53 protein-coding genes, 1 tRNA gene, 1 pseudogene and 1 riboswitch (1 of these 56 running past the window's edge) are annotated in these 56,053 nt (G+C 67.6%); of the genes and pseudogenes, 35 read left to right on the forward strand and 20 right to left on the reverse strand.

Translation table 11 applies throughout. The features are described from left to right. The 4 genes from ACFXHE_RS02410 to ACFXHE_RS02425 all read left to right on the forward strand — a co-directional run. Positions 1–584 carry the 3' portion of an Ig-like domain-containing protein gene (locus ACFXHE_RS02410; protein WP_379379014.1) on the forward strand. Its footprint begins 280 nt before the window's first position, so the window shows 584 of its 864 coding nt (coding positions 281–864); its start codon lies off the left edge, out of view; its stop codon occupies positions 582–584. A 641-nt stretch (positions 585–1,225) separates the two neighbouring features. Beyond that, a complete protein-coding gene (locus ACFXHE_RS02415; RefSeq protein ID WP_379379016.1) occupies positions 1,226–1,579 on the forward strand; it encodes a hypothetical protein in 354 nt (117 codons plus the stop codon). After that, on the forward strand, positions 1,548–1,952 hold the full coding sequence (locus ACFXHE_RS02420) for a hypothetical protein (RefSeq protein WP_379379018.1): 405 nt from the start codon (positions 1,548–1,550) through the stop codon (positions 1,950–1,952). The genes ACFXHE_RS02415 and ACFXHE_RS02420 overlap by 32 nt, the downstream gene beginning before the upstream one ends. A 237-nt stretch (positions 1,953–2,189) precedes the next feature. After that, positions 2,190–2,777, forward strand: coding sequence for a transposase family protein (locus ACFXHE_RS02425; protein ID WP_379380350.1), 588 nt, complete (start codon positions 2,190–2,192; stop codon positions 2,775–2,777). A 16-nt stretch (positions 2,778–2,793) separates the two neighbouring features. Here the strand turns inward: ACFXHE_RS02425 and ACFXHE_RS02430 are convergent, their stop codons facing one another. After that, complete coding sequence (locus tag ACFXHE_RS02430) at positions 2,794–3,099, reverse strand: hypothetical protein (RefSeq protein WP_379379020.1); 306 nt, start codon at positions 3,097–3,099, stop codon at positions 2,794–2,796. Positions 3,100–3,516: 417 nt separating this feature from the next. On the opposite strand from ACFXHE_RS02430, the gene ACFXHE_RS02435 reads away from it, so the two are divergent. Beyond that, the gene (locus ACFXHE_RS02435) at positions 3,517–3,882 is read left to right on the forward strand and encodes a hypothetical protein (protein ID WP_379379022.1); all 366 of its coding nucleotides are present in this window, start codon (positions 3,517–3,519) and stop codon (positions 3,880–3,882) included. A 159-nt stretch (positions 3,883–4,041) separates the two neighbouring features. On the opposite strand, the gene ACFXHE_RS02440 is transcribed toward ACFXHE_RS02435, so the two are convergent. Then, positions 4,042–5,172, reverse strand: a complete 1,131-nt coding sequence (locus ACFXHE_RS02440) for an RNA polymerase sigma factor (RefSeq protein WP_379379024.1) — start codon at positions 5,170–5,172, stop codon at positions 4,042–4,044. 357 nt (positions 5,173–5,529) lie between these two features. On the opposite strand from ACFXHE_RS02440, the gene ACFXHE_RS02445 reads away from it, so the two are divergent. The 3 genes from ACFXHE_RS02445 (at position 5,530) to ACFXHE_RS02455 (ending at position 8,667) form a co-directional block, all read left to right on the forward strand. Beyond that, on the forward strand, positions 5,530–6,201 hold the full coding sequence (locus tag ACFXHE_RS02445) for a helix-turn-helix domain-containing protein (protein WP_379379026.1): 672 nt from the start codon (positions 5,530–5,532) through the stop codon (positions 6,199–6,201). Beyond that, positions 6,198–6,818, forward strand: coding sequence for a hypothetical protein (locus tag ACFXHE_RS02450; RefSeq protein ID WP_379379028.1), 621 nt, complete (start codon positions 6,198–6,200; stop codon positions 6,816–6,818). The genes ACFXHE_RS02445 and ACFXHE_RS02450 overlap by 4 nt, the downstream gene beginning before the upstream one ends. A gap of 376 nt (positions 6,819–7,194) precedes the next feature. Beyond that, positions 7,195–8,667, forward strand: a complete 1,473-nt coding sequence (locus ACFXHE_RS02455; protein WP_379379030.1) for an ATP-binding protein — start codon at positions 7,195–7,197, stop codon at positions 8,665–8,667. A 276-nt stretch (positions 8,668–8,943) separates the two neighbouring features. Here the strand turns inward: ACFXHE_RS02455 and ACFXHE_RS02460 are convergent, their stop codons facing one another. Continuing rightward, positions 8,944–10,986 (reverse strand): N-6 DNA methylase, encoded by a 2,043-nt coding sequence (locus ACFXHE_RS02460; RefSeq protein WP_379379032.1) that lies wholly within the window; start codon positions 10,984–10,986, stop codon positions 8,944–8,946. Positions 10,987–11,025: 39 nt separating this feature from the next. Here ACFXHE_RS02460 and ACFXHE_RS02465 point away from each other — a divergent pair, with 39 nt between their 5' ends. The 3 genes from ACFXHE_RS02465 (at position 11,026) to ACFXHE_RS02475 (ending at position 12,499) form a co-directional block, all read left to right on the forward strand. Continuing rightward, positions 11,026–11,268, forward strand: coding sequence for a hypothetical protein (locus ACFXHE_RS02465; RefSeq protein ID WP_379379033.1), 243 nt, complete (start codon positions 11,026–11,028; stop codon positions 11,266–11,268). A 359-nt stretch (positions 11,269–11,627) separates the two neighbouring features. Beyond that, positions 11,628–12,068, forward strand: a complete 441-nt coding sequence (locus tag ACFXHE_RS02470) for a prevent-host-death protein (protein WP_357278772.1) — start codon at positions 11,628–11,630, stop codon at positions 12,066–12,068. After that, complete coding sequence (locus ACFXHE_RS02475; RefSeq protein ID WP_379379035.1) at positions 12,065–12,499, forward strand: cytotoxic translational repressor of toxin-antitoxin stability system; 435 nt, start codon at positions 12,065–12,067, stop codon at positions 12,497–12,499. The genes ACFXHE_RS02470 and ACFXHE_RS02475 overlap by 4 nt, the downstream gene beginning before the upstream one ends. A gap of 715 nt (positions 12,500–13,214) precedes the next feature. Here ACFXHE_RS02475 and ACFXHE_RS02480 read toward each other — a convergent pair. Then, positions 13,215–13,290 (reverse strand) — tRNA-Ala (locus ACFXHE_RS02480). 188 nt (positions 13,291–13,478) lie between these two features. Between ACFXHE_RS02480 and ACFXHE_RS02485 the strand changes: the two genes are divergently transcribed. The 4 genes from ACFXHE_RS02485 to ACFXHE_RS02500 are packed head-to-tail and all read left to right on the forward strand — an operon-like array spanning position 13,479 to position 18,217. Further along, complete coding sequence (locus ACFXHE_RS02485; RefSeq protein WP_379379037.1) at positions 13,479–14,582, forward strand: serine/threonine-protein kinase; 1,104 nt, start codon at positions 13,479–13,481, stop codon at positions 14,580–14,582. A gap of 9 nt (positions 14,583–14,591) precedes the next feature. Further along, positions 14,592–14,735, forward strand: coding sequence for a hypothetical protein (locus ACFXHE_RS02490; protein WP_356999350.1), 144 nt, complete (start codon positions 14,592–14,594; stop codon positions 14,733–14,735). A 9-nt stretch (positions 14,736–14,744) separates the two neighbouring features. After that, on the forward strand, positions 14,745–15,992 hold the full coding sequence (locus tag ACFXHE_RS02495) for a hypothetical protein (protein ID WP_379379039.1): 1,248 nt from the start codon (positions 14,745–14,747) through the stop codon (positions 15,990–15,992). Then, a complete protein-coding gene (locus ACFXHE_RS02500) occupies positions 15,989–18,217 on the forward strand; it encodes a hypothetical protein (protein WP_379379041.1) in 2,229 nt (742 codons plus the stop codon). The genes ACFXHE_RS02495 and ACFXHE_RS02500 overlap by 4 nt, the downstream gene beginning before the upstream one ends. Here the strand turns inward: ACFXHE_RS02500 and ACFXHE_RS02505 are convergent. After that, entirely contained in the window at positions 18,188–19,543 is a 1,356-nt protein-coding gene (locus ACFXHE_RS02505; RefSeq protein ID WP_379379043.1) for a DUF2254 domain-containing protein, read from the reverse strand. The genes ACFXHE_RS02500 and ACFXHE_RS02505 overlap by 30 nt on opposite strands. Before the next feature lie 126 nt (positions 19,544–19,669). Then, positions 19,670–20,509, reverse strand: a complete 840-nt coding sequence (gene phaZ, locus ACFXHE_RS02510; RefSeq protein WP_379379045.1) for a poly(3-hydroxyalkanoate) depolymerase — start codon at positions 20,507–20,509, stop codon at positions 19,670–19,672. 216 nt (positions 20,510–20,725) lie between these two features. Here phaZ and ACFXHE_RS02515 point away from each other — a divergent pair. Continuing rightward, positions 20,726–22,070, forward strand: a pseudogene (locus tag ACFXHE_RS02515) (alpha/beta fold hydrolase). Here ACFXHE_RS02515 and ACFXHE_RS02520 read toward each other — a convergent pair. Next, the gene (locus tag ACFXHE_RS02520) at positions 22,052–23,950 is read right to left on the reverse strand and encodes a heavy metal translocating P-type ATPase (RefSeq protein WP_379380352.1); all 1,899 of its coding nucleotides are present in this window, start codon (positions 23,948–23,950) and stop codon (positions 22,052–22,054) included. The pseudogene ACFXHE_RS02515 and the gene ACFXHE_RS02520 overlap by 19 nt on opposite strands. Before the next feature lie 179 nt (positions 23,951–24,129). Here ACFXHE_RS02520 and ACFXHE_RS02525 point away from each other — a divergent pair, with 179 nt between their 5' ends. Continuing rightward, a complete protein-coding gene (locus tag ACFXHE_RS02525; RefSeq protein WP_354835904.1) occupies positions 24,130–24,489 on the forward strand; it encodes a metalloregulator ArsR/SmtB family transcription factor in 360 nt (119 codons plus the stop codon). 50 nt (positions 24,490–24,539) lie between these two features. On the opposite strand, the gene ACFXHE_RS02530 is transcribed toward ACFXHE_RS02525, so the two are convergent. Next, positions 24,540–25,871: a putative glycoside hydrolase gene (locus ACFXHE_RS02530; protein ID WP_379379046.1), complete on the reverse strand. Its 1,332-nt coding sequence runs from the start codon at positions 25,869–25,871 to the stop codon at positions 24,540–24,542. Between the two features lie 123 nt (positions 25,872–25,994). Here ACFXHE_RS02530 and ACFXHE_RS02535 point away from each other — a divergent pair, with 123 nt between their 5' ends. The 4 genes from ACFXHE_RS02535 (at position 25,995) to ACFXHE_RS02550 (ending at position 30,733) form a co-directional block, all read left to right on the forward strand. After that, entirely contained in the window at positions 25,995–26,999 is a 1,005-nt protein-coding gene (locus ACFXHE_RS02535) for a polysaccharide deacetylase family protein (protein ID WP_379379048.1), read from the forward strand. Between the two features lie 92 nt (positions 27,000–27,091). Further along, positions 27,092–28,165 carry a hypothetical protein gene (locus ACFXHE_RS02540; RefSeq protein WP_379379050.1) on the forward strand — a complete coding sequence of 358 codons (1,074 nt, stop codon included), beginning with the start codon at positions 27,092–27,094 and terminating at the stop codon, positions 28,163–28,165. 74 nt (positions 28,166–28,239) lie between these two features. Further along, complete coding sequence (locus tag ACFXHE_RS02545) at positions 28,240–29,613, forward strand: FtsW/RodA/SpoVE family cell cycle protein (RefSeq protein WP_379379052.1); 1,374 nt, start codon at positions 28,240–28,242, stop codon at positions 29,611–29,613. 46 nt (positions 29,614–29,659) lie between these two features. Beyond that, positions 29,660–30,733, forward strand: a complete 1,074-nt coding sequence (locus tag ACFXHE_RS02550) for an amidohydrolase family protein (protein WP_379379054.1) — start codon at positions 29,660–29,662, stop codon at positions 30,731–30,733. A gap of 74 nt (positions 30,734–30,807) precedes the next feature. Here ACFXHE_RS02550 and ACFXHE_RS02555 read toward each other — a convergent pair whose 3' ends face one another. Next, on the reverse strand, positions 30,808–31,620 hold the full coding sequence (locus ACFXHE_RS02555) for a class I SAM-dependent methyltransferase (protein ID WP_379379056.1): 813 nt from the start codon (positions 31,618–31,620) through the stop codon (positions 30,808–30,810). A gap of 122 nt (positions 31,621–31,742) precedes the next feature. Between ACFXHE_RS02555 and ACFXHE_RS02560 the strand changes: the two genes are divergently transcribed. Further along, positions 31,743–32,366: a TetR/AcrR family transcriptional regulator gene (locus ACFXHE_RS02560; protein WP_379379058.1), complete on the forward strand. Its 624-nt coding sequence runs from the start codon at positions 31,743–31,745 to the stop codon at positions 32,364–32,366. A 14-nt stretch (positions 32,367–32,380) separates the two neighbouring features. Then, complete coding sequence (locus ACFXHE_RS02565; RefSeq protein WP_379379060.1) at positions 32,381–33,790, forward strand: sensor histidine kinase; 1,410 nt, start codon at positions 32,381–32,383, stop codon at positions 33,788–33,790. Here ACFXHE_RS02565 and ACFXHE_RS02570 read toward each other — a convergent pair. Continuing rightward, positions 33,704–34,426 carry a response regulator transcription factor gene (locus ACFXHE_RS02570; RefSeq protein WP_379380354.1) on the reverse strand — a complete coding sequence of 241 codons (723 nt, stop codon included), beginning with the start codon at positions 34,424–34,426 and terminating at the stop codon, positions 33,704–33,706. The two genes, ACFXHE_RS02565 and ACFXHE_RS02570, sit on opposite strands and share 87 nt — an antisense overlap. Before the next feature lie 98 nt (positions 34,427–34,524). On the opposite strand from ACFXHE_RS02570, the gene ACFXHE_RS02575 reads away from it, so the two are divergent. Then, positions 34,525–35,238: a phosphatase PAP2 family protein gene (locus ACFXHE_RS02575; RefSeq protein ID WP_379379062.1), complete on the forward strand. Its 714-nt coding sequence runs from the start codon at positions 34,525–34,527 to the stop codon at positions 35,236–35,238. A gap of 35 nt (positions 35,239–35,273) precedes the next feature. Here ACFXHE_RS02575 and ACFXHE_RS02580 read toward each other — a convergent pair whose 3' ends face one another. Next, positions 35,274–36,452 (reverse strand): cytochrome P450, encoded by a 1,179-nt coding sequence (locus ACFXHE_RS02580; protein WP_379379064.1) that lies wholly within the window; start codon positions 36,450–36,452, stop codon positions 35,274–35,276. Between the two features lie 120 nt (positions 36,453–36,572). Between ACFXHE_RS02580 and ACFXHE_RS02585 the strand changes: the two genes are divergently transcribed. Next, complete coding sequence (locus tag ACFXHE_RS02585; RefSeq protein ID WP_379379066.1) at positions 36,573–37,394, forward strand: SAM-dependent methyltransferase; 822 nt, start codon at positions 36,573–36,575, stop codon at positions 37,392–37,394. Positions 37,395–37,418: 24 nt separating this feature from the next. Here ACFXHE_RS02585 and ACFXHE_RS02590 read toward each other — a convergent pair whose 3' ends face one another. The 4 genes from ACFXHE_RS02590 to ACFXHE_RS02605 all read right to left on the reverse strand — a co-directional run bounded on the left by ACFXHE_RS02590 (position 37,419) and on the right by ACFXHE_RS02605 (position 40,907). Continuing rightward, entirely contained in the window at positions 37,419–37,823 is a 405-nt protein-coding gene (locus tag ACFXHE_RS02590) for a hypothetical protein (RefSeq protein WP_379379068.1), read from the reverse strand. 32 nt (positions 37,824–37,855) lie between these two features. Further along, positions 37,856–38,074, reverse strand: a complete 219-nt coding sequence (locus tag ACFXHE_RS02595) for a hypothetical protein (RefSeq protein WP_379379070.1) — start codon at positions 38,072–38,074, stop codon at positions 37,856–37,858. Between the two features lie 478 nt (positions 38,075–38,552). Further along, complete coding sequence (locus ACFXHE_RS02600) at positions 38,553–38,708, reverse strand: hypothetical protein (RefSeq protein WP_379379072.1); 156 nt, start codon at positions 38,706–38,708, stop codon at positions 38,553–38,555. Between the two features lie 36 nt (positions 38,709–38,744). Further along, the gene (locus ACFXHE_RS02605; protein WP_379379074.1) at positions 38,745–40,907 is read right to left on the reverse strand and encodes a germacradienol/geosmin synthase; all 2,163 of its coding nucleotides are present in this window, start codon (positions 40,905–40,907) and stop codon (positions 38,745–38,747) included. 273 nt (positions 40,908–41,180) lie between these two features. On the opposite strand from ACFXHE_RS02605, the gene ACFXHE_RS02610 reads away from it, so the two are divergent. Together ACFXHE_RS02610 and ACFXHE_RS02615 are read left to right on the forward strand one after the other, a co-directional pair. Further along, positions 41,181–42,389 (forward strand): glycosyltransferase, encoded by a 1,209-nt coding sequence (locus ACFXHE_RS02610; RefSeq protein WP_379379076.1) that lies wholly within the window; start codon positions 41,181–41,183, stop codon positions 42,387–42,389. A gap of 134 nt (positions 42,390–42,523) precedes the next feature. Further along, positions 42,524–42,871 carry a ribosomal subunit interface protein gene (locus ACFXHE_RS02615; protein ID WP_364608230.1) on the forward strand — a complete coding sequence of 116 codons (348 nt, stop codon included), beginning with the start codon at positions 42,524–42,526 and terminating at the stop codon, positions 42,869–42,871. Positions 42,872–42,904: 33 nt separating this feature from the next. Here ACFXHE_RS02615 and ACFXHE_RS02620 read toward each other — a convergent pair whose 3' ends face one another. Then, a complete protein-coding gene (locus ACFXHE_RS02620; protein ID WP_379379078.1) occupies positions 42,905–43,786 on the reverse strand; it encodes a response regulator transcription factor in 882 nt (293 codons plus the stop codon). A 55-nt stretch (positions 43,787–43,841) separates the two neighbouring features. Here ACFXHE_RS02620 and ACFXHE_RS02625 point away from each other — a divergent pair, with 55 nt between their 5' ends. The 7 genes from ACFXHE_RS02625 (at position 43,842) to ACFXHE_RS02655 (ending at position 50,871) form a co-directional block, all read left to right on the forward strand. Further along, positions 43,842–45,479 (forward strand): AMP-binding protein, encoded by a 1,638-nt coding sequence (locus ACFXHE_RS02625; protein ID WP_379379080.1) that lies wholly within the window; start codon positions 43,842–43,844, stop codon positions 45,477–45,479. Then, a complete protein-coding gene (locus ACFXHE_RS02630) occupies positions 45,476–47,176 on the forward strand; it encodes an AMP-binding protein (RefSeq protein ID WP_379379082.1) in 1,701 nt (566 codons plus the stop codon). The genes ACFXHE_RS02625 and ACFXHE_RS02630 overlap by 4 nt, the downstream gene beginning before the upstream one ends. A 41-nt stretch (positions 47,177–47,217) precedes the next feature. Further along, positions 47,218–47,409, forward strand: a complete 192-nt coding sequence (locus ACFXHE_RS02635; protein WP_379379084.1) for a hypothetical protein — start codon at positions 47,218–47,220, stop codon at positions 47,407–47,409. Positions 47,410–47,534: 125 nt separating this feature from the next. Next, positions 47,535–48,455 (forward strand): AraC family transcriptional regulator ligand-binding domain-containing protein, encoded by a 921-nt coding sequence (locus ACFXHE_RS02640; RefSeq protein WP_379379086.1) that lies wholly within the window; start codon positions 47,535–47,537, stop codon positions 48,453–48,455. A gap of 91 nt (positions 48,456–48,546) precedes the next feature. Further along, the gene (locus ACFXHE_RS02645) at positions 48,547–49,419 is read left to right on the forward strand and encodes an AraC family transcriptional regulator ligand-binding domain-containing protein (protein ID WP_379379087.1); all 873 of its coding nucleotides are present in this window, start codon (positions 48,547–48,549) and stop codon (positions 49,417–49,419) included. Positions 49,420–49,464: 45 nt separating this feature from the next. Next, the gene (locus ACFXHE_RS02650; RefSeq protein ID WP_379379089.1) at positions 49,465–50,421 is read left to right on the forward strand and encodes an AraC family transcriptional regulator ligand-binding domain-containing protein; all 957 of its coding nucleotides are present in this window, start codon (positions 49,465–49,467) and stop codon (positions 50,419–50,421) included. 258 nt (positions 50,422–50,679) lie between these two features. Next, the gene (locus tag ACFXHE_RS02655; protein ID WP_354835950.1) at positions 50,680–50,871 is read left to right on the forward strand and encodes a hypothetical protein; all 192 of its coding nucleotides are present in this window, start codon (positions 50,680–50,682) and stop codon (positions 50,869–50,871) included. A gap of 22 nt (positions 50,872–50,893) precedes the next feature. Here the strand turns inward: ACFXHE_RS02655 and ACFXHE_RS02660 are convergent, their stop codons facing one another. Both ACFXHE_RS02660 and ACFXHE_RS02665 read right to left on the reverse strand, forming a co-directional pair. Further along, positions 50,894–52,534 carry an NRAMP family divalent metal transporter gene (locus ACFXHE_RS02660; RefSeq protein WP_379379091.1) on the reverse strand — a complete coding sequence of 547 codons (1,641 nt, stop codon included), beginning with the start codon at positions 52,532–52,534 and terminating at the stop codon, positions 50,894–50,896. Beyond that, complete coding sequence (locus ACFXHE_RS02665) at positions 52,531–53,871, reverse strand: magnesium transporter MgtE N-terminal domain-containing protein (protein ID WP_379379093.1); 1,341 nt, start codon at positions 53,869–53,871, stop codon at positions 52,531–52,533. Before ACFXHE_RS02665 ends, ACFXHE_RS02660 begins: the two co-directional genes overlap by 4 nt. 103 nt (positions 53,872–53,974) lie before the next feature. Then, a riboswitch (M-box (ykoK) riboswitch) is annotated at positions 53,975–54,153 on the forward strand. A gap of 280 nt (positions 54,154–54,433) precedes the next feature. On the opposite strand from ACFXHE_RS02665, the gene ACFXHE_RS02670 reads away from it, so the two are divergent. Then, a complete protein-coding gene (locus tag ACFXHE_RS02670) occupies positions 54,434–54,847 on the forward strand; it encodes a hypothetical protein (protein ID WP_379379094.1) in 414 nt (137 codons plus the stop codon). A 97-nt stretch (positions 54,848–54,944) separates the two neighbouring features. Here the strand turns inward: ACFXHE_RS02670 and ACFXHE_RS02675 are convergent, their stop codons facing one another. Then, a complete protein-coding gene (locus ACFXHE_RS02675) occupies positions 54,945–55,457 on the reverse strand; it encodes a DUF3558 domain-containing protein (protein ID WP_379379096.1) in 513 nt (170 codons plus the stop codon). Beyond that, on the reverse strand, positions 55,457–55,981 hold the full coding sequence (locus ACFXHE_RS02680) for a DUF3558 family protein (RefSeq protein ID WP_379380356.1): 525 nt from the start codon (positions 55,979–55,981) through the stop codon (positions 55,457–55,459). Before ACFXHE_RS02680 ends, ACFXHE_RS02675 begins: the two co-directional genes overlap by 1 nt. Positions 55,982–56,053 lie beyond the last annotated feature (72 nt).

Consider the following 56,053-nt stretch of genomic DNA (forward strand, 5'->3'; position numbering starts at 1 on the left):
GCTCGGGCAAGATGGGCGGCGACCAGGTCACGCTCGACACCTCGGCCCCGGACTCGGTCAGCGCCTCCTTCAGCATCGTCAAATACCCCGTGTACCCGAACATCTCACCGAAGTCCCAGACCTTCGAGGTGCAGTACACCGTGGGCGTAAACTGCGCCCGCGACACCCCGTTGCCGACCTCCATGAGCTACAACGGCTCCCTCGGCTCCGGCAACTACACCGACAAGGGCCCGGCCATCACCGTGTCCAGCGACGCCGTATCGACCACCACGCTCGCCCCGGTGAGCGGCGCCCAGGTCAACAATGCCGTCACCCTGCAGGCGACCGTCTCCCCGGCGGCAGCGGGCGGCACCATCCAGTTCAAGGCGGGCGACCAGGTTCTCGGTGACATCCCCGTCGCCGCGAACGGCACCGCCTCGATCGTCTGGACCCCGGGTGCCGCGGGCACCTACAACATCGCAGCCACCTTCTCCGGCCGCACCGGCGTAGCCGGTTCCACCACCACCCAGGCAGTAACGGTGGCCGACGCCCCGACCCCTACCCCCACTCCGACCCCCAAGCCCAGCACCGGCTCCTTCGGCTGATCACCGCACCCGACAATCCGTGACCTCTTGCAGTCGGGGGTACCCACACCGCAAGAGGGCACGTACATATCGAACTCCTTTACAGGAGGGCAATTCCGGGACCTCGAGCGCTAGGCACCCAGGACAGGCCGATCGACAGCACACAACGCAACCCCCGCAGACCAAATCTCTCGGCCCCCAGCCTTGGACCTGTGCTCGGCCCGTGCCTTCCAGCAGCGGAGTCATCAAGACCGCAACGGGCAGATGGAAAGAGAGCCGGATTGGACCACGGACCGCGAGATCAATACTCGCCAGGGTCTTCCGAAGTCCGGGCGGAGCCGTCACGATCTTCCGCCGCCTGATAACTGTTGCAATGAGAGACGAAAACGCCTCTGACCTGTGTGAGTCGAAGTGGACCTGACGTACCAGCATCCGAACCGCGCCGTGCTGGTGGACAGGCCGGACGTCGCGATTCGCGCGTTGGGTGCCCGCAAGGCGGTGACGAGCCTTCACCCGAAGAGCTGAACTAATTCAGCAGTGTCGGCTAACATGGATGCATGAGGTCACTACCCTTCAGCGAGCTGATCAGGAAACAGACATCGGTGTTCCCACTCCTGGAGGATGCCGACGTACTGCTCGAGCGGCGGGACGCGGAGAACGTCGTGCTGATGCGCGACGAACGGTATCGGGCGATGGATGGCGCGCTGCGCATCGCGGCCAGGTCGCTCGCTTTGGTAGCGAAGGCGAACCGAGTAATGGCGGAAGAGGTGCTGGCTGTCGAACTGCCCTGGCTGGTTTGGCTGCCGCCGGAGCACCGCAGCGAAGCTGTGACGGAATTGCTCGACGATCTGCTCGCCGGTGTGGACACCGGCTACTACCTGCCGTTCATGCGGAACCTGATCGCGTGGAAGCACACTGCCGAGATCCACACCGATCCATCGCTGGTCGCGCAGCTCACCGGACCGTTCCAGCGTGCCGACTTCAGTGAGGTACAGCGACCTGGAAATACCGGATGAGCAAACTGAAGCGCGGCGACGAAGCACCGCGCCCAAGCCGTGGCGAATCCTGCTGCACAGTACCCAGGCGGCGCGCGGCTGGACGGAGATGCAGCGGAACGCAATCGATGCGCTCGACCGGGCCTGGGTCGACATCACCGCCGACCCCCGCAGCGTCGCGAAGCCCCAGCGGCAGCACCGCCTGAAAGCCGATCTGAAATCGGTCAAGCTCGGCGACGAGGAATTCGAGCAGTGGCAGTACGAAGTCACCGCGGGTGGACGTATCTGGTACGCGATCGACGACGCCACCCGAACCCTCTGGGTTACGAAGGCCGACATGGGACACCCGGGCACCACTGACAAGGGAAAAGGCGGCGGTCGCCGAATTCGTTGACACACACCCAAGATCGGGAAGTGGCAAACGGAACATAGGTCCGGTCGTATCGAACAGCTCAGGCCCGGCGATCCGCCGGGCCTGAGCCTTGTGTTCGAGTGGAGCTGAGAGGACTCGAACCCCTACTTCCGGGGCTCGGAGGTCCTTCTCATTCGGTCGAGCTGTCAGCGCTCTTCGAGAACTGGATCTGGCACGCACTTGGTGATTGACCCGGTTCGGGATGTGTTGGGGTGCTTGATGGTTGACTGCCAACTGTGTATCGAGGTCGCCACGGGTGGCGAACCAGTTGATTGCCCGAGTTGCTCGGTACCGTCTCGACGGGTCCACAGCCGCTATCGGCGGCGGCTGTCCGATACCTCGATCACCGACCGGGAAGTGGTGATCGCGTTGCGGGTCTGCAGGTTGTTCTGCGACAACTTCGATTGCGGGAGGCGGACTTTCGCTGAGCAGGTGCCGCAACCGGCCGCCCGCTACGGTCGGCGGACACTCCTGTTGCAGCGGGTGTTGTGCGCGGTCGCGCTGGCGTTGGGTGGCCGCGCCGGCGCTCGGTTGACCGGACATCTGGCAGCGCGGGTGAGCCGGATGACCTTGCTGCGGCAGATCCGGGCTCTGCCCGATCCCACTCACCCAATTCCGTCACCTGCACCAGGGCAGCACCGGTTCGCAGGCATCGATCGCCGATCTCGTCGACAAGCTTCTCGGCGACTTCGCCTGCGCTCCAGCCGACTTCGCGCAGAGGTATCGAGATCTTCTCCCGGCAGGACTGCGTTGGCAAACCTTGGGGGTGCACTGTTCGGGCTTCGGGCAGTGGCAGTTACGGCCTGAACGATGTGGTGGGTGATCAACCGAGCATGTCTCGCGCAGTACGAGTGATGATTGTGTGGCGTTCACGGTCGGTGAGTAGAGCGGTGAATGTGGCGTATTCGCTTGGGGGGACGCAGATCTGCCGGTGTGGCAGTAGACGTAGCCTGTCGGGGTATATGTCGTTGGGGGTGACGACGGTGTGGTCGGGTTGGTCGGTCGTGTTGTGCTGGCGGTTGATCCAGGCTTGCATGTCGGGTGAGTTGATGCTGGGCAGGCTCGCTACAGCATGAACCCAGTCCAGTCCCGTGATGGCTATGGCCGTTTCTGCGACGGTCACCATCACGGCGTCGGTGCTATGCCAGCTGCCACCCATCGCCGATCGCGCCTTTCGTGACGACCACTGAGGAAGATGACCCGAAAGGGCCTGGACAGGTTCGGCAGCGGTGAAACCCCTCTACGTCAACGATAGACGCAATTCGTCGGTATGAGCCGTCCGATTCGCTGCGACCGCCGACATGCCTACGCCTCTCGGCTCCGCGGTGCCACAAGCGTCGTCCGGCCCGGGTTCGCAAGCGGGGGCTCGATGGGCACGGAGAGGGTATAGCGTGTGGATATAGCGGTGATTGCGCGCGTACCGCCGTCCAGGCGGTGCCATCACCCTTCAGCCGACCAGTCGATGGTCAGACGGGAGCGTCGCAATGACGCTGCTCTACAACGGTTTTCGATCCTTTTCCACCTGGCCGCGGCCGGGGTGCGGGAGATGAGCGCGCAGGATGACGCTACCGGCTCACGCCGGGCATGTCTGAACGAGGCGCTGAACGAGAGAGCCGGCGATCTCACTGATGACGATGCGGGGGTGGCAGCGTTTCTGACCCTCGGTGATGATGTGGTGCGGAACCTTTTGGATGTGCTGCAGCGACTCGACCGGCTACGCGGCGTTATCGAGGACACCAAGTCCACGCTGTTGCAAGTTGGTTCCGCCCGTATCGACCTGCGCGATCTGGTCGCCAGGCTGGAAACCGATTTACGTAGCGCGAACACCGCCATGCTCGCCATCGCCAGTAACTGGCTCATGTCCTCCCCCGAACGCGGCGGCCCCCTCACCATTCGGTCCACACCCCGCTGACAAGACGCGGCATTGGTCCCAGGCGACGGCTATGGTCGAGCGAGACCTTAGCCGCGGCCGGTGAACACGGCGATCCGGCAAGCGATGATGCAACCGACGATGCGGAAGCGGATCCGGAACATGTTGCGCCGCAGTCGATCTATCGTGCAGGCGGACCGGTCAGTCGAGGTAGTCCTGCAGTGCCTGTGAGCGTGACGGATGGCGCAGCTTCGACATGGTCTTCGATTCGATCTGGCGGATTCGTTCACGCGTGACGCCGTAGACCTTCCCGATGTCGTCGAGGGTCCGGGGCAGCCCATCATCCAAGCCGTAGCGCAGGCGCATCACGCCTGCTTCCCGCGGGTTGAGCGTGTCGAGCACCGACTGCAATTGGCGCTGCAGCAGGCTGAACGACACGGCGTCGATCGCGACGACAGCCTCGGTGTCTTCGATGAAGTCGCCGAGCTGGCTGTTACCCTCGTCGCCGATCGTCTGATCCAGTGAGATCGGTTCACGCGCGTACTGCCGGATCTCCAGGACCTTCTCGGGTGTGATGTCCAGTTCCTCCGCGAGCTCTTCGGGCGTGGCCTCGCGGCCCAATTGCTGCAGCAGCGCACGCTGGGCACGTCCGAGCTTATTGATGATCTCCACCACGTGCACCGGGATGCGAATGGTGCGGGACTGGTCGGCCATGGCGCGACTGATCGCCTGCCGGATCCACCACGTGGCATAGGTCGAGAATTTGAATCCCTTTCGGTAATCGAACTTTTCGACCGCGCGAACGAGGCCCAGATTGCCTTCCTGGATCAGGTCGAGAAAGGCCATACCGCGTCCGGTGTACCGCTTGGCGATCGATACCACCAGGCGCAGATTCGCCTCCAGCAAGTGGTTCTTGGCCTTGATGCCGTCCTGCACGACCCAGGTCAGGTCGCGGCGACGCGCGGCGGTGATACCGGACCCCGACTCGAGCTCCTCGTGCAGCTTCTCCGCCGCATACAGTCCAACCTCGATCCGGATCGCCAGATCCACCTCCTCTTCCGCAGACAGCAGGGGAACACGGCCGATCTGCTTCAGGTACGCGCGCGTCGAATCCCCACCGGCCGTGAGCGCGGCTTCCTTGCGCGCCCGTCGCAGCGCCGGAGACTCTCTGTCATCCCAGTCTGGATCATCCCCGGCACCCCCTCGCTCCGCTGGGTCGACTGCGACCTCGAAGGTTGAATCCTCTTCTGGCGCATCGGTTTCGACGCTTACCGAGGTCATATCGACATCCGATGGAGGCTGGTCGGTCGTTTCGTTGGCGGAGGTTGCCACATTCGCCCTTTCGCGGGATCAGGGCGGCACCGCGATGTGAGATCCGCAGAGAGGCCTTGGACGCCCTCGGCAATCACCGAAGCCACCGGCCAGTGTACCGGCCACCAGCCGGTACACCGTGGCTGCAGCGTAGCTCGGGCAGGCAGTAGCCGGCACCGATGCGGCTGCATGCCGATGGATTTCCATTCCGTCGCCGAGTCCTTTGTAGGCGGCGTGTCCGGACGGGCCGGGTCAGGTCCGGGCCAGCAACTCCCGGCTGATCGGCCGGTTCAGAATCTTGGTGATCTGGGTCTGTTCTCGATCGTTTGGAACCGTCGGCTCTTTACAGAATAGGTCCGGAATGGGACATTATCTGTCATGAACGAGGGCGACTTCGTCAGCCTCGAAGCAGCAGCCGCAGCGCTTGGTGTTTCCGTTCGACATGCTCGTCGCCTCACGAATTCCGGACGCCTGACGCGAGTCGCCCGCGGACTGCTTGATCGCGACTCGGTGGATCGTTATCTGATGTCGCAGCGCCAAGGTCGCACCCGGGCTTGGGCGGAGCACACTGCATGGGGAGCGATCACCGTTCTCTCGGGTGGACGAGCCGACTGGCTCGGGCCTACGCAGACCTCGCGGATCCGAAGCACGCTTCGGAAGCTGACAGACCCAAGCGAACTGTCAGCACGGGTGCGCGACCGCGCGCATGTGCGGGTATTTACGGCTCACCGCGCCGCGCTACCTCGACTTCGCACGGCCGTCGTATGCCCTGACATGGGTGCTCTCGGCATCGTCGACATCAACGAAGACCATCTCGATGGCTACATCGCCACGCACCGACTCGACAACATCATCCGAACCCTTGGACTCCGGGCAGCACCGTCCGGCAACGTCACCCTGCGCGTCACCGACTTCGACTTCGAACAAGTCGGCAAGCTCGCCTCCACAAGCGCCGTCGTTGCGGCACTCGACGCCGCAACCGCGCTCGATCCGCGCATCCGGGGAGTAGGACAACGCGCTCTGACCGAGATGCTGGAAGCCTATCGATGAGCGATCAACGACCACGACCGACACTCGAGGTCGCGTCCCCGCCCGGTGGCTGGCCTCCACCCTGGCCCAATGTCGCCGAACTGGCCGACGCGCTCCCACGCGACAAATGGACTCTGGTCGGGGGACTCATGACCCAACTGCACACGATCCACTACGGACTCGGCATCGTTCGCCCGACCAACGACGTCGACATCGTGTTACACATCGAAACTCAGCGAGGCATCCCGGCAGCCTCGGCGACCGCCCTCGAAAATCTCGGATACCGTCTGCTGCCGTCCATCGACCCACGCAACAACACCGCGCACCGGTTCGTCCGCGGAACGACAACCGTCGATCTCGTCGCAGGGGTCTCGTCAGAAGAGCACGTCGACGTCCTCATCGCCGACCACCCGGCACCCAAGGTCGTCGAACGACTCCGTGGTCGCGAAATGGTCCGCGTCGAAGGCGGCACCCAAGCGCTGCGCCGAACCATCAACGCACGCATCGAGATCGCGGCGGGGATAGTCGCACACATTTCCGTACCGCGCCCATTCGGGGCCCTGATCCTCAAAGCTGCGGCCTACACGACGGATTCCCGCGATCGGGATCGCCACCTCTACGACGCCGCGGCGTCGTAGAGGTGGCCTGCATCGAGGATCCGTTCGCGGAACGTGACGACTTCGCCGGCTCCGATCGACGCCGAATCTCCATGCTCGCAACCCAACTCGTACCCGACCATTCCGCCTGGCGGGCGCTACCACGCCAACATCGTGGGCAGGGCGAGACCGCCCTGGCCATCCTCTCCAACCCGGACCCGTGACACCGGAGCCAACGACTTATCCGACAACAAATCCCCCCGAAATAGAGAAAAAGGTCAGGCCCGGCGATTGCCGGGCGTGACCTTCAAGTGGACCTGACGGACCAGCGTACGAACCGGGCGGTGCTGGTCGACGGGCCGGACATCATGATTCGTGCGGTGGGTTCCCGGCCGGCGGGCTCGGTTGGCAGTGCCCGATGATCGCGATCACTCCGCCTGCCCGACCACAACGAATCAATTGCGGATCAAACAGCCGACTCATCAACATCGCTCTGCCAAGGCAACGGTTCCAGCGGCGGCAAGAAGCGCACGATCACAGCGGCAGAACGCGCACAAACTTTGCGGCAGAAGTCGCATGCATTGTGCGGCAGATCGCGCACAATCTATGCAATAATATCGCGGTGAGCTCGTCCTTCTCGTCATCGCCGATTGGTCGGATTCTTCCCCGTCACGCCCATTCGGCAGTCCATGAAGCACTAGCAGATACTCGCGTCGTCCTCGTCAACGGAGCACGCCAATGCGGCAAGAGCACACTGGTCGCCCGGATAGGCAGGGAGATCGGCGCGACCTGGCGAAGCCTCGACAAGCCGGAGACTCGGCAGGCAGCCGGCTACGACCCCACGCAGTTCGTCCTCGACGATTCCCTGTTGATCATCGACGAGGTGCAGCGAGTACCGGAACTGCTGCTGGCTATCAAGGAGACCGTAGACGCCGATGGACGACCTGGCCGATTTCTGCTGACTGGGTCCGCTCATGTCATGGCGCTTCGGAGCGTCCCGGATGCACTTCCCGGACGCATGGAAACGATCGAACTCTGGCCGCTGTCCCAAGGCGAAATCGACGGCGCGCCGGACAGATTCATCGATTGCGCCTTCGAACGCGGACCACAGCTACGGTTCGACGGGATCGAGAATCGCGATGACTACATCGAACGGATCGCACGCGGTGGCTTCCCCGAAGCTGTTGCGCGAGAGGGCAAACGGCGTTCTCGATTCTTCTCCTCCTACGTCGCCGACCTGATCAACCGAGACGTGATGCAGCTGTCCGAGATCGAACGCACCGCAGAGATGTTCACCCTGGCGAACCTCGTCGCGGCCAGGTCCGGTCAGCTTCTGGTGCCCGGCGCCCTCGGCAATGAACTCGGCCTGCCCAAGGACACCGTCGCCCGCTACCTCCGCCTCCTGGAAGAAGTCTTCCTGATAAAGCGCATCCCCGCTTGGTCGCGAAACCTGACCACGCGCGCCGTCGCAACCTCCAAGGTGTTCATGGTCGATTCCGGTATCGCGACGTATCTGTGCGGTGCCGACCCACGCGCGCTGCGGGCGGTGAACGGCCCACTCGGACCACTGCTGGAGGGCTTCGTAGCCGCCGAACTTGCGCGGCAACTCACCTGGTCCGATCAGAACGCCCGCATGTTCCACTACCGCACTCGCGACAACGTCGAAGTCGATATCGTTCTCGAGAACCACCGCCGAGAGGTGATCGCCATCGAGGTGAAAGCCGCCGCCACCGTCAAAGGCGAGGACTTCCGCGGTCTCCGGCACCTCGCCGAACGCCTGGGCGACGACCTCCTCGCCGGATACGTGCTCTATACCGGCACCGAAACACTCCCGTTCGGACCGAAATTCCGCGCCATACCAGTGAGCGCCCTGTGGAACGCGCGACCATGATCCCCTCGAACGACGTAAGGCCCAGTGATCCACAGAGCTCGATCATTGCCCGCGGCTCGTCCCGCACAGGTCACCCGACGCGAATGCTCCGCCTCCGGTTCGCGCATTGCCACCAAAAGCAGTAGAGCCGCAGGCCATCGACCTGCGGCTCTACTGTTCTGTGGACCTGACGGACCAGCATACGAACCGCGCGGTGCCGTCCAATGAAGCGACCGCCCACATCCTGAACCGAGGCGACGAGGCGACGTTCGCGGCCTCCTCGCCATGACGCGGGATCTAGAGGAGTCCGAATAGAGCCTCACGACGGATCGCTTGGGCCAGTTTGAGCTGCTCCCGGACCAGGCGCTCGGAATTGTCCAGTCGAGCCATCACTTCCGCGATCGCTCGCTGCCTTTCGAGATCTGGTAGGACGACCGGTAGGTTGCCTAATGCGTTGAGTGAGATGGTCTTCATGTTCATACCCCCGGTGGAGTGAGCCTCGAGCCACTCACGTGACATTGGACTGCGGAGGTACGCCGCGAGATAGTCGGGGTCCAGCGTCTTCGGTAGGCGAAGCACGAAGCATCCGGTTCCACACACCCAACCTTCCTGTTCCTTGCGGGCCACGGCGCAGCGGCCGAGCTCTCCGCGGCGAGCAAGCACGATATCGCCAGCGCGGAGGCGGAAGCGTTTCAACTCCTCTGCCTGTTGCGGAGTGATGTATCTGATACTTGTTGTCTTGAAACCCGTTTCGGTCAGGTCTTTGGGCATGACTACAGGGATGCCGTCGGAATCCACGTAGTCTTCGGCGCGGATGAGACTCCCGGAAGGGCCTGCAAGAATCGCGGGGCCGCTCAGGATGGTCCGAAGCGCTACTCGCGGAGACTCGTAGTTGTCGGCCTTCTGCCGACACGAGCGGAACGCGTCTCGGAGTTCAACGAACGAGTTGAATATCGCCCTGTCGCGTTGATCGAGGTCATCGAGCATACGGCCGGGGTCCTGTGCCTTCGACGGTTCCACTCGCGGTTTGTCGACATAGCGTCGAGGATCGAGACTTCCAGCGTTCTCGAGGATCTCTTCATGAGAGACAGAGCAGGAAAATCCGGGCTCATACGCCGCTGTTCGGGGCGACCGCAGCCACTCTCGAAATCGTCTGCTGACCCGTTCGGCGTCTTTTGCTGTCAGCGTTCGAGGCTGCCTGGGCACCTGCGTGCCGAGTTCGGCAGCGTCGATGAAAAGGACTTTGTCCTGGTCAGTTTCTGGCAGTTGTCGAGCCTTGTCACCGGCCAGTATCCAGACATGCACCGGGATTGCGGTCTCCCGGAACAGATTCGGTGGCAATGCGATTATGGCGAGGACCGCTCCGCGGGCGACCATCTCGCTGCGGATCTGCGCCTCCCGTCCAGAGGACCAGGCAGCCGTCGGCGGCATGATGATTGCTGCAGTGCCATTCTCACTCAGCCGGGTCCATGCGAGCTGAAGCCAAGCGAAATTCGAGCTTGACTCTGGAGGCGGGCCGAAAGGTAAATCGATGAAGTCGATGCTCTCAATGCGGCGATTGAATGGAGGGTTGCTCAATACCCGATCAACAAGGCCCGAGCCCCGGCGCTGGAACATCGCAATCGGATTGGCAGGAAGGGCCGCTGGGCGATCCACGCCGTGAAGCGCCATATTCAACAGTGCCAGTTGCGTATTGTCATGGTCCATGGCGTGGGCCTCGAAAGATCCTCCATCGACGCGATCGTGCGACGCGATTCGCTGAGCCGCGGCGGCGAGAAAGCCCCCGGTTCCGCAGGCCGGATCCAGGATGCGATCTCCAGGTTTCGGGGCGACCAAGTCCACCACAAGACGAACGACCCCGCGCGGTGTGTAGAACTCACCGGCTGGATAGGGGTTTTCTTGAACGTGACGCTCCAGCAGCAGCTCACAGGCTTCTTGCAGCACAGCGCCATTCGGCGAAGGAACCGTGTCCAGCGCCGCGAGGAAAGGCGCGACCCATGGGACATCGTCGAACCTGGAGTCACCGAAGACAGCTCTGTCATTGAAGGAAAGAAGGTCCGGCACGGGGAAGTTGCCCTGCTGCGTTGCGGCCCTCATCGCGGCCCGCAGGTCGGTCAGCGGCGAGACGCCACGCCGAGCATCCGCCACGGCCCGCGCCCACCGCCTGGCAGATTCGATCTCCGGTTCGCTCTCCGTGTCGATGAATCGGGCGAGGAGCAGGATCGCGAACATACTCGTCAGATCGTTGAACGTGTTCCGACCTTGCTGAAAGGGCAGATACGCCCGCCAGATCCGTTCTACTACGTCTGTGGCGTAGTCGTGAGTATCCATGGATTCCATACGCGATCCTCCTCGCTCGCCCGCAGCGGCCTACGTCAGATGGATGATGAAGAATGCCGCTGCTGCGACAAGCATCAGCAGGCTGAGCCGGAGCGTCATGCCAGTGCTTTCCATAGCCTTCCCCAACAACTCGACGAACGTTTTCACTTCGGCACTCCCTGCCCGATGTTATATGCGCAGTCCAACTGCGCACAAGCCGACTATGCGGCGTCAATGGAGATTTCGAATCTTCGGAAGTTCGCGACGAGCGCTTCCGAAGATGAATCTATCAGCCTGATCTAGGGCTCCGCGATCAATCTAGGGGGCTCCGCGATCGCGAATCGAGCCCCTACCACGACCGAGGCACGTTGCGCAGCGCTGCTGCGCAAAAGAGGCTGCATCGACGTCGCTGGTCGCGCTTGTGGGTAGCACTCGACAGGTGGGCCATCGGGCGGTCAATACCGTGACGCAGATCACGTGATGGCGCCCGCCGGATGAAGCGAGGGGGAACGCACTGTGGGTTCGCGATCCACGCGCGGTACACGCCCGACCGGTAGATCACGATCACGCCACGTGGCATGTCGCACCTGGCGCGTCGGCGGCCAGATGTACATCATGTACATGATGTACATCTGGCCGCAGCGGAAGAGATCGAGGGACCGATGACGACCACAGAGCGAATCACGTCTGTCGAGCGATACAGCTCCATGAACAGCGCTAGAGAACACTTCGCCCAAATGCTGACGGCCGCCGAAGAGGGCAACGTCGCCGTGGTATCTCGTAAGGGTAAGGATTCCGCGCTCGTGGAGGTTGGGCGGCTCCGGTGGCTGCTTTCCCACATCATCCGTGTCCACGAACCGCAAGTAGTGCGGGAAAACAACAACTGGGTCGCATACCTGCCAGGTCTTCCACTGGCCGTGGAGGAGCCCGACCTCGATACAGCGATCACCGCCCTGATCGAAGCCATGCGCGAGTACACCGCTGACTGGCAGGACCATCTCCATGCCGCGCTCAACCATCAGAAGAACGTCGACTTCGTGCAGTTCGTGGAGCTATCCACGGACGAGCAGCTGAGAGAGTGGTTGACGGCGGCCGAACAATGACCCAGCACCCTCCGGGTAACAAGAAGGCTCACGAAACGTTCTGCCACCACGATGAATGGGTGCGCGTCCGCAACGCCACAGGTGGTGTGGTCAGGCACCACAGCACATGGGAATTGCCGCTTTCGGACGGTCGCGTCTTGCGTACCCGGATCTCGCGGCCCATGGACAACACCGACTACGGATCCAAGCTGTGGTGCCAGATCCTGAAGGACCAACTCGAGGTCAGCGAAGCCCAGTTCTGGGCATGCGTAAACGATCGAGTTCGTCCAGTACGCACCCCAGAATCTGTCATGATCCCCGACAAGGAGCCAATCCCTCTCGGTGTCGTCGAGAAGCTCATACGCCTGGTTCACCTGACCCCAGAGGAAATCGAGGAGATGACCAAAGATCAGGCGGTAGCCCGGCTCAACCAATTCTGGGCTGAACAGTGAGCTCCGCCCACTCCTCATGTAGATGAAAGCCCGAAGAACCGTGGGGCTACCACCTTGGCACTAGCTCGGCGGTGATGCCCGATGAACGGCCAAGGCGACAGCACGGCGGCGGACGGGGCAGCGATTGGGTGCGCGGATGGGTCGGCAGGTGCCCGGCGTCCTATAGCCGCCAACCCAAACGCCGAACACGCCAACGGTATCCGGGCTGCTCGGGCACACATTCGAGGTACCTGGGCGAAATCCAGAATGAATAGCAAAACTCATACGCATCCCCGGTAGGGGCGTGCAGTGAACGCCGCGTGCACCGCCGCGGATGTCCGGACGCCGGTACCTGGTTCCACCTCCGCGACCGCGACCGACGCCTCCACTCCCTCCTTGCACCGCAAAGTGCTTACCGCCAACCAGATCACAGCACTCGAATTCGTCTCTACCCATCGCGTACAGGATCGGCTAAGCAAACTCCGTGAGTGGGCAGACCCTTCGCTTTCTGTGAATCCCTCGGTCCAGGGAGAACGACTTCCCTTGCCCGGCAGCGCCATCGAGTCAAAAAGGTCGAGCCGCGGAGCCTTGGACCTTGCCACCTTCGCGCTCTCCGACCTGATCGGACCGGCTACCGTCCCCACCTTTCGCATCTCCCAACTCGGAAACGACATTGGGGCTGGTACCGCTTCTGCGGTACCAGCCCCAATGGAGTCGGTTCGTGCAATGACACGATTGGTGGAGCTAAGGGGACTCGAACCCCTGACCCCCACACTGCCAGTGTGGTGCGCTACCAGCTGCGCCATAGCCCCGGATGGTTGCCGCGCGGTTTCCCGGGCGACTGGGAGAAGGTACACCAGGGGACCCCCTCGAGTGCAAATCGGCTGGAAATATGGGTGGGCGGGGGGTGGGTGGGCGCGCGTACAGTGGGCGGTGATTCGTTGTCGTCCGGGGTGGTTCGCGGGGAAGGCGGCCGCTCCGCGGGGAAGGTCGGACGCCGGTGAGGCTGATCAATGGCCGGTACGAGCTGCGGGAGCTGGTCGGCAAGGGCGGGATGGCCGAGGTCTGGGATGCTTGGGATCGGCAGTTGCGCAGGCAGGTTGCGGTCAAGGTGCTCGATGCGGGCAGTGTCGCGGTGCGGGCGCAGGACGAGCGGGTGGCCTGGCAGCGGTTCGAGCGGGAGGCGCGGATCGCGGCGCAGATGAACTGCACCAATGTGGTGATGCTGCACGACTCGGGGGTGTTCGCCGAGAACGGGTGCCGCTCACCGTTTCTGGTGATGGAGTTCATTCACGGGGAGAATCTGCGGCAGTTCATGCGGGGCCAGGAGAACTGGTCGCTGCCGGCGCTGGCCCGGATTCTCACCGACGCGCTCAGCGGGCTGGTGTACGCGCACTCCAAGCAGGTGGTGCACCGCGACATCAAGCCCGAGAACATCATGATCTGCCGCGACGGCACGGCGAAGCTGGCCGATTTCGGCATCGCCATCGAGATGCGGGAGAACATGCTGCGGCTCACCCGCACCAACCAGGTGGTGGGCACGCAGAACTATTCCGCGCCCGAGTATCTCGAACACGGCAGGTTCACCCATCTCAGTGACGTGTACTCGTTCGCGGTGGTGTGCCATGAGGTGCTGGAGGCGGTGTTCGCGCCGGCGCCGCTGCCCGGCCGACTGAAATCGGTACTGGATCAGGCGCTTTCGCCGGATCCGTCGCTGCGTTTCCAATCCGCGGCCGAGTTCCAGCACTACTTCCGCGACGCGGTCCACTCCGAGACCCGCAGCCTGACCCGAACCGTCAAGGGCGCCAGGCCGGAACCGGTCACCGTGCCGGTGCGCGCGCAGACCAGCGTCCTGACCCCGGGCCCGCCGGTGCGGCCGCCGGAGGAACGGCACGGCGTCGACCTGCCCGAGACCGGGCTGTGGGGCATCTTCGTCCGCCCGGCCCTGGAATACCGCCAGCGCGTCCTGGAGGGACTGACCCGCGACGATCCCCGCTACATCGGCGGCGTGCTGCTCGGCGCGGCCGGTGCCGGAATCGCGGTGGGCTGGCTGGTTTTCGTGCTGCTCGCCTGGGTGATCCTGTCGATCGCCCATCACCTGTGAGGAACTGCGATGAACAACCGACGGGCCGGCCTGGCCTGGCAGCAGTACGTGTACGCCGGATCCCGCTCCTGGCACTGGCTGCGGGTGGCGTCCGCGGTCGGTGGGGCCTTTTTCCTGGCCACGCTGCTGTGGCTGACCTACACCGTGCTCTGAGGGGTGCCCGTGCGAATCGTCTGCCTGAACTGCCTGGCGGAGTTCAAGTTCGATACCGCCCGCCGCTCCTGGATCTGGGTGCTGCGCCAGCCCAACGGCGGGTTCGCTGCCCGCGTCGGGGACTATTCGCGGCGCCTGGATCGGCGCTGCCCGAACGGCTGCGAGATCGACGAGGAGATCCTCGACCATCCGACCACCGTGATCGGCTTCGTCGGCGAATCCGCCTCGTCCAAGACGCATCTCATCGTGTCGATGATCTATTCGGTCATGAACGACCCGATGCTGGCCCGCGAATGGTCCATCGTGCCGTCCCGCCGTTCGACGAAAATGCTGGCCGCGCTGGAGAACACGCTGATGAACCGGCAGGCCATCGGCTACACCCAGAAGCGCGGCTACGTCGGCGCGCAGCAGCGGCAGGAGAACGGCATCGGGCCGCTCGGCGCACCGCAGCCGCCGGGTCTGCCGCAACCCCCACGCCCGCCGCAACCACCGATGGCGCAGCAGCAGACCCGGACCCACGCCTGGAGCGGCTGGCAGGTCCGCACCCCGATTCTGATCAAGTTCACCTCGCTGTCCACCAGGCGCACGGTGAATCTCGCCTTCGTGGACGTCGCGGGCGAGGATGTGGCCGACGCCGAGATCGCGGCCAAGGTGAGCCCGCACCTGGCCATCGCCGACTTCCTCTGGTTCGTGGTGCCGTCCACGTTGAACAAGCAGTACCTGGCCATCATGCGCGAGCACGCGGGACCGGCCAACGAGGAGAGCCTGAACAACAATGTCGAGCACTCCCAGACCGTCGGCCGCACCAAGATGATGATCGACCAGATCGCCAAGCTGTGGCGCACGGCCAACAGCTATCCGCTGGATCTGCCCATCGAGCCGCCGCGCCTGCACGCCTCGACCATCATCGCGAAATCGGATCTGCTGTCGCTGATCAACCTGCCCGAGGTCGGCCTGGTCGCGCCGCCGCCGGACTGGGCGGATACGCCGTACAGCCTCAATGGTGCGGGCAATCTGTATCAGCCCGGCCAGATCGACTATCGCTCCGACGCCACCAGAAGCCTGGTGCGCAAACTGTTTCCGGCCGTCGACGCCACGCTGTCCATCCATTTCCCGCACAACCGCTACTTCCCGGTCTCGGCGGTCGGGTGCGGCAAGCGGGCCGACAACACCTATCCGGTGTTCAAGCCGTTCGCGGCCGTGGACCCGGTGATCCACATGCTCGACCGCATCGACCGGCTACGGGCGGACCGATGACGGGTTTCGCGCAGCTGCTGTGCGGCTGGGCCATGGTGACGCTGGAGTCCTCCGGGACCGGGGTCGGCGTGGTCGCCAGGTCCGGAAACTGGCCCGCCGCACTGGGATCCACCACGCGAGAGCTGGGGTCGCTGGTCAGTTGGGATGGTTCGCCCGCGTCGCCGGAGGCGTTCGCGCTGGAGTTCACCGTGGTGCGGGGACTCGCGGTGGCGGTGCTGAAGACGCCCGCCAATGACCGGCCGGGCACCTGTGTGGCACACCTCGTCGCGGGTGGTCGCGGAACACTCGACGGCGCAACGACTTTGAACCTCCACGACGCGGGACGATTCCGCACCTCGCTCGACGACGCCGAATTTCCCACCGATCACTGGCCGCCGCTGCCGAATTCCGTGGAGCACAGTCCCGCCGTCACCGCCGCGGCCGACGCCTACCTCGACCTGGACTGGCTGCCCGCGCTGCTCGGCTACACCCTGGCGCATCTGGCCGGGCGCGGCCCCGCCATCGAACTGCATGTCGAGAGCAGCACGGACGCCGTGGCCATGCTGCGGGCACTCTACGGCCTACTACCCCGGAACAGCCTGCGGGACTTGACCTTCTGCACCTCCAGCACGCCATCCTCGGCTCCCGTCGCGATCACCGCGGTGACCCGCGACAGCCCCGCCCCGCCCGGCGGCGCGCGCCGCATCGTCACACCGGGCGATCCCGGCGACGAATCGGACCCGTTCGTCCTGCTCGGGCAGCAGATCATCGGCCACCGGCGCGCCGGTGTCACGCTGCCCGAATCCCTGTCCACCGCAGACGAAATCGGCCACTGGTGCTATCGATGGCACCTGCGCACCCTGGGTCCCGCCGAGCTGGACGACGACCACCTGGCCGAGGTGATCACCGACCCGGAGCTGAACCCCGACTGGCTCCGCGACGACGCGGTGGCCGGGCGCGCTGTCCGTCTCGCCATCGGAAGACCCAGCGTCGCACAGGCATTGGCGCGACTCGACCACCGTCCCAGCGTCCGCCGCACCTTCGAACAGGTTCTCACCGACCGTGTCCTAACCGACGGCCGCGACCGTACCCGCACCGTCGAGGTGGCCCGGCAGCTCGGCATCGATCTCAGCGCGGCGCTGGCCACCTCCGCCTGGCACCGCCTGGAATCCGGGACCGCGCCGTTGACCTCGTCCGATGCCGAATCGGTCTGGCCGCGCCTCCAGCGGGACTGGGGCACCGGCGAAGTCGAGCATCGCCGCATCGTCGCCGCCCATCTGCTGCGTCACCGCGCCCTGCGCGAGCAGGCGATCGGCTCCCGGGACCGGGCCCTGGTGTACGAGGCCCTCAGCGCCGAGGTCGACGATCCGGGCACCCATACCGGCGGCAGCCGAATCCTGCGCCAGGCCATGCACACCAACCTGGGCATCGTCGCCCAGCTGGTGGTGAACGTCTCGTGCAACGGCCGCGATCGCTATGCGCTGGAACAGATCCTGGCCTGCGCGCCCGCCGACCTGCTGCCTGCGCTGCTGGCCGAGGCCACCCGCTACCCCGCGATCGATGCCACAGCCCTGCTGAAGGCCCTCACCCTCACCCGCTCCGAACCGGCCGAACTGGTGGCCGCCCTCCGCCCCGCATGGCGCACGCTGCGCAAGACCCTGGATCTTCCGGAACCGATCGAGGCCCTGGTCGTCCTCGCCGTCCCGGCGCCCACCGACGATCAGCAGCGAGACGGACTCCGCCTGCCCCGCAAAGCATTCGGATGGAGCCGGCAGCGCGGCACCTGGTCCCGCGCCGAACTCTCGGCCCTGCTGTGTACCCCGGCCGACGAACCACTGGAAGCCGAATCCCCCACCGGCACCTTGTCCGCCGCCCTGACCGCGGACCTCGAATTCGTCGTCTCCGCCCTGGTCTCCCGCTCCCGCACCCCCGACGCCGTCCCCGCCCTGCGCCGCATCCTCGCCCTCACCCCCGCCGAGCAGCTCCCCGCCCTGATCACCGCCTGCGCCCGCCAATGGGACATGCCCCCATCCATCCTCCTGTCCGCGGTGGCAGCCCTCGACCTCCCCCCGGCCGATCTGACCGAAACCCTCGCCGGCGGCTGGCCCTGGCTCCGCACCCGCCTGGACCTCCACCAGGCCATGACCACCCTGCTGGTCCTGGACCCCGCGGACACCCTGCCGCCCGCGGCGACACTCATACCGCAGGAACAGGATTCACGCCGTGCCTGGCAGTTCTGGCGTTGACACGGCCTGAATCAGCGGCAGCTCCGCGTCGCCGACCAGCACCCGGTACCGTCGCAGCACGTCCTGGAGATCCGCGTCCTCCGGCACCGACTCGCGCGCCGACCGCACGATCATCGCCGCCTGCTCCAGCAGAATGCTGCGCCGCTCGGAATCGGTGGTGTGATCCGAGATCTGGGCCAGCGCTTCGAGCTGCCGGATCATGACCGCGGGCATGCCGCGCGCGGACTGTCGAATCTTCTCGAAGGCCCGCTGCACCAGCCGCTCGTAACTCGCCTGCGCCGCGATGACGCGGACATAACCGTTCTTGCCGCGGTAGACCGGGCTCGGCTCCCACGCCACCGCGGCCCGCGAAAGGCAGTCCCCGAGCCAGTCGATACAGGTCAGGGCGGTGAAGGTGTCGTTCACCGCGGTGGACAGCGCGCGCACGGCGATTTCGACCAGCTGGTCTATGCCGAAGGAAATGTCCTGGGCCAGCGACCGGGTGGGCCCTGCCATGTGCCCGCGCGAGAAGTTCTCCGCTATCCGCCCGGCCGCCGACGCGGGCCAGACGGTGGCCACCACCTGCCCCTCGGTGAGGAAATGCCCGGGCCGGTAGGGCAGGTGAATCACCGCGTCCGCCTCGGTCGCGAGCCGCACCAGCTGCTCGTAGCGGATGTAGCGCAGGTATCCGCTGCCGGTCACCCGGACCTCACCGCCCTCGCCCGCCATCCGTTCCAGCAATTCGGCCGCCGTCGGCCCGCAATGCGGGGTGGTGGGCGCGTCGCTGCGCTGCGCCTCGATTCCGGCCGCCACCTCACCCGCGATCTCGGCGATGACATTGGGCAGCTGGATCGCCATGGCGATGTGATTGATGAAGTAGATCAGTACCGCGAGATCGAGCACCAGCGACGCGATCGACACCGTCGTGCTGATGTGCGGCACGAAATCCGATCCGATGGACACCAGCGCGGCGATGGCGTAGACGAAGGTCGCCACGAAGGTACCGAGGGTGACCTGGGTGCCCCGATCGCGAATGAAGGTGCGCAGCATGCGCGGACCGAACTGGGTGGAGGCCAGCGTCAGCGCCACGATGGTGATCGAGAAGACCACACCCACCACGGTCATGATGGCGGCGGCGATGGCCGTCAGCACCTGCCGCGCCGTGTCGGGCGGGCCGCCGATGACCCAGGACGGAAACGTGAACCCGCCCCGATATGCCGCCCGGTCCAGCAGGTAGGTGATCCAGAACAGCCCGACCGCCGCGAGCACCTCCACGGTCGGCACGAACCACAGATTGGTCCGCAATGCCTCGCGGCGGCGGTCGAATTCGAGAGGAATGCCGGCCACGGTCGAGCCTCCTGCGCTGTTCCGGCGTCATGTCCTGACGCCGACCAGACTTCCCGGCTCACCCATCCGAGATCCCCGGACGTCTGATCACCGTACCCCCTGCTCAGCGCCACGCCGCGCGCAGGGTCAGCGAACGGCATCCCTCCGTTCGAGGTCGAGCTGCCGATCACCCCGGAGGAATCGGCTCACCTCCGGGGCGAGTTGATCGGAAATCACGACCAGACCCAGATGACCGTCGTGGTACACGTGCAACCGCGCGTCGGGTATCAGCCGGGCCATGATCTTCGCGTTCACGAGCGGAATGATCGGATCGTCGTCGCCCGCCAGGATCAGCGTCGGCTGGCGGATCAAACCGAGGAACGGGAGGCTGGTCCACCCGGTGCCGGCCAGCAGCTGCAGCAGGTAGCCGCGAGCGGAGGACGCCGACGAGTGTCCGGCCAGCAGGGTGGTCACCCGGTCCGGATCGGTGCGCAGCCGGCCACCATAGAGTTCCGCGGCGATCCTGGTGGCGTACTCGGCGTCGCGGTATCGGCGCGGAGTGATCATCTTGCGCAGCACCTTCGGGTGCGCGGGGACCATCATCCAGCCGGTGGCGGTGCTGACCAGGACCACGCGCCGGCAGCGCCGGGGGTTTTGCAGGGCGATCTGCTGTGCCAGGCCGCCACCCCAGGAGATGCCGAGCACGTCGAAGGTGTCGTAGCCGAGTTGGGTGAGCAGTGTGGTGACCCGGCCGGCCAGCGTGGCCAGGAGATAGGGCCGCCGGGGCAATGGCGAACGACCGATCCCCGGTGGGTCGAACCGGATCACCGGAATCGCCGGATCGAGCTCGTCGACGAATGGCTGCAGCAGCTCGAGGCTCGCGCCGATCCCATTGCACAGCACCAGCGGGACGCCGACGCCGGGACGGACCACAACGCGCAGGCGGTCGCCGGATACCGTGTACTCCCGGGCATTTTCACTCGCCATTGGGTGTCCTCGTGGGTATCGGAGCACGATCCGAGCACCAGAGTACGCATCGCCCCATCCGGGATGAATGTGCTCGACCACATCGTTAGCGGCATTTCATGTTTCCCGGGCACATAGGTTTGCCCGCGCGGCTCTCCGACGATTGACAGGTGCGAGTCATCGTCGACCTTCGCCCATCTCATCGAACGTGAAATCGTCTCTCCCAGAAGGACTGTCATGACCGATCTGGATGTCTCCGCACCCCCGGACCTGATCCTCACCGAGGCCACGACCAGGATCGCCCGCCGGTTCCTGCCGGGGCGCTCGGGACTGAGCCTGCTCCTGGCGATGGCGCGGCGGCCCCGGCGCGTCGCGAACCGGGCGGCAACCCTGGGCGCGGAGCTGACCCGTATCGCGGCCGGCTCCTCCACCGTCGCCCCGTCCAGCCGGGACAAGCGGTTCGCCGATCCCGCCTGGGCGGGAAATCCGTTGTCGCGCCGCGTGGTACAGGCCTATCTCGCCGCCGGGATCGCCGCCGAGGGCCTGGTGCAGGACCTGCCCCTGGAGCGGCAGGATGCCGAGCTACGTGCTCGATCTGGCGCCGGGGCGCAGCCTCATCGAGTACCTGGTGGGGCAGGGCCAGCAGGTGTTCGTGGTGTCCTGGCGCAATCCCGATGCGCGGCACAGCAAGTGGGGCTTCGACGCCTACGTCGAGGCCGTCGTCGGGGCGTTCGACGCCGTCGACGAGATCACCGGTCACAGCACGGCACACGTGCTCGCCGCCTGCTCGGGCGGACTGCTCGCGGCGATGGCGGCGGCCTATCGGGCCGAGACCGCGGGCTTCGACCGGCTGGCCAGCCTCGATCTGCTGGTGACCATGTTCGACCAGGCCCGTGAGGACGCGTTCGGCGCGATGGTGGACGAGCAGGCCGCCGCCGCCGCGATCGCCCGGTCGCGGCGACAGGGTTATCTGGACGGCAAGCAACTGGCCGCGGTGTTCGCGTGGCTGCGCCCGCGAGACCTCGTCTGGAACTACTGGGTCAACAACTATCTGCAGGGCCGCAAGCCGCCGGCCTTCGACATCTTGTTCTGGAATGCCGACACCACCCGGATGCCGGCGAAACTGCATCGCGACTTCCTCGACACCGCGCTGGGCAACAAGCTCGCCCGGCCCGGCGGCGTCACCGTGCTCGGCACCGAGATCGACCTGAAGCGGATCACCGCCGATTCCTACGTGGTCGCGGGCTCGGCCGATCACCTCTGCCCGTGGACCAACTGCTACCGCAGCAGCCAGATGCTGGGCGGCAAGGTGCGTTTCGTGCTGTCAACCAATAGCCACATCGCGGCCCTGGTCAACCCGTCGGACAATCACAAGTCCAGCTATCGCGTTTCCGACGACAACAGCCTCGACCCCGAGGCGTGGCAGCGCACCGCCACCACCGAACAGGGTTCGTGGTGGCCGGATTTCGCGCAATGGCTGGGCGACCGCTCCGGTGAGCTGGTGCCCGCACCAGCGCATCTCGGTAACGCCCGATACCAGCCGATCGAGGCCGCTCCGGGCAGTTACGTGCTGGACCGATAGGAGGCGGACTGCCGCCAGGCCGCGCGGCGCAGCAGGCGCAGACCATTGAGGCCGACGATCACGGTCGAGCCCTCGTGTCCGGCGACGCCCAGCGGCAATGGCAGGGCACCGACCAGGTCCCAGATCACCAGGACCGCAATGAAAGTCGCGGCGATCGCCAGATTGGCCACCACCACCCGGCGAGCGCGGCGGGACAGGGCGATGACGGCGGGGATGGCGGTGAGGTCGTCGCGCACGACCACGGCATCGGCGGTCTGCAGGGTCAGGCCGGAACCCGCTCCGCCCATGGCGATTCCGGTGTCGGCGGCGGCGAGGGCGGGTGCGTCATTGATGCCGTCGCCGACCACCGCGACCCGGTCACCGGCCGACTGCAGGGCCCGCACCGCATCGACCTTCTGGTGCGGGAGCAATTCGGCGCGGGCGTCGGTGAGCCCGACCCGAGCCGCGAGCTGATGCGCGGCGCGACTGTTGTCCCCCGTCAGCAGAATCGGGGCGGCCCCCGTCACGCGGGCCGTGAGATCGATCGCGGTGGCGGCCTCGGGGCGGAGCTGATCGGTGATCGCCAGCACTCCGATCGGACGCGCATCACAGGCGACGACGACCGCGGTGAATCCCTTCTCCTGCAATCCGTCCACGGCCGTGCGGGCGGCACGGTCCGCGTGCGGCGCACCCTGCCCGGAGCTCGGCAGCAGCGCCGCCGGAGAACCGACCGCGATCCGGCGCTGCCCGATCCGGGCGCTGACGCCGCGCCCGGGATCGGCGGCGAATCCTTCGACGGCCGGCAGCTGCTGCCCCGCGGCGCGGGCCGCGCGCACGATGGCCGCCGCGAGCGGGTGCTCGCTGTCGAGTTCGGCGGCCGCCGCCAGCCGCAGCACCTCCGGCTCGCTGAATTCCGGATCGACACTGCGGATTTCGTCGACGTGCGGGGCGCCGCGGGTCAGCGTCCCGGTCTTGTCGAAGGCGACCCGCGTGGTCACACCCAGCCGCTCCATGACCACGGCCGACTTGACCAGCACGCCGTGCCGCCCGGCATTGGCGATGGCGGCCAGCAGGGGCGGCATGGTGGCCAGCACTACCGCGCACGGGGAGGCCACGATCATGAAGGTCATGGCGCGCAACAGGGCTCGCTGCAGCGGGTCGCCGAGGGCGAGGGGAACCGCGAACACCGCCAGGGTCACCGCGACCATGGCGAGGGAGTACCGCTGCTCCACCTTCTCGATGAACAGCTGCGTGCGCGCCTTGGTGTGCCCGGCCTGTTCGACGAGGACGGCGATGCGCGCCACCACCGAGTCCTCGGCGCGGCGATCCACCCGGATCCGCAGTGCCCCGTTGCCGTTCAGGGTGCCGGCGAACACCTCGTCGCCGGCGGACTTGTCCACAGGCAGCGGTTCGCCGGTGATGGTGGCCTGATCCACTTCGCTGCCGCCGTCGATCACGGTGGCGTCGGCGGCGATTCGCTCGCCGGGGCGGACCAGGACCACATCGCCGATGTTCAGGTCGGCGGCGCGCACGGTCTCCTCACCGGTGACGGTGAGCCGGGTCGCGGTCTCGGGCGCGAGGTCGAGCAGGCCGCGCACCGAATCCTCGGTGCGCGCGGTGGCCAGCGCCTCCAGCGCCCCGGAGGTCGCGAAGATGACGATCAGCAGAGCCCCGTCGGTGATCTGCCCGATGGCCGCCGCGCCGAGGGCCGCCACCACCATGAGCAGGTCCACGTCGAGAGTCTTCGCGCGCAGCGCCTGGAGCCCGGCCCAGCCCGGCTCCCAGCCGCCCGCGGCGTAGCAGGCCAGGTACAGCCCCCACCACAGCCAGCTCGGCGCGCCGGCCAGCTGGGCGGCCAGCCCGAGCAGGAACAGTGCGAGGGCCACTGCGGCCCATCGCATCTCGGCCAGTTCGAACAGGCGGGTCCGGCGGACCGCCACTTCCGGCTGCGCGGATGCCTGCACCGGCGTCGCCACGACCACGACTCACCTCCATTGCTACCCCTGACGGCCGCGACGATACCAGAACACATGAAGACGTCTTCATGTGTATAGAGTTCCTCGAGGTACCCTCCTGTGTTATGGGACATGGCGTCGAGGGCCGCGATCGGCCGACGGCACGGCTGGACGCCGAGGCCGCCACCCATGTCGCGACCACCCTGCAAGCGCTGGCCACCCCCAGCCGGCTACTGATCCTCAGCGAGCTCCGCCAGGGCCCGCTCGCGGTCACCGAACTGGCGTCGTCGATCGGCATGGAGCAGTCGGCGGTCTCGCATCAGCTGCGCCTGCTGCGCAATCTCGGGCTGGTCGTGGGCACCCGGACCGGCCGCAGCATCGTCTACAGCCTCTACGACAACCATGTCGCGCAACTGCTGGACGAGGCCATCTACCACAGCGAACACCTGCGCCTGGGGCTCGCGGACCGCCCCACCACCGCCTGACCCGGACGCGGTCGGCGGGGCGAACCCGACGAGAAGCGTTGCGAGGCAGATCAGTTGGGCGCGAGAGCGCCGGGGTGGTAGCTGACCGCGGGATTCCAGAGGAAGAAGCCGTTGTAACCCGCCGCGTAGGTGGCGTCGATCTGCGCCTTCACCTCCGCGTCGCCGTAGGCCACGCCGAGGCTGAAATCCTGGAGCCACGGGATGATCTGGGCATTGGTGCCCGCGGTGCGGGCGCGGAAGTCCTGCAGGGACCGGAAGATGATGTCGTAGGGCTGGGCATTCGGATTGGCGACGTCGTATTCGCCGGAGTGCCAGTGGCTCGGGTAGAGCATCGGGGCCAGAAAGTCGGCGTAGCGGGCCATGGACGGGATGTCCTGGGCGATCTCGTCGGGGCGGGTGGCGGCGATACCGAAGACGGCCGCGCTCAGCGAGGCTCCGGCGTCGTGCACGGGTTCGCGGCAGTCGCGCAGGAAGTTGGCGATGGAGTCCGACGGCGATTCGGCCAGGCCCGGGAACTGCATACTCGCGAGATTGCCGTCGGGGCGGCGGATGTAGTCGTACATGACGCCGTCGAAGCCGAGCCGGGCCGCCTCGACCGCGAGATCCCGGTTGTAGGACCGGATTTCGGGGCTGGCGAAGTTGGTGAAGGCGATCGCGCCGTAGCCGCTGGAGTACGGCTGGCCGGACGGGTTCTGGATCACCCAGTCGGGGTGACCGTTGTGCCAGGCCCAGCCCGCCAGGGTGGGATCACGGAAGGCGACGATGCGGCCGACCACCTTGATGCCCATGTCGTGCAGTTGCTTCAGCGCGGCCGGCGCGTCGTAAATCGTAGTGGCGGCACCGGATTCGCGCGCCAGCGGCACCTGCGAGTCGTAGCCGACCATCCCGTCCTCGTCCTTGATATCGAGTTCGACGGTGTCGATGCGGCCCTCGCGTGCCATGTCGAGCACGGCATCGCGCATGGGGTCGTAGGCCCAGGCGTAGGCGGTGACATGGACGGCCCGGATACGCGGCAGTGCCACCTCCACTTTCAGCGGGGTGGTGACGCGGTCGCCCGCGGCGCCGGTGGCCACGACGGTGGTGTCGAGCGGTGCGTGCGGCAGCTGGATCTCGAAGGATCCGTCCTTGGCCGGCTGGACGGACCGGTCGCCCACCGACACCTGCTTCGCGCCGATCGCCGTGCCGCGCACCGTCACCGGATCACGGTAGGAGGTCGCGGCGGCCGTCGGGGCCAGCTCCAGGCGGGCCGGGCGGGTGTCGGCACCGGCGGCGGAGGGGCGGCTGCGGCCGAAGACGAACACCAGCGCGGCGAGCACCAGAACCACGACCGCGCCGATCGCGAGCAGGGTGGACCGCCGGCGGCGGATCGACCGGAGTCGCATGAGCAACGTACACACCAACTTCCACTGACAGCTGTTGGCATCACTATCGCGCCTGCACGCAGGCATCGGCCGTTTTTCGCCGAGATCACCTCAAAACCGTTGTCGCCGCGTAGCGTTGCGGCGATGAAGGCGTCGACGACGCTGCGGATGGTCGCGGCGGCGCTGCTGTGCGCGACCGCCACCGCCTGCGGAGCAACCACCGCCACCGTGCCGCGTCCCGCGGCCGTCACCGCACCCCCACCGACCTCGAGACCGCCGGATCCGGCCACGGTGGCCGCCAATGAGCTGGGTCGGATCCCGATCCTCATGTACCACCGCATCGAGGCCGAGCCGGGCAGCGAATACGACCAGACGCCAACGAAATTCACCGCCGAGCTGGACCGCCTCTACACCGACGGCTACCGCCCGATCACCATCGCCCAGTATCTGGCGGGCGCCATCGACCTACCCACGGGCACCCACCCGGTGGTCCTGACCTTCGACGACTCCACCCGAACCCAGCTCACCCTCAGCGATTCCGGCGACCCCACCCCCGACTGCGCGGTCGGCCTGCTCGAGCAATTCCATTCCCGCCACCCGGATTTCGCCGCCACCGCCACCTTCTACGTCAACAACGAGCCGTTCGGCGACGACTCCCGCGCCCTGGCCTGGCTGGTCCGCCACGGCTACGACATCGGCGCCCACACCGCCACCCATCCCAACCTGGCGCACCTGTCCCCAACCGACGTGCAGCGCGAACTGGTCCAGAACGTCCGCGCCATCGCGACCGCCGCGCCCGGCACCGTCGTCCACTCCATGGCCCTCCCCCTCGGCGTCTACCCCGCCGACCACGCCCTCGCCATCGCCGGTACCTGGGACGGCACCCCGTACACCTTCGACGCCGTCCTCCTCGTCGGCGCCGACCCCGCCCCCTCCCCGTTCGCCGCCGCCCTCGACCCGACCGGCCTCCCCCGAATCCGCTCCGGCCGCACCGCAGTTCCCTTCGACTCCACCTACTGGCTCGACTGGTTCGCGGCGAACCCCACCGCCCGCTACACCTCCGACGGCGACCCCGCCCACCAGTCCTTCCCCCGCCCCCTCGCGGACCAGCTCTCCCCTCGCTTCTCCGCCACCGCCCAGCCGTACTGATCCGGATGAAGCTCCCGGAACCTGATTCGGTGCGATGACCGCCTGATTCGGTTCGATGACGCGGCCGCCGGTCATGTGCCACGGTGGACACCGTGTTCGGCGAACGTGTGGCGAGAATGCGGTGGCGGCCCGGCTCCGGCCGGCTGGTGACCATCATGGCGGTCTGTTTCGGACTCACCGTGGTGATCACGCGGCTGTATCTGATGGCCGCGGGCTATCCCAAGATCGGCGGCAGCACCTACCACATCGCGCATGCGCTCTTCGGCGGATTACTGCTTGTCATCGCCTGCCTGGTGATGTTCCTGTTCGCCGGGCGCGGGGCGCTGACCACCGCCGCGGCGTTCTCCGGGGTCGGGCTGGGCCTGTTCATCGACGAGGTCGGGAAGTTCATCACCTCGGACAACGACTATTTCTTCCCGCTGGCCGCGCCCATCATCTACCTCGCCTTCCTGCTGATCGTGCTGGTCGCCCGCTATGCCGCGCGCAGCCGGGTGCGCCCGCCCGCCCTGGTGCTGGCCGACGTCACCGAACAGGTCGGGATGGACGTGGGCGGCACGATCGACGTGGAACAGCGCAACTACCTGCTGCACAGCCTCGACCGCATCGACCGCAGCGGTTTCACCCCCGACACCGTGGCCCTGTGCGACGCCCTCGCCACCTACCTGCGCACCACCCACGAGACCGCCCAGCCCTCCCGCTTCGCCCGGCTGCGACAGGCCTACCGGCGCGCCGAGGACGTGATCCTGCCGCAGCGGGTGCTGGCGGCCGTCCTCATCACCGTGCTGATCGGCCACGCCGTCTGGACCCTGCTGCGGCTGGTGCTGGCCGTCATCGTGCTGGCGGGCTGGCACTCCCCCTGGGCCGCGCTCAACCACTTCCTCGACGTCACCCAGAACCACGGCTGGAAGGCCTTGGTGGGCTTGGGCATCGCCGCGGGCGCCGAAGTGCTGGTCGGCGTCGGCTGCGCGGTGGCGGCCGCGGCGTGGATGCGCGGCCGCGCCGATATCGGTGTCCGGCTGGGCATCTGGTCCAACATCCTGTCGCTGACCGTGGTGAATGTACTGGCCAGTTACTTCAGCCAATTCCTCACGGTGTTCACCGCCATAGCCGAAGCACTACTGCTTTGGCTCCTCATCCGCTACCGCACGCGATACTGTTCGGTGTGAGCGCATTTCGGCACAGCCCTCCCCCGGCAAGGTCGAGAGGGCGAGTTCCGCGCAATGCCGAGTTGCTACTGTGCGTGGCCGCGCTGGCCCTGATCGCCTTCGCCTACCTGGCCATGACCTCGGCCACCGGCAATGGCTTCGACGGCCAGAGTGTCCGCGCGCTCGGCGTTTTCACGGTCTTCGTGCTTGTCACCCATCTGGCCGTGCGCCGCTGGGCGCCCGCCGCCGACCCGGTGCTGCTGCCGTGCGTGGTGCTCCTCAACGGCATCGGGCTGGTGCTCATCGACCGGCTGGACCGCGCCGAGGTGGTGAAGGCCAAGAACGCCGGCGAGCCGATCCCGTCCTCGGACTCGGCGCATCAGCTGATCTGGACCGGCCTGGGCATGCTGCTGTTCGTGCTGGTGCTGGTCTTCGTGCCCGACCACACCAAACCGGCCCGCTACGGCTACACCTGCGGCCTGGCCGGGGTGGTCGCGCTGCTCATCCCCGCCCTGCTGCCCTCCCGCTTCAGCGAGGTCAACGGCGGCAAGAGCTGGATCCTGATCAGCGGGTTCTCGATTCAGCCCGGTGAGTTCGCCAAGGTGCTGCTGATCATCTTCGTGGCCGCCTTCCTGGTCGCCAACCGGGACCTGTTCACCACCGCCGGAAAACGCTTCCTGGGTATGACCTTCCCGCGCCTGCGGGATCTGGCCCCGCTGCTGCTGGTCACCTTCATCGCGGTGCTGGTGCTCGTGTACGAGAAGAACCTCGGCTTCTCGCTGCTGGTCTTCGGCACCGTGCTGGCCATGATGTACATCGCCACCGGGCGGGCCTCGTGGCTGCTCATCGGCCTGGCCATGTTCTCGGTCGGCGCGGTCATCGCCTACCAGCTGTACGGGCACGTGCGGGTCCGCGTCGAGGTGTGGCGGGACCCGTTCGCCACCTATTACACGACCGGATACCAGATCTCGCAGGGCCTGTTCGGCATGGGCACCGGCGGGCTGGCCGGGACCGGGCTGGGCAGCGGGCGGCCGCAGGACGTGCCGTTCGCCGGTACCGACTTCATCATCTCCACCATCGGCGAGGAGCTCGGGCTGATCGGCCTGGCCGCCGTGCTGGCGCTGTTCCTCATCCTGTGCGTCCGCGGTTTCAGCGCCGCCCTCACCACCCGCGACGCCTTCGGCAAGCTGCTCGGCGGCGGGCTGGCGTTCTCGATCGGCTGGCAGCTGTTCGTGGTGGTCGGCGGTGTCACCAAACTGATTCCGCTGACGGGTCTCACCACCCCGTTCATGTCCTACGGCGGTTCGTCGCTGCTGGCCAACTACATCATCCTGGCGCTGCTGATCCGCATCTCCGCCGACGCCCGCTCGGCCCCGCCGCCGCCCACCCGGCCCACGCCGACGGTGCCGCCGATCGCGGACGCCATGACCGAACACGTCTCCCGCCGCCTGCTGCCCCGTCGGCGCTGACCCGAATCGCGCTGTCGCCCGGGGCAAATGGGAGGAAGCTGGTTCGGTGACCTCTTCACGTTCAGCGAGCCGGACGGCGCTCGACAATGTCCGCGTCTTCGACGGCCGCGCGCTCACCGAACCCACCACGGTCGTCATCGACGGCGACCGCATCGGCACCGACGACACCGGCGCCGAACGCCTCGACGCCGGCGGCGCGATCCTGCTGCCCGGCTTCATCGACGCCCACGTCCACATCCACGATGCGCAGACTCCCGGGCTGCTCGCCGCCCACGGGGTCACCACCGGGCTCGATATGGCCAGCCTCGCCGAAGTGGTGGCCGAGCTCCGGAATACCGTCGGCACCAGCGATATTCGCAGCGCGGGCATGGCCATCGTCGGCCCCGAGGGAATGCACGGCAAGTTCCTCGGCGAACCCGCCATCATCCGCAGCGCCGACCAGGCCGAATCCGCTGTCTCCCAGCGTCATTCCACCGGCTCCGACTACATCAAGCTGGTACTCGAAGCCCCCGGCGACGGCGGCCCCGACGCAGCCACGGCCAAAGCCGTTGTGGCCGAGGCGCATGCCCGCAATCTGCTGGTCATCGCTCACGCCACCAACCCGGCCGCCTACACCATGGCCCTCGATGCCGGCGTCGACATCATCACCCACATCCCCGTGGGCTTCGCGCTGCCGCAGGCAGTGATCGCCCGCCTGGCCGCCGAGGGCAAGGTCGTCGTCCCGACCCTGACCATGATGGAGGGCATGGCCGCCGCCCACGGCGTCCCCGGAGCCTTCGCCGACGCCCTGACCAATGTCGGTGCGCTGCGCGCCGCGGGCGTCCCGATCTTGGCGGGCACCGACGCCAACGCCTCCCCCGGCGTGCCCATGAACCCGGCCTTCGGCGCGAGCCTGCACCACGAGCTGGAGTTGCTGGTCAGCGCCGGCCTGTCGCCCGTCGAGGCCCTGGATGCGGCAACCGCCCTGCCCGCGAAGTACTTCGGCCTGACCGATCGCGGCGCCATCGCCCCGGGTCTGCGCGCCGATCTGGTTCTGCTCGACGCCGATCCGCTCGCCGACATCACGGCCACAACGCAGATCCGCAGCGTCTGGTCTGCGGGAATCCCGGTCCCCCGGTAACTTTCATGATCGGGGAGCTCCGGCTGCGGCCAACCGCGCAAACCCGCACTCGGAGCTCCCCGATCCGGCCCGTGCTACGGCAGAGCGCGCGCGACGGCGCGAACGGCACGCAGCCGGCCGTCGGCGAGCGCCCGGGTCAGGTTCTCGATCTTCACCGGGAAGTTCGGGACGAAGGCCTGCAGCCCAACGGGATTCGGCGGGGCGGCCAGCACGGCCCGCATGATCGTGCCCGCCTGGTCGGTGAGGTCGTCCCAGTGGTCGAGGGCGAAACCGGAGCGCTCCAGGGTGACGCGCAGGTCGTCCGGGGTCACCAGGTGGCTCTGCTCGGAGCGGTCGGCCCACGGGACGGGGAAGTCGGGGCGGGCGCCGGAAGTGGTGGTGATGTCCCAGATGGCCAGCAGGCCATCGGTATTCAGCAGCCGCCGTGCTTCCCGATACAGCGCGTCCTTGTCGGCGATGTTCATCTGCACGTGCTGGCTGAATACCACATCGAAGTCGCCGTCGGCGAAGGGCAGCGCGGTGACGTCGCCCTGCCGCACGGAGATCCGGTCGTCCAGTCCGACCAGGCGATTGAGCCAGCGCGACGTCTCGCAGTAGTCCTCGGTCAGATCCACCGCGGTGACCCGGCATCCGTAGGTTTCCGCGACATACCGAGCGGTGCCGCCGATTCCGCTGCCCGCATCGAGCACCCGGGACGCCGGGGTGAGACCGGCCAGTTCCGCCAGCGCACCCGTGGCGATCCGGCCCATGGTGTGGAAGTCCTCGACCAGCGCCAGGTCGGCGAGCCGTAGCCGATCGAGGTCGTGCCCGGCCGCGAGCAGGGCCTTTTCGATATCCGTCCGGGAGTTGCCGGAGGCGTACGGGGTATCGATGGAAATGTCGTTCATATCAGCACTTTTCATTCGAAGACCGGGTGGCGGACCATGATGTTTCCATTGGTCACATCTACGAGTATGTGAGCTCATGTGACCGTCGTCAACATATCGGCCGAATGTGCAATCCTGACGTTATGAGTCCAGCTGCCCCCGACCGCCGCACCACCTATCACCATGGCGCCCTGCGCGCGGCCCTCGTCGACGCCGGGCTCGCACTGGCCGACGACGGCGGACCCGACCGAGTGGTCCTGCGCGAGGTCGCCCGCACCGCCGGGGTGTCGCATTCGGCCGCCTACCGGCACTTCGCCGATCGTGAGGCCCTGCTCGCCGAGGTATCCCGCCGCGCCCGCGCGGCACTCGCGGCCGAGATGCGCCGGCGCATCGCCCGCACCGACGACCCGCGCGGCCGCCTGCACGCGGTCGGCGCGGCCTACATCGATTTCGCGCTCACCCACACCGGCCTGTTCCGCACCGCCTTCGGCGCACACTCGCCCGCCGCATCCGATGCCGCGGACGAACCGGCCGACGACCCGCACCGCATCCTCGGCCAGGTCCTCGACGAGACGCAGGCCGCCGGACTCCTCGACCCGAGGCTGCGGCCCGGTGCGGACATCGCCGCCTGGTCGGCGGTCCACGGACTGGCCGCCCTGCTGCTGGACGGGTCACTGCCCACCACCCGCGCCGACATCGATTTCGCGGTCGATCAGGTGCTCGGCCTGGTCAACCGCGGCCTGTTGGACAACCCGGCGCGCGGGTGACCCATGATGGGGACGTGAATCGGATCCGGAAATGGTTGCGGCCCTCGCACTGGGGGTTGCGGATTCGGTCGGCCATCGCGGCCGCGCTGACCGTGGGTGCGGTGCTGCTGCTGGCGGCGGGAGCCATGCTCGGACTGCTGAATCGGTCGCTGCTGCGGGAGATCGATACGGCGGCCGGCACGCGGGCCGAGACCATCGCCAGTGAGCTGACCCGGAATTCGGTGGCCGAGCTGCCGAATTCGCTGTTCGAGGCGACCGGGCAGATCGGAGTGGTGCAGGTCATCGACCCGCAGGGGCGGATCGCGCGGGAGTCGAACGCGAAGCTGTCGGCACCGCTGCTGGACCCGGGGACCGTGGGCGCGAGAGAGACCGCGCGCCGGCCGGTCTCCGCGTACGACGAGGACCTGCGGGTGTCGGCCCACACCCTGTCCGCACCGGGCGGCCGGTACCTCGTGCTGGTCGCGGGCGACAGCGAACCGGCCGAGCACGCGGTGAAGCGGGTCGCGGTCCTGGTGGCGGTGGGCGGGCCCCTGGTGGTGGCGGCGGCCGCGCTGGCCACCTACCTGCTGGTGGGGCGGTCACTGCGATCGGTCGAGGAGATCCGCAGCCGGGTGGCGGGCATCGGCGCGGCCGGACTGTCGGAGCGGGTGCCGGTGCCGGTGGCGCGCGACGAGATCGCCCGGCTGGCCGAGACCATGAACGACATGCTCGCCCGCATCGAGGCCGGGCACGCGGCCCAGCGGCGCTTCGTCGGCGACGCCTCACACGAACTGCGCAGCCCGCTCGCCGCGGTCACCGCCGCCCTCGAGCTCGCCCGGGACCGGCCCGAGGTGCTGGACGCCGAATTGATCGGCGGCACACTGCTGCCCGAGACCGAGCGCATGCGGCACCTCATCGAGGATCTGCTGACCCTGGCCGCCGCCGACGAGAGCGGGCTCGACATGCGCACCGGCGATGTGGATCTCGACGATCTGGCCGGCGAGCAGGCCGCGGCCCTGCGGGCGCGGGGCGGCTTCACGGTGCGCACGGCGATCGAGCCGGTGCGGATCCGGGGCGATCAACCGAAACTGGCTCGGGCACTGCGCAATATCGTCGACAATGCAGCCGCGCACGCCCGCACCACGGTGGCGGTGACGGTCCGGCGCGACGGCGACACCGCCCTGGTACTGGTGGACGACGACGGTCCCGGCATCCCCGCAGCCGACCGCGAGCGCGTCTTCGGGCGCTTCGTGCGATTGGAGGCCGACCGCGCCCGTGCCACCGGTGGCTCCGGGCTCGGCCTGGCCATCGTCGCGGAAATCGTGGCCGCGCACGGCGGTTCGGTCAGGATCGGCGAATCACCGTGGAGCGGAGCCCGATTCGTCATCGACCTGCCCGTCGCCGGACCAGTCGGGGTCGACCATGCGGTAGCCGACGCCCCGTAGCGTCTCGATGCTGGTGCTGCCGAACGGCGCATCGATCTTCTTGCGCAGGTAGCCGATGTACACCTCGACCACGTTCTCCGGACCGTCGTAGTGGGCGTCCCACACATTGCGCAGAATCTCGATCTTGGTCAGCGCCAATCCCTTGTGCCGCAACAGGAATTCCAGCAGCCCGAATTCGCGCGGGGTCAGCGTCAGCGCGGTCTCGCCGCGCCGCACCGTGCGCCGCGCCGGGTCCAGGACGAGATCGCCCGCCGTCAGCAGCACCGGTTGCTGCGGTGCGCGCCGGCGCAGCAGCGCGCGCAGCCGGGCGATGAGCACCACGAAGGAGAAGGGCTTGGTCAGGTAGTCGTCCGCGCCGAGATCCAGTGCGTCGGCCTGCTCGTAGTCGCCGTCCTTGGCGGTCAGCATGAGCACCGGCGTGGTCACGTCCCGGGCACGCAGCCGGCGCAGCACCTCGTAGCCGCTCAGTCCCGGCAGCATGATGTCCAGCACGATCACATCGAAGCTGTCCTCGACCGCCGCCCACAGCCCGTCGGTCCCGGTGTGGGCGAGCTGCACCACGAACCCCTCCAGCTCGAGCCCGCGCTGCACCGTCCGCGCCAGCCGCTCCTCGTCCTCGACCACCAGCACCCGCACGGGCACCAGCATGCCCGACGATCCGGCAGCGGGCGGCCCGGCCCCGCCCGGCCGCGCTCTCAACGTTCTCTCAGCGATGCCATGGCAACCTCGGTGGCATGCTGTCCTCACCCCCTGCGCAGAAGGAAGCGTCCACCACGAAACGGCCAGCCGGATTCCCCGGCCGCACCCTCACCGGCACGTTGGTCGCGCTGGCGCTGGCTGCCGTGATTCTCGTCCTGACCTGCGTGGTGGTCTGGTACAACGGCCCGGCCGGACCGGATTCCCCCTGGTTGCAGTGGTTCATCGACCAGCGCACCGCCACCTGGACCGGCCTCGCGAAGGCGGTCAGCGCGGCCGGTGACACCACCTCGGTGGCGATCTACGCGATCCTGGCGTGCGTGCTGCTGGCGTGGCGGAAGTACTGGGACCAGGCGGTGCTCGTCGCCGTCGCGGCGGCCGGCGCGGGGGCGCTGGTCTTCTTCGGCAAACTTCTCATCGCCCGCGATCGACCCCCGGTGATCGACCATCTGGTCACCGAGACCAATCACTCCTACCCGTCCGGGCACGCCCTCGGTTCGACCGTCGTGGCCGGCATCCTGGTCGCGGTCCTCCTGCCGGTCCTGGCCCGCCGGATCACCCGCATCCTGGTGATCACCATCGCCGCCCTGTTCGCCGTGGCGGTCGGCCTGTCCCGCCTCTACCTGGGCGTGCACTGGCCCACCGACGTCCTGGCCGGTTGGCTCATCGGCGCGTGCTGGCTCTCGATCTGCCTCACCCTGCGCCCGTACACCCGCCTGGTGACCGACCGCCTGCCCGGCTCGTTGCGCTGAGCCGGACCGGCGGCGGTACCGCACGGAGGTAGCGCTCAGCGCAGCGTGACCGTGGTCGGCAGGCTCGCGAAGCCGCGGTTGTTGGAGGCGTGGATGCGCTGCAGCCCCGCCGGGTCGACCTCGAAATCGGTTACCCGCGAGGCGATTTCCTGCAGCGCCGTGCGCAGTTCCAGCAGCGCCAGGTTGGAGCCGAGGCAGTGGTGGCGGCCGCTGCCGAAGACCAAGGAGGCGGAGGTGTCGCGGTCCAGGTCGAAGGTGTCCGGATCGGCGAAGACCTCCGGGTCGCGGTTGGCGGCGCCGGTGAGGAGCAGGATGCGGGCGTCGGAGGGAATCGACACGCCGTGCAGTTCGACCGGTTCGGTGGTGGTGCGCAGCTGGGTCTGGGTGGCCGGGTCCCAGCGCATGGCCTCGGCGATCCAGTCGTCGATGCGGCCATCGAGGGCCCGCCGGCGCTGGTCGGGGTGCAGCCAGGCGGCGTGCCAGGCATTTCCGAAGGTGAGCATGCTGGTCTCGATGCCGGCCCCGACCAGCAGGATCAGGACGCCGACGATCTCCTCGGGGGTGAGCCGGTCATCGCCGTCGGCGGCATCGAGCAGACCCGAGAGCAGATCCTCCTGCCGGGACTTGCTGCGCTCGATGGTGAGCTCGGTGTAGTAGCCCACCAGCGCGCCGATGGCCTGCATGGCCTCCGGCCGCAGATCGGTGGACTCCTCCTCGGTGTACATGATCTCCATGCCGAGCTTGCGCAGCATCTCCCGATCGTTCTCGGGCACGCCGACCAGTTCGGAGATCACCTCGGTCGGGAAGGGACCGGCGAACTCGGCCATGAGATCGAAGCTGCCGCGCTCCAGCAGCGGTTCCAGCAGGCCGATCGCGATCTCGCGCAGCCGTGGCTGCAGCGACTGCACCCGGTGCGCGGTGAACGCGCGCGTCACCAGGCCGCGCAACCGGGTGTGCTTGGGCGGGTCCATGGCGACGAAGGAGAAGAACCGTTCGGCCTGCGGCCCCCAGAAGGCCGGTTCCATGCGCAGGCCGTTCACGCTGGAGAAGCGGTCCGAATCGCGGAGTGCGGCGAGGACGTCGGCGTGGCGCGAGAAGGCCCAGAAGTCGTCGGTGTCGTTCCGGTAGACCGGGGCCTCGCTGCGCAACCTGGCATAGTAAGGGTACGGATCGGCATGGACATCGAAATCGAACGGGCTGTAGCGCAACTGCATGACGAACCTTCCGGCGATGCTGCGGGGGCGGGCGCACGGCTCTGCCGGTTTCCGAAGGTACAGAGTCGCTACCGATCCGCAACTGGAGCTGACAGATTCAGACAGTAGCCGAAAAGGATTGTGAGCGTTTTGAACTCGGAATCAGCGGCGGACCGCGTCGACACCACCAAACCGCATCCGGCGCGCCGGTACGACTACTGGCTGGGTGGCAAGGACAACTTCCCCGCCGATCGCGAGTCCGCCGACGCGGTGTCCGAGGCGTTCCCGACGGTGCAGCTGTCCGCGGTGGAGAACCGCAACTTCCTGCGCCGCGCGGTCGCCTATCTGACCGGTGAGGCGGGCATCCGCCAGTTCCTCGACATCGGCACCGGCCTGCCCACCGCCGGGAACGTACACGAGATCGCGCAGGGCATCGCCCCCGAGTCCCGCATCGTCTACGTCGACAACGACCCCATCGTGCTGGTGCACGCCCGCGATCTGCTCAACAGCTCCCCCGAGGGCCGGACCGCGTATCTGGACGCCGACCTCCGTGACCCGCAGCACATCCTGACCCTTCCCGACCTGCTGGCCACCATCGACCTGAGCAAGCCGGTCGCGCTCATGGTGGTCGCGGTCGCGCACTTCATGACCGACGAGCTACGGCCCTACGACCTCGTCCGGCAGCTCACCGACGCCCTGGCCCCCGGCAGCTACCTGGTCATGTCGCACGCCACCAACGACTACCTCGACGAGCACGACCTGGCCCGCTCCGCGGAGGCCAATGCCCGCAGCGGCGTGCCGTTCCAATTGCGTTCCAGCGCCGAATTCGCCAAGTTCTTCGACGGATTCACCCTGACCCCGCCTGGCATCACCGCGGTCACCCTCTGGCGGCCCGAGGAGTACCGGCCGCATCCGCGTCCCGAGGCGGTGGCCATGCTGGGCGCGGTGGGCCGCATTCCCTGATCCGGCGACCCGCCGCGCGCACGGTCAGAGCCTGCCGACGTCCTCGAGCACCCGCCGGGTCTGGGCGAACAGCATGCCGACATTGACCGACTTGCGGCACACCACCACCACGACCACGTCCTCGCTGCTCTCGGCACGCACGAACAGGTGGGTGAGGTTGTCGCTGTTGACCAGGATCTCCTGGAAGTAGTGGCGCTCCAACCGGATTCCGCGCCGCTCCTTCCAGATGTTCTCGATCATCACCACATTGCGGCCCTGGAACAGCTCCAGGGTGGCCGCGGCCAGCAGATCGAGGACCTCCTGGGGATGGTTGTCGACGGTCTCCACCGCCAGCAGCATCCCGGTGGCCATGTCGATCGCGCCCGCGGCGATGCATTCGGGCACCTCCGAGCGCAGGACCTTCACCAGCGTCGACACCCGGTCGGTCATGCTGCCGGGGGCACCTGCATTGCTCGATGTGTTCATTGCGTCCTCTCTGGTTTCCTCGGGGTGAGGGTTCGTTGACCGCCGCGCAGCATGGGCTGCGGCGGTCGCGGCGGGAGCATGTCGTTGATGCCGCTGGCGCCGCGGCGGCGGCGCGGCAGCAGGGACCGGCCGGGTGCGCCGTGGGGCGGCTCGAGGGCCGGCAGCGGCGGTTCGGGTTCCAGCGGGGCAATGGCGAGCAGGTCGTCGTCGAGCATGCGAACCACCTGGACGCTGACCGCATACAGGCTGCGGCACAACAGCTTTGCGAAATCGCGGCAGCTGCGCCGGCCATTGGCCCGGAGCAGGATCTCCCGGCGCCGGCAGCCGCCCGGGTGCGGCGAGAGCTCCCGTAGTCATGCTCGAACTCCTGGGAAATAGGCACGGCGAATGGAGGCGTATCGCAGCCCGGAAACATCCGAATGTGAAAGTTGCACGCCTGGTCGACAATTCGACGGTGAATCGCACCGAACCCGTTCACCGCGTGTGGGATATCGTGACAGCCCAGCAGTTTTAGAGCAATGGATTCCGGTGAATCGATTACCTAAGTCCCACGACATTGCGCGACCCGGCGCGCAGGGAAACCAGCATCACCAGCGCAAGCGATCCACTATGTGCGCCGCCTACGGGTTAAGCACGCTTGACGGTTGCATCAAAAAAAGATATTGCCGCGCAATATGAACCGTCCGGTCGAATTCATTTGTCCGAATTCGATTTATCGCTGCCGGCACAACCGGCCAGCGCCAGCAGATCCTCGGCGGGCGGCCCGGCGAGCATGGCCGCGGCGGAGCGCACGTGCCGGTCCTCGCCCGCCTTGAGGGCGATGCCCAGTTCCCGGCCGAACCGGTCCACAGCCGCCACACCGCCGGGCGGCCGCGGCGCAGCGGGTCAGCGGCGGCCCGCCCGATCGGCGAGCACGCTGGCGAAGGGGCCGACCAGGCCGGTGATGACCGGCCTGGGACGGGAGGCCCGCAGGGTCTGCTCGGAATAGCGGCCGGTGCTGGTGTGCCAGTGCAGATTTCCGGCCATGTGATCACGCAGCCGGTCGACATGGCCGAGCAGCGCCGCACGCACCTCGCCGGGCAGCTCGTGGTCGGCGAAGAATTCGGGCAGCCGTTCGCGCGCGACGAGTTCGAACTGCGTCAACCGTTCATTGGCGAGATCGACTACGATATCGGCCGCATGCTCTCGGGAACAGCCCAGGAAGGACTGGGTGAGATACACGAGATTGTAGATCTCCTCATCGTATTCGATCTCCTTCTGATACGAATAGAGGTCGTTGACGAGGGCGGCGTAGTCGTGGGCCGAATTCTGCAGCTGCCGAACAATACTGGAGTCCGATATTTCCGAAATCCGTGGGTCGGCGGCAATTTCGGACGAATACAGGGCGTCCAGTGCGCAGAACAGCGGCCCGCCCGAGGTGAGGCGTCGCTGCTCGAGATAGTCGACGGGATCGGGCAGCCGGTGCCGAATCTCGTTCTCCAGCACGCACTCCCAGCCCTCGAACAGCTCGATCAGGGCCGCCCGCAAGCGTTCACGCCCCGCCTCGTCACAGCCCGCCGCGGTATCGCGCCACAGCGCGGCCAAGCCGTATTCGAGTGCGGTGAGCGGTACGGGTGTTCTGTCGGAGAGCTGAAGCGGCAAGCGCCGCAACTGATCTCGGCCGGATACCGGCTCCACCCGGAATACCCGGGTGGCCAGGTCGTCGGCGTAGGTGCCCCAGGTGCACCAGCGGGTGCGCAGCAGCAGCGCGGCCGCGTCGGCCCCGGGATCGAGCATGGCCATCAGCCCCGCGAAATCGGCGGCGGTCACGGTCTCGGCGGTCCAGCCGACCCGCGGATCCAGCAGTCCGACGGCCGCGGCCCACCTCGGCCCGTCCGCGCGAGCCAGCGCCACCTGCGGATTCATCGACACGGGATACGGCATCACCAGCCCGCGCACCGGCAGCGGTCCGGGTGTTCGCGGCGGCGGAACGTGCTGCTCGAGCTGGATTCGCAACCCCGGCGCGAGCCGGGCGGCCGCGCTGCCCAGCCCGGTCGGACCACGGTCGACGCCGCTGTTCATGTAGCGGCTCGACCGCAGATGCCACTCGTGCCCGCCGGACTGCCAGTCCTGCAGGCCCCCGATGTACCGCGCCACGGCGAGCTGTTCAGCAGGAGTGGCCGCGCGTTCCACGAACAGCTGTGGCACCTCGACCGACGCGGTGTCCTCGAACTGCTTCAGCCGCGAGGTCAGCATGTCATTGGTCAGCTCCGCGGCCGCCTGCGTGGGCAGGCCCAGGAACCGTTCCAGCACCAGCACCATATTGGCGTTCTCGCCCTCGACCCGGACCTCGCGCTCATAGGAGAACAGGTCGTTGCGCAGATGCACTGCGTCGGAGAAGGTTTCGCACAGCACCCGCAGCGGCCGCTCGGCGGCGAAACGGCCGGGCACCTCGGCGCCGCAGGCGAACTCCACCAGATTGGCCGACCAGGGCGCGCCGCCCACCCGGCGGCGCATCTCGATGTACTCGACCGGATTGGCCACCCGATCGCGGGCGATATTGTCCAGTTCCCAGAGGGATTCGACCATGAGGTTGTGGGTGGAGCGGCGCATGCGCTGCTGCCAGCCCGGGGACATGACCGGCACGGTCCGGGCCCAGCAGTCGGCCAGTCCGGCCTCCGACGGCGTCTCGGGTTCCGGTGCGGGACAGCCGGGTTCGGCCATGAACAGTTCCAGGCGCGCGAGATAGCGGGTGGCTTCGGCCCGGTTGCCGGTGTACTTGTACTCGGCAAGGAACCAGTCGTCGAAATAGAAGACCCAGATGTACCACTCGGTGAGCAGCGCCAAAGCCTCGGCGTCGCAGTCGGGATGGGTGTACGCGCACAGCAGCGCGTAGTCCATCCGGTCCAATCTCTCGGCGTCCCAGATGGGTTTGCCGTCGACTCCGAGCTCGCCGAGCATCCCCATGCGCTGCGCCCATGCGGTGGAGTGCGCGCGGGCGTACCCGTGATGGGGATTGAGCCGGGCGGGATGCGGGGTGTAGAAATCGGGCAGGGTGAAGGGCTTCAATTCAGGGCCCTCTCGCTGGAGGTTGTGCATTCCGGTCGCCGGGGGCGCCGGTATTGCGCTGCTGTTTGCGATATGTCGAACGAACCGCGTCAGAACTCTCACTGCGACAACGTGATCAGCGTCACAACCATGGTAGAGGCCCGTCGCCGTCTCGCCAACACCGCAATCTTCTCCGACCGACCGGTACCTCCCGAACCGGCCGGCCCGCCCCCGCCCGAGATAGCCTGGGCGCTGCGCCACCCGCACCCGCCACCCACACCAGGAGGATCGTCCATGCCGAATCCCGCCGCCGACCGCGCCCCGATCCTGCAGCGACTGGGCGACCGTGGCCGGGTGCGCGTGATCGTCGCCGGTGGCGGCACGGGCGGGCACACCTATCCGGCGGTGGCGTCCGTGCGGGCGCTGCGGGATCTGGCGGCCGAGACCGGGGCCGCGGCCGAGGTGCTGTGGGTGGGCGTGCCCGACAGCCTGGAGCAGCGGGTCGCGGCGGAGAACGACATCGACTTCACCGGCATCAAGGCCGGCAAGCTACGCCGCGACCGCAATCCGCTCAAGATGCTCAACAAGGACAATGCGCGGGATGCCCTGCGCGTGCCGGTCAGCGTCCTCACCGCCCAGGGCGTGGTGCGCCGGTTCCGCCCGGACGCGGTGCTGTGCACCGGCGGCTACGTGTGCGCCCCGATCGGCATGGCCGCCGCGCTGCGCCGGCGGCCGCTGGTGATCCACGAGCAGACCACCGGCATCGGCAAGGCCAACCTGCTGCTGGCCCGGATGGCCGACCGTATCGCGCTCAGCTCCGAGGCGTCGATCGCCATGCTGCCCGCGCGCGCCCGGGACCGGGCGGTGGTCACCGGCAACCCGATTCGCCCGACCCTCACGACCGGCGATCCGGCCGCGGCGGTCAAGGCTCTCGACTGGGAGGGCTACACCCCCGGCCTGCCGACGGTCTACATCACCGGCGGCGCGCAGGGCGCGGTGCAGATCAACGAGCTGATCGGGCAGCTGCTGCCCGAACTCCTCCACTCCGCCAATGTGATTCACCAGTGCGGGCGGCTCTCCTTCGAGCAGGTTCGCGACCACGCCGCCACCCTCCCGGAGGAGGTGCGCGGCCGCTACCTGGTGCGGGAGTTCGTCGGCCCCGAGCTCCCCGATGTGCTGGCGCTCACCGACGTGGTCGTATCCCGTTCCGGCGCAGGGACTCTCGCCGAGCTCACCACACTGGGCAAGCCCTCGGTGCTGATTCCGTACCCGCATTCGGTCGGCGGCGAGCAGATCCGCAATGCCCGAATCCTGGCCGACCACAATGCCGCTCGCGCCCTCGTCGGTGACGATGCCACCGTCGCGAACCTCCGCACGGCCCTCACCGAACTCCTGACCGATGCCGGGACCCGCGCCGCCGTGTCGGCCGCCGCCCGCGCCCTCGGCCACCCGGAGGCCGCGACGGACCTCGCCCTCACCGTCCTGGATCTGGCCACCCGCTGAGCGGGGAGCACGAAAGCCGCACGCCACCACGCGATCTGTTCCACATGCCGCTCTCAGTCGGAGTAGGTATGGTCGGAGGTGTCAGCAAGCCCTCGGTTACTCCGGGGATTGCTACCCGAGAGATTGGAGATGCCATGCAAATCCAGGTCTTCGCCGACAAGAACATCGGCGGCGGCGCGATCGCCCAGGAAGCGACGGACACCATCGCTTCGATTCTGGATCGATTCGCTGATCACCTCACCCGGGTCGAGGCCCACATCACCGATGTGAACGGGCACAAGGGTGGTTCCGAGGACAAGAAGTGCAGCCTCGAGGCGCGGCCCAAGGGCCAGCCACCGGTGGCGACCACCCACCGCGCGGCCACCGCCGAGGACGCCTACACCGGAGCCGCCGACAGCATGGCGCACCTGCTCGACAGCAAGTTCGGGCGGCTACATCACGCCAAGGGCGGTGAATCGATCCGCCACCTCGTGTCGGACTGAGTCCGGCCGCGGGCCGCTGCCTCCGACCTTCGGTTACGGAAGGAGCCCGAGGCGGCGTGCGCGCACGACCGCCTCGTGGCGGTTGTGCGCGCCGAGTTTGGTCATGGCGCTGCGCAGATAGCTCTTGACCGTCTCCGGGCGCACCGAAAGTCGCTGCGCCGCTTCTAGATTCGTGCAGCCCAGCGCGACGTGGGCGAGGACGTCCAGTTCCCGGGGCGCGAGGCTCACCGCGTCGTCCGGGGCCGCGACGCCCGACACCAGGCGCGCGAGCTTCTCGGTCACCTCGCGCAGGCGCCGGCGGGCCGAGGCCTCCGAGACCACCTGGGTGATGCCGCGCAGTTCCGCATGCAGATCCCGGAGTTGTTCGGTGACAACGGCATTGGCTTCGGCGACGAAGGCATGGGCGCTCGTCGTGGACTCCCGCGCGAAGGACAGCCGCAGCCGCCGATCCACTTCATCGCGAATGGCCAGTTCCGTCGCGAGCCGGCGCCCGGCCTGCACCATCTCGTCGGCGATGCGGTCGCCGATCACCCCCGAGTCCCGATTGGCCACGTACAGCACCGCCCGTGCCTCGCCCCTCACCACCACCGGCACCGCCACCACCGCGCGCAGGCCCTCACCGAGCACCGGGGCGTCGTAGTGGTGGGTGATGGTCGAGGCCGAGCGATAGTCGGACACCGAGCGCGGCTTGCCCGTCACCACCGCCGAGCCGCCCAGCCCGGAGCTGGGTGCGACGGCCAGCCCGCGCATGCCGTTGGTGCGGGTGCCGACGAATTCGCTGAGCACCAGCATGCCCGCGTGCACCTCGCCGCCGAAGACGACCGGAAGCTTGCTGGCGGAGGCGAGAGTGCGCAGCTCAGCACGCAGAGCGTCACCGTCGCTGGGGCGCAGGAGCCCGTCCGTGGCCGAAGTCATCGGTCAGCCCCTTTCGGGGGTAGTCCAGGGTGAGTGTGACGTAGATCCTACTGGTGTGAGCGAGAGCACGAGCTACACCTTCGGAGTCTGGGACGCTCCCCTGCTGGGCGAGACCATCGGCGCCAACCTGGACCGGACCGCGGCCGCGCATCCGGACCGCGAGGCCCTCATCGACTACACCACCGGTATCCGCTGGACCTACCGCGAATTCAACGCCGAGGTCGACACGCTGGCGCTGGGCCTGCTGGCGGCCGGCATCGGCAAGGGCGACCGGGTCGGCATCTGGGCGCCGAACTGCCCGCAGTGGACGCTGATCCAGTACGCCACCGCCAAGGTCGGCGCGATCCTGGTCAATATCAATCCGGCGTATCGGGCGCACGAACTGCGCTACGTGCTGCGCCAGGCCGGAATTCGGATGCTGGTCGCGGCACCATCGTTCAAGACCTCCGACTACGCGGCCATGATCACCGAGGTGCGCCCGGAGTGCCCGGAGCTCGAGCAGGTGGTGCTGCTGGACAGCCTCGAATGGCAGAGTCTGTTCACCAGCGGCCGGGCCGCGAGTCCGGATCTGCTGGCCGCGGCGCAGTCGGCGCTGTCCACCGACGATCCGATCAATATCCAATACACGTCCGGCACAACGGGTTTCCCCAAGGGCGCGACCCTCAGCCACCACAATATCCTCAACAACGGCTATTTCGTGGGCGAGCTGTGCGGCTACACCGAGCAGGACCGGATCTGCATTCCGGTGCCGTTCTACCACTGCTTCGGCATGGTCATGGGGAATCTGGCCGCCACCACGCACGGCGCGGCCATGATCATCCCGGCCCCGGCCTTCGACCCGCGCGCCACCCTGGAAGCCGTTGCGGCCGAACGCTGTACCTCCCTGTACGGGGTGCCGACCATGTTCATCGCGGAACTGGCCGATCCGGAGTTCGACACCTACGACCTGTCCTCGCTGCGCACCGGCATCATGGCCGGATCGCCGTGCCCGGTGGAGGTGATGAAGCAGGTCATCGAGCGCATGGGCATGCGCGAGGTGAGCATCTGCTACGGCATGACGGAAACCAGCCCGGTCTCCACCCAGACCCGCGGCGACGATTCGCTGGTGCAGCGCACCGCGACGGTCGGCCGGGCCGGGCCGCACATCGAGGTGAAGATCGTGGACCCGGTGACCGGGGTGACCGTGCCGCGCGGCGCGGCCGGCGAACTGTGCACCCGCGGCTACTCGGTGATGCTCGGCTACTGGGGCGAACCGGAGAAGACCGCCGAGGCCATCGACGCCGCGCGCTGGATGCACACCGGCGACCTGGCCACCATGGACGACGAGGGCTACGTGGCCATCACCGGCCGCATCAAGGACATGGTCATCCGCGGCGGCGAGAACATCTACCCGCGCGAGATCGAGGAATTCCTCTACACCCATCCCGACATCGTCGACGCCCAGGTGATCGGCGTGCCCGACGTCAAATATGGCGAGGAATTGATGGCGTGGATCCGGATGCGTCCGGGTACACCGCCTTTGACCGCCGAGAGTCTGCGTGAGTACTGCGCCGGCAAGCTCGCCCACTACAAGATCCCCCGCTATGTGCACGTCGTCGACGAGTTCCCGATGACCGTGACCGGCAAGATCCGCAAGGTCGAGATGCGCGAGATCGGCGCGCGACTGCTCGGCCTGACCGAGGAGAACGCATGACGAACACCGAGGCCTACCGCGCCGCCCGCGACGGACTACTGGCCGTGTCGACGGACTACGACGCGGCTCTGCGCGAGTTCGAATGGCCACGGCTGACCGGCGAATTCAACTGGGCCACAGACTGGTTCGACCACATCGCCCGCGGCAACGACCGGCCCGCGCTGTGGATCGTCGAGGAGGACGGCTCCGAACAGCGGATCAGCTTCGCCGAGATGGCCGAGCGCTCGGACCGGGTGGCCACCTGGCTGGCCGGGCTGGGCGTCGGCAAGGGCGACCGCGTCGTGCTCATGCTCGGCAATCAGGCCGAGCTGTGGGAGGCCATGCTGGCGGTGGCCAAGCTGGGCGCGGTCATCATGCCCACCACCGGGGCGCTGGGCCCGGCCGATCTGAGCGACCGGATCGAGCGCGGCGGAGCGCGTTTCGTCATCGCCAATCACGGCGATACGGGCAAGTTCGACGAGGTGCCGGGCGACTACACGCGAATCGTGGTGGGCGAGCCGGTGTCTGGCTGGCGCGACTACGCCGAAGCGGCGTCCGTCGAATCGGCCGGGCCGTTCCGGGCCGTCACCGAGGTGACCGATCCGCTGCTGGTGTACTTCACCTCCGGCACCACCAGCAAGCCGAAGATGGTGCAGCACTCCCAGATCAGCTACCCGGTCGGTCACTTGAGCACCATGTACTGGATCGGTGTCCGCCCCGGCGACGTGCACCTGGCCATCAGTGCGCCCGGCTGGGCCAAGCATGCCTGGAGCTGCTTCTTCGCGCCGTGGCTGGCCGAGGCGACCGTATTCGTCTACAACTACGCGCGTTTCGACGCCGCGGCCCTGCTGGCGCAGCTGCGCCGGGCCGAAGTGAACACGTTCTGCGCGCCACCCACGGTGTGGCGCATGCTGATCCAGGCCGATCTGGGCGAGCGTCCGGCCGGGCTGCGCGAAATCCTCGGCGCGGGTGAGCCCTTGAACCCCGATGTCATCGCGCAGGTCGAGAAGGCGTGGGGCCTGGTCATCCGCGACGGCTTCGGCCAGACGGAAACCACCCTGCAGGTGGGCAATACGCCCGGGCAGCCGCTCAAGCCCGGCTCCATGGGGCGGCCCGCGCCGGGCGTGCCGGTCGTGCTGGTGGATCCGATCACCGGGCAGCGCGCCGAGGAGGGTGAGATCTGCCTGGATCTGGCTGCGGCGCCGGTCAATCTGATGACCGGCTATCTCGGCGATCCGGAGCGTAATGCCGCGGTCATGGACGGCGGCTACTACCATACCGGCGATGTGGCCGTGCGAGACGCGGACGGATACATCACCTATATCGGGCGCACCGACGACGTTTTCAAGTCCTCCGACTACAAGGTGTCCCCCTTCGAGCTGGAGAGCGTGCTCATCGAGCATCCGGCCGTGGTGGAGGCGGCCGTGGTGCCGCAGCCGGATGACACGCGGCTCGCGGTGCCCAAGGCATATGTGGCACTGGCTGCAGGATGGGAGCCGAACCGTGAAACCGCCCGCGCCATCCTGGAATACGCCCGCGATCACCTGGCGCCCTACCTGCGTGTCCGCCGGCTGGAGTTCACCGAGCTACCGAAGACGATTTCCGGCAAGATCCGCCGCGTCGATCTGCGCCATCGCGAGGAGCAGGCGCACGCGGCCCGCGCGACCATCCCCACCGAGTACCGCTACGAGGAAGTACTGAGCGACACCATCCGCTGAAACCGCACCGCCCCATGCCCCTACGACAGACCGGAGCTCCCATGCCCCACACCGTGGAATCCGCGACCGCCTACGTCATCGCCGCCCTGGAGGCCAAGGGGACGGCGACCCGGGAGGACTTCGATATCCCCGGGATCGTCAGCACGACGCACAGCATCACGCAGACATGGGATTTCCAGGCGGTCGACCGCCGCCGGTTCTGGGGCATAGCGGCCACCTTCCTCCGCGCCTGACCCGCGGAAAGACCAGGGAGCGACACCCGCTCGCCCGGACCCACACGAAATCGGGGACGAGCGGGTTGTCTCACAGTTCGGCGAATTCGCGGTTTCCGGCCTCGAATTCCCCGCACCATTGGCTGATGCACACCTCCGACTCCGTGCTGCTGCCACGTTTCGTCCTGTCGCGCGCCGCGGCCGCGGGCCTGGACCCGGCCCGCCTCGCCCGCGAGGCCGGCATGCCGGGCTGGCTGCTGGAGGACGGCGATGCCCGGGTGTCCAGTGACTACTTCCCGCGGCTGTGGGAGCTGCTGGAGTACGAGCTGGACGACCCGGAGGTCACCCTGCGGGCCACCGGCAGTTACCGGCTCGGGGAATTCGGGCTGATCGACTATCTGATCTCGACGGCCGAGACCGTCGGCGCGGGTTTCGGCGTGATGGGCCCGTTCGTGGGGGCGATCTCCACCAACTACCGCGTCGAGCCCGGCGCGCAGACCGAGACCGAGTCCACCTTCGACATCTACACCGTCAATACCGAGGGCCGCGCCCGCGACCTATCGGTACAGATGGCGCTGGCCTCCCTGATCTCGCGCATGCGCCAGACGACCGGCCGCCCGATGGATCCGGTGCGCATCCGGCTGCGCGAGCGCGCGCCCCGCCGCCTCGACGCCTTCTCCGAGCAGTTCGGCACGGCGCGGCTGGATTTCGGCGCTCCGGTCGACCGGATCACCTTCCGCAACGCGGACTTCGAGCTGGCCCAGATCACGGCGGACCCGTTGCTGGCAGCGGTATTGCGCCGCCACGCCGCCACCATGCCGCCCCCGCCGCCGCGCGCCACCGAGTGGCCGGACCGGGTGGGGGCGGTGCTGGCCGAGGTCCTCGACGGCACCGACGCGCTGCTGGACCAGGTCGCGCGCCGTCTCTACACCAGCCCGCGCACCCTCCAGCGCCGCCTCGCCGAATCCGGCACCACCTGGCGCCTCGAGGTCGACCGCGCCCGCAAACGCCACCTCGAAGATCTCGAATCCGGCTGGGCCGCCGGACACGACGGCGATACGCCATGATTCGCCGAAGTTCCAGGGGGTGCCCACTCCGGCGAGGTGACCCGAGGTGGCGCGGGCGAGGCGGTGTGGCCGGGCGAATGGAGCAGCGATCATGACCACCTCGGACAGTGTGCTGCTGGCCCGGTTCGTGCTGACGCGAGCCCGGGCGGCGGGGCTGGATCCGGTGGAATTGGCGCGGGCGGCGGGAATCGGGGCCGGCGCGCTGGACGGGCCACCGGGAAGCATTCCGGGGCAGTGCTATCCGCGATTGTGGGAATTGTTCGAGCGCAGGGCGGAATTGCCGCACGTGGGACTGCGGGCGGCCGAACGGTACGGAATGGGGGAACTGGGGATGATGGATTATCTGCTCGCCACGGCGTCGACTGTGGGCGAAGGGTTGAGGGCCGCAGGGGAATTCGGATCCGCGCTGTCGACCACGCGGCGCCTGGCCGTGGTCGGCGAGGACGACCGGCACGTCACCTTCGCGGCGGAGCCGGCCGGGGAGGGCCGGGGCACGGAGGTCGCGGTGCAGGCGAGCTTCGCCTTCCTGACCGGTCGCGCGCGGCTCGGTGCCCGGACGCGGATCGCGCCGGTCGCGGTGACCCTGCGGGAACGCGCGCCGCGCCATCACGCACCGTATACCGAGTTCTTCGGCACGGCCGCAATCGATTTCGGCGCCGAGGCCGACACGCTCACGCTGCACCATGCGGACCTGGACCGGCGGCAGTTCACCGCCGATCCGGGGCTGGCGGCCGTGCTACGCCGGGCCGCCACGGTGGCGACCCTATCCACCCCGCCCGCGCGCGCCTGGGCCGATCTGCTTGCCGCCGAGCTCGATTCACTACCGTCGCTGGACACGGCGTCGATCCACGGCACGGCCCGGCGGCTGGATACCAGCCCGCGCACCCTGCAGCGGCGACTGGCCGCGGCCGGAACCAGTTGGAGCCGGGAGCTGGCGAGCGCGCGCCGCCGGGCGGCGTGGTGATGGGCGGCCGTGACTACTCGATCCGACTCTCACGACAGCATTCTGATGGCCCGGTTCGCACTGGAGCGGGCGGCCCGGGCGGGGCTCGACCCGGAGCGGATCGCCCGGCTGGCCGGGGTCCCCGCCTGGCGCGAGGGCGGCGAGGGGACCCGGGTGTCGTCCCGGTACTGCCTGCGGGTGTGGGAGCTGCTCGAACAGGAAACCGGTGACCCGGATATCGCCCTGCGCGTGGCCGAGGACAGTGCGACCGGCGAATTCGGTCTGCTGGAGTATCTGTTCCTGTCGGCGGAGACCCTGGGCGCGGCACTGGACGCCTGCGTGCGCCACACCGGCAGTCTGACAACGAGTTACAACTTCCGGATCACGCATCGCACCGAACACGAGGTCTGCTACGAGGTGCTGTCCGGGGTGGAGGACTGCCGCGGGCGGGAACTGTTGGTGCAGGCGGCTTTCGCGCTCCTCGTGGGCCGGGGCCGGGCGGCCACCCGCTACCCGATCGTGCCCGCGCGGGTGACCTTCCGGCAGCCCGCGCCGGTCGACCTCGCCGCTGTCACCGAGCTGTTCGGCACTCGCGCAATCGATTTCGGGAGTCTGGTCGACTCCCTGACGCTGCGGGCCGCGGATCTGGCGCTACCCATGAAGTCGGCCGATCCCGAGTTGACGGCCGTGCTGCTGTCCTACGCGGCCACGCTGCCGGCCACTCCCGAGTCCGGCGTCACCTGGCTGGAACGGCTCGGCGACGTCCTCGACGGCGCTCTCGACGAGGGCACGGCGACACTGGAAGTGGTAGCGCGGCGTCTGCTGACCTCACCAAGATCACTACAACGCCGCCTGACCGAGGCCGGAACCACCTGGCGCCGGGAGGTGGACAGGGCGCGGCGCCGCAGATTGCAACGGGCCGAACACCTTCCACGCGCTCAGCAGGCGGAATTCCTGGGATACGCGGATCCGGCCAGCCTGCGGCGCGCCGTACATCGCTGGCGCGATCGCGACGATTCCTGAAAGATGGACCCCGCGCGCAGGCCGAAATCGCACCTACCGTACGGTATTCCGGCAACCACACAGCAAGGTTGGCGTGTACCGGCCCGGTTTGGCGTCTTCGGAACTCCCGCGCGATGCGGGCGGAAATGAAACTGGACGGAAACGCCACGACGTGCCCGCCGCGAGGCTCGCCACGGCGTTTGCGATGCGTGGTTGTGGCCGACGCTGTCCACGGCCACGTGTCCCTATCCGGTCCCGGTCCTCGATTGGAGCTTCCTCGTGCCCCACACCGCAGAAACCGCCACCGCCTACGTCGTCACCGCCGTGGAGGCCAAGGGCACCGCCACCCGGCACGACTTCGACATCCCGAGCATCGTCAGCATCACGCACAGCCTCACCGAGAGCTGGGATTTCAACAGCGTGGACCCGAACATGTTCTGGAACATCGTCGCCACCTTCCTCGAGCACTGAACTCGGCCGCGCCCTTCGGCCGTCAGCCCCGCCCCAGCTGAATCGCCTTGACCAGCAGCAGAATCGCGCCGACGACCAGATAGGCGCGCAGGGCGATCATGCCCAGCCGGGTACCGGCCGACCAGGTCACCGGTTCCAGCAGCGTCAGCGGCGGCATCCGCCAGGTGTCCTTCGCGGACGCCTCGAAGCGGGGCCGCGGCGTGGGCGCGGGCGCCCCGCGCTGCGTGAACCTCAGCGCCACCACCGCGATCACGACCAGGAGCACCAGCGCCACCGCCAGGTATCCGGCCGTGGCGACCACATCCAGGTCCGGGAACAGCGTGGTGGCCATGAGGATTCCCGACAGCAACAGCAGCACGCCGACGATGATCGCCGCCACGATGTTCAGCCAGGTGCGATTCACCCACGGCCCGAGCACCTGCGGGTCGTTGCACAGCAGCAGCAGGAACACGCTGGCGCTGGGCAGCAGCAGCCCGGCCAGGGCCTGCACGGCGGTGGTGATCAGCCCCAGGGGCGCACCCGGAATCAGCACGATGCCCGCGGCGAGCACCACCATCGCGATATAGGACAGATAGAACTGCCTGGCGTCCTTGAACCCGCGGTGCAGCGAGTGCTTGATGCCGAACACATCGCCGAAGGCGTAGCTGGTGGCCAGGGTGACCGCCGCCGCGCCGATGATCGACGCGTCCAGCAGCACGATGGCGAAGACCGACCCCAGCAGGTGGTGGACCTGGCCCAGCAGGTGCGCGATCTCGCCCGCGTCGATGAACTTCCCGACCGCGTCATTGGCGCGCGCGGCGTAGTCGGCGGTCATCATGAGCGCGGCCGCACCGGTCACCACGACGAACGCGCCCAGGGTGGTGTCGGCCCGCTCGTAGCCGATGAACCGCGGGGTGATGCGCTTGTCGACGATATTGGACTGCTGGAAGAACAGCTGCCACGGTGCGACAGTGGTGCCGACGATGGCGATGATCAGCAGCACCGCGTCGGAGGTCCAGCTGCCCTCGACACCGGGCACCACGAAATCCTTTGCGGCGCGGCCCCAGTCTGGATGCGACAGCAACAGCATCGGAATCTGCAGCAGGGTGATCAGGATGAAGACGAACATCGCCCGTTCCCACCGCCGGAAGCTGCCGGTGGCCATGATCGCCACCAGCGCCGCGGCCGCCACCGGCACCACGACGTACTTCGAGATGCCGAAATACTCCGCGGCCAGGCTGACACCGATGAACTCGGTCACGATGGTGAGAAAATTCAGAACGAAGAGATCGCCCACCGAGAACCAGCCCCAGCCGCGGCCGAAGCGCTCGTTGATGAGCCGCGCATGCCCGACGCCGGTGACCGCGCCCAGGCGAACCACCATCTCCTGGTTGACGATCAGTACCGGGATCAACAGCAGCAGCACCCACAGCAGGCTGTAGCCGTAGTTCTGCCCCGCCTGCGCATAGGTGGCGACACCACCGGCGTCGTTGTCACCGACCATGACGATCAGCCCGGGGCCGATAATGGCCAGCAGCGTCAGCATCCGGGTCTTGAACGTGCGCGAATGCTCGATGTCACCGATCTTGATCTTGCCGAGCGCGCCCTCGATATCGCCCAGGTGCGCCGAATCCAGCACGGCCGACCGACGATTCGCGGAACGGTTTTCCTCGGCATTGGTCATGGCCGTGCCGCGCCGTCCGAGTCGTCGCCGGATCCGGTCGTGACCGGCCGGGCCGGCCGGGGCGCGGGTTCACGACGCCGCCAGTCCTCGGGAATGACATCCTCGAGCACATCGTCGACGGTGACCACGCCGAGCACCCGATCCGCGTCGTCCACCACCGGCACGGCGTACAGGTTGTAATCGGCCATCAACAGGGCGATGTCGGTGATATCGGTGTCGGGCGCGACCCGCACCGGATCGTCGTCCATCAGGTCGGCGACCGGCGTCGCCGGGTCGGCCTGCAGCAGCGCGATCACCGAGACCACGCCCACCAGCCGGCCGGAGTCGAGTACGTGCACCTTCAGCAGGGCCTCCGGCTGCACTGCGTGCGCGGCGGAGACCACCGAAAGCGCCTGTGCCGCCGTAGCGTCCAGCGGACACGAGACGAAGTCGACGTTCATCAGCCCACCGGCGCTGTCGGGATTGAACCCCATCAGCGTGACGACCTTGACGCGCTGCCCGGGCGGCATCAGATCGAGCACACGCCGGCGGCGCGATTGCTTGAGCTCGATGACGGAGTCGGCCGCGTCGTCGGCGCGCATGCGCCCGAGCAGCGCTGCGACTTCCGCATCGGACATGTCGTTGAGCAGGCGGCTGGACTTGTCGGAGTCGAGCTCCTCGAAGACATCCGCCTCCAGTTCAGGGTCGTCGTGCACTTGATCCAGGATCTCGTCCTGCTCGTGCTTGTCCGCGTCCTCCAGCAGGTCGGCGATCTCAGCGGGCTTGAGCCCGCGCAACCGGCTGCTGAGCCGCAGGGTCAGCGACTGCTCGTGGCCGATCAGCGGCTCGAACGCCTTCCAATCCCGGGAGGCGTGACCGCCGCCGGACTTGATCAGCCCGAAAAGGCGCGCTGGGCGGCGAGTGTCCAGTCGCGCCAGCACCCAGCCCGAACCGGAGTCGTCGGGCACACCGACCCGATCGAGCTCGACATCGTAGGCGCGCACCAGCTCCACCGCCTCCACATCGATCAGCCGGTGACCCAGGATGTCCGCGCGCAGCAGCACCTCACCCGCACGCCGCTCGAAGGACCGCAGGTCGACCTTGTTGACCGAGAGGACGATGCGATCGGCTTCGAACAGCCGGATACGTTCGGCGGAGACGAACACATCGCGCCCACCCATCCCGACGACCACGCCCATCACCGGCGGATAGGCGTCGCCACCCGGCAGGCGCACGATGAGGTCGTCCACCCGGCCGATGGTCTCCCCCGACGCGGCGATCACCGGCGCCTTCAGCAACTGCGACAGATGCACCGTCGCAACCGATTCCGGCTTCGACGATACTGTGGGTTCGGTCATATGCGCTCCTGACTCGGCGACCCGGAATTCCGGCGGCCACGGGCGAACATTGCATGTCCGAATTGACGAATCAATCCTCTACTGCCAGACTTTGCGGCGTCAATCAGCACCTCGCTAGGCGAGGCTCCTGTACGAACACAGGCCACTGATCCGACGACGTCGAGAGACGCCCAGGGTTAGGACAGGTTTCCCCGGATTAAGGGGTCACCCGAAGTGGCTTCCCAAGGCCTTTCATTGGGGATACGTCGTGCAGTGCCGAAGCTCTGACGAGAGGGGTGCTCGCCCTCCGGCCTGCTGGCGTGGCGACTCCTCGTGTGCACCCTGGTCAGCGCCCTCGTGCGCTCCGGCCGCAAGGAGGTGAGGACGACCCATGACCCCCGGCGATAGTCCGTATCCGAGTGATCGGTTCCACTCACCCGTTTGCGGGTGAAAACACGCCACACGACTCTGACCTTTCACCACACCACGCACGATGCGTATCCCCATTACGCGGCCGTGTAATACGTGCTGGCCTTTTCACCCTCATTCGAAATCATCCACCCAGAATTTCGGAGGTTCGCCAATGAGGAAAATCACCGCGTACACCCTGGCCGCCGTCCCCGCCCCGGGCCTGCCCGCGCCGGGGCTGAAGACCGTCGCGAGCCAGGCTGACCAGGATGCCGCGTTCTCCGCAGCGGTCAACCAGTTCGGTCTGGCCACCTCGGTGGGCACCCTGATCGGCACCCTCATCGGCGGCGCGGCCGGTTGCGCCATTGGCGCCGCGGGCGGCGCCATCGCCGGCGTCACGGTCATGTCGGTGCCGACCGGCATCGCGGGCTGCCTCACGGGCGCCGCCATCGGCATTCCGCTGGGTGCGGCGGCCGGTCTGGTGCTGACCGGCGTACCCGCCGCCATCGCGGTCGGCATCGGCCTTGCCCAGCGCCTGTCCGCGCCCGACTCCACCCCGGCTCCCGCCGACGCGGCGCCTGCCGTCTAGCGGGCGGGTCCGATTGCATCGGTGAAACACGTTGCGGCGGTGAGTGTCTCGACCATCGCCGCCGCTGTCTTCTTGTCCGGCAGCAGGTTCGGGACGGTCACACACCGTCTACCGAGAGGGTGGCCTGCATGAGAGTCATGGCCCCCGCGCACGGGTCCGGTTGCGCCGCGTGGTCGCGGTTCTGGACCCACCAGGTGACAGTGCCGGTGTCGGAAGTGGTCACGGCGCAGGTGCTCGGATCCTTCGGGTCACGCCAGTACATGCCGCCGAAGTGCTTGATCACCAAACGCTCGACCTGATAACCGAATTGGTCAGCGATCTGGACCTCACGGCTCAAGGTGTCGTTCTCCAGCCAGGCGTAGGTGATGTCGACCGCACCGCCGTTCGGACTGGTGGCGGTCCAGTTGCAGATGGTGGGGGCGCTCTGCTGCTCGATGCCCGAGACGTGCAGGTTGCTCGCGATCTTCTGATCCTCCAGCGGGCCGCAGCCGGCCAGCAGGTTCGGGGCGTCGGCGGCGCGCACGGGTGATTCCTTCGGGCCCTGCGAGCACCCCGAGAGTGCGGCGATCAGTAAGGCCGCCAAGGCGATTCGTGTTCGAGCCCTACGCATTACCCCTGCCCAGCCTTCGTCAGAGTGGACGCCGCCAGCTGTTCCAGTCCCTTGCAGGGCTCCTTGGCGGTCTCGGTGATCGCGGCCCGCTCGGACCAATCGATGAAATCGCTGTCCCCGAACGGAAGTGCCACCTCGCACGACTGCGGCCCCTGCCATTCGATGCCGGATTGCCCGGCCACCTGAACGTCGGACGGGCGCGCGTCGGTGATCCGGGTCCGGCGGTCCGCGAGCGGACTGCCCCGGAACCAGTGGAATACCACCGCGTAGTCACCGCCCGCGGGCCGCTGCCACGCGCATCCCAGCGGATTCACCGCCACTCGCTGCAGCCCATTGAGCCCGGTCGCCTGGCCGACATCGGCATCGGCCACCCCGCCGCACAGTCCGATGGTGTTCGGTGCCGGCATCACCGCCGCCTTGGATGTGGTCGTCGCCGGGGCCGCCTGCTGATTCGACGAGCCGCCGCAGCCCGCGATCGCCGCCCCGATCAGGGCGATCCCCGCCACCGCGCCCACCGCTCTCATCACGCCGACCAGCGTAGGCGAACCGCCCGAATCATGCGATCGGCGACACCGCGGACACATTGTGCGCCGAGA

The organism is Nocardia sp. NPDC059229 (assembly GCF_042754165.1).
In the GTDB taxonomy this organism is placed as follows: domain Bacteria; phylum Actinomycetota; class Actinomycetes; order Mycobacteriales; family Mycobacteriaceae; genus Nocardia.

Bases quoted from the DNA above. Each gene is read 5' to 3' on its own strand.
- ACFXHE_RS02425 (WP_379380350.1), top strand. From the start codon at position 2,190: ATGGTTGACTGCCAACTGTGTATCGAGGTCGCCACGGGTGGCGAACCA.
- ACFXHE_RS02435 (WP_379379022.1), top strand. From the start codon at position 3,517: ATGAGCGCGCAGGATGACGCTACCGGCTCACGCCGGGCATGTCTGAAC.
- ACFXHE_RS02445 (WP_379379026.1), top strand. From the start codon at position 5,530: ATGAACGAGGGCGACTTCGTCAGCCTCGAAGCAGCAGCCGCAGCGCTT.
- ACFXHE_RS02450 (WP_379379028.1), top strand. From the start codon at position 6,198: ATGAGCGATCAACGACCACGACCGACACTCGAGGTCGCGTCCCCGCCC.
- ACFXHE_RS02455 (WP_379379030.1), top strand. From the start codon at position 7,195: ATGATCGCGATCACTCCGCCTGCCCGACCACAACGAATCAATTGCGGA.
- ACFXHE_RS02460 (WP_379379032.1), bottom strand. From the start codon at position 10,986: ATGGAATCCATGGATACTCACGACTACGCCACAGACGTAGTAGAACGG.
- ACFXHE_RS02465 (WP_379379033.1), top strand. From the start codon at position 11,026: ATGGATGATGAAGAATGCCGCTGCTGCGACAAGCATCAGCAGGCTGAG.
- ACFXHE_RS02470 (WP_357278772.1), top strand. From the start codon at position 11,628: ATGACGACCACAGAGCGAATCACGTCTGTCGAGCGATACAGCTCCATG.
- ACFXHE_RS02475 (WP_379379035.1), top strand. From the start codon at position 12,065: ATGACCCAGCACCCTCCGGGTAACAAGAAGGCTCACGAAACGTTCTGC.
- ACFXHE_RS02490 (WP_356999350.1), top strand. From the start codon at position 14,592: ATGAACAACCGACGGGCCGGCCTGGCCTGGCAGCAGTACGTGTACGCC.
- ACFXHE_RS02500 (WP_379379041.1), top strand. From the start codon at position 15,989: ATGACGGGTTTCGCGCAGCTGCTGTGCGGCTGGGCCATGGTGACGCTG.
- phaZ (WP_379379045.1), bottom strand. From the start codon at position 20,509: ATGGCGAGTGAAAATGCCCGGGAGTACACGGTATCCGGCGACCGCCTG.
- ACFXHE_RS02520 (WP_379380352.1), bottom strand. From the start codon at position 23,950: ATGCGATGGGCCGCAGTGGCCCTCGCACTGTTCCTGCTCGGGCTGGCC.
- ACFXHE_RS02525 (WP_354835904.1), top strand. From the start codon at position 24,130: ATGGGACATGGCGTCGAGGGCCGCGATCGGCCGACGGCACGGCTGGAC.
- ACFXHE_RS02530 (WP_379379046.1), bottom strand. From the start codon at position 25,871: ATGCGACTCCGGTCGATCCGCCGCCGGCGGTCCACCCTGCTCGCGATC.
- ACFXHE_RS02535 (WP_379379048.1), top strand. From the start codon at position 25,995: ATGAAGGCGTCGACGACGCTGCGGATGGTCGCGGCGGCGCTGCTGTGC.
- ACFXHE_RS02555 (WP_379379056.1), bottom strand. From the start codon at position 31,620: ATGAACGACATTTCCATCGATACCCCGTACGCCTCCGGCAACTCCCGG.
- ACFXHE_RS02560 (WP_379379058.1), top strand. From the start codon at position 31,743: ATGAGTCCAGCTGCCCCCGACCGCCGCACCACCTATCACCATGGCGCC.
- ACFXHE_RS02575 (WP_379379062.1), top strand. From the start codon at position 34,525: ATGCTGTCCTCACCCCCTGCGCAGAAGGAAGCGTCCACCACGAAACGG.
- ACFXHE_RS02580 (WP_379379064.1), bottom strand. From the start codon at position 36,452: ATGCAGTTGCGCTACAGCCCGTTCGATTTCGATGTCCATGCCGATCCG.
- ACFXHE_RS02590 (WP_379379068.1), bottom strand. From the start codon at position 37,823: ATGACCGACCGGGTGTCGACGCTGGTGAAGGTCCTGCGCTCGGAGGTG.
- ACFXHE_RS02595 (WP_379379070.1), bottom strand. From the start codon at position 38,074: ATGCTCGACGACGACCTGCTCGCCATTGCCCCGCTGGAACCCGAACCG.
- ACFXHE_RS02610 (WP_379379076.1), top strand. From the start codon at position 41,181: ATGCCGAATCCCGCCGCCGACCGCGCCCCGATCCTGCAGCGACTGGGC.
- ACFXHE_RS02615 (WP_364608230.1), top strand. From the start codon at position 42,524: ATGCAAATCCAGGTCTTCGCCGACAAGAACATCGGCGGCGGCGCGATC.
- ACFXHE_RS02620 (WP_379379078.1), bottom strand. From the start codon at position 43,786: ATGACTTCGGCCACGGACGGGCTCCTGCGCCCCAGCGACGGTGACGCT.
- ACFXHE_RS02630 (WP_379379082.1), top strand. From the start codon at position 45,476: ATGACGAACACCGAGGCCTACCGCGCCGCCCGCGACGGACTACTGGCC.
- ACFXHE_RS02635 (WP_379379084.1), top strand. From the start codon at position 47,218: ATGCCCCACACCGTGGAATCCGCGACCGCCTACGTCATCGCCGCCCTG.
- ACFXHE_RS02640 (WP_379379086.1), top strand. From the start codon at position 47,535: ATGCACACCTCCGACTCCGTGCTGCTGCCACGTTTCGTCCTGTCGCGC.
- ACFXHE_RS02645 (WP_379379087.1), top strand. From the start codon at position 48,547: ATGACCACCTCGGACAGTGTGCTGCTGGCCCGGTTCGTGCTGACGCGA.
- ACFXHE_RS02650 (WP_379379089.1), top strand. From the start codon at position 49,465: ATGGCCCGGTTCGCACTGGAGCGGGCGGCCCGGGCGGGGCTCGACCCG.
- ACFXHE_RS02660 (WP_379379091.1), bottom strand. From the start codon at position 52,534: ATGACCAATGCCGAGGAAAACCGTTCCGCGAATCGTCGGTCGGCCGTG.
- ACFXHE_RS02665 (WP_379379093.1), bottom strand. From the start codon at position 53,871: ATGACCGAACCCACAGTATCGTCGAAGCCGGAATCGGTTGCGACGGTG.
- ACFXHE_RS02670 (WP_379379094.1), top strand. From the start codon at position 54,434: ATGAGGAAAATCACCGCGTACACCCTGGCCGCCGTCCCCGCCCCGGGC.
- ACFXHE_RS02675 (WP_379379096.1), bottom strand. From the start codon at position 55,457: ATGCGTAGGGCTCGAACACGAATCGCCTTGGCGGCCTTACTGATCGCC.
- ACFXHE_RS02680 (WP_379380356.1), bottom strand. From the start codon at position 55,981: ATGAGAGCGGTGGGCGCGGTGGCGGGGATCGCCCTGATCGGGGCGGCG.